Origin of the sequence: Bradyrhizobium sp. sGM-13 (assembly GCF_018398875.1) — a bacterium.
Classification (GTDB): domain Bacteria; phylum Pseudomonadota; class Alphaproteobacteria; order Rhizobiales; family Xanthobacteraceae; genus Bradyrhizobium.
Map to the genome: position 1 here is coordinate 1 of NZ_JAGWDK010000021.1, position 55373 is coordinate 55373.

Annotated in this window: 55 protein-coding genes and 1 pseudogene (1 of these 56 running past the window's edge); 21 read left to right on the top strand and 35 right to left on the bottom strand. The window is 62.8% G+C overall.

The window, feature by feature from the left end; all coding sequences use genetic code 11:
• Positions 1-88: 88 nt before the first annotated feature.
• The gene (locus tag KJQ96_RS26715; protein WP_057843701.1) at positions 89-553 is read right to left on the bottom strand and encodes a DUF488 family protein; all 465 of its coding nucleotides are present in this window, start codon (positions 551-553) and stop codon (positions 89-91) included.
• 143 nt (positions 554-696) lie between these two features.
• Here KJQ96_RS26715 and KJQ96_RS26720 point away from each other — a divergent pair, with 143 nt between their 5' ends.
• On the top strand, positions 697-1668 hold the full coding sequence (locus tag KJQ96_RS26720; RefSeq protein ID WP_213289382.1) for a tripartite tricarboxylate transporter substrate binding protein: 972 nt from the start codon (positions 697-699) through the stop codon (positions 1666-1668).
• Between the two features lie 8 nt (positions 1669-1676).
• On the opposite strand, the gene KJQ96_RS26725 is transcribed toward KJQ96_RS26720, so the two are convergent.
• Together KJQ96_RS26725 and KJQ96_RS42125 are read right to left on the bottom strand one after the other, a co-directional pair.
• Positions 1677-2501: a DUF72 domain-containing protein gene (locus KJQ96_RS26725; protein ID WP_213289383.1), complete on the bottom strand. Its 825-nt coding sequence runs from the start codon at positions 2499-2501 to the stop codon at positions 1677-1679.
• Between the two features lie 268 nt (positions 2502-2769).
• A complete protein-coding gene (locus KJQ96_RS42125; RefSeq protein ID WP_213289384.1) occupies positions 2770-3381 on the bottom strand; it encodes a phasin family protein in 612 nt (203 codons plus the stop codon).
• Between the two features lie 216 nt (positions 3382-3597).
• Between KJQ96_RS42125 and KJQ96_RS26735 the strand changes: the two genes are divergently transcribed.
• From KJQ96_RS26735 to KJQ96_RS26745, 3 genes are all read left to right on the top strand, one after another.
• A complete protein-coding gene (locus tag KJQ96_RS26735; RefSeq protein ID WP_213289385.1) occupies positions 3598-3798 on the top strand; it encodes a hypothetical protein in 201 nt (66 codons plus the stop codon).
• Positions 3799-4044: 246 nt separating this feature from the next.
• On the top strand, positions 4045-5175 hold the full coding sequence (locus tag KJQ96_RS26740; protein ID WP_213289386.1) for a glycosyltransferase family 2 protein: 1131 nt from the start codon (positions 4045-4047) through the stop codon (positions 5173-5175).
• 7 nt (positions 5176-5182) lie between these two features.
• Complete coding sequence (locus tag KJQ96_RS26745) at positions 5183-6682, top strand: glycosyltransferase family 39 protein (RefSeq protein WP_213289387.1); 1500 nt, start codon at positions 5183-5185, stop codon at positions 6680-6682.
• 14 nt (positions 6683-6696) lie between these two features.
• On the opposite strand, the gene KJQ96_RS26750 is transcribed toward KJQ96_RS26745, so the two are convergent.
• Together KJQ96_RS26750 and KJQ96_RS26755 are read right to left on the bottom strand one after the other, a co-directional pair.
• The gene (locus tag KJQ96_RS26750; RefSeq protein WP_213289388.1) at positions 6697-8592 is read right to left on the bottom strand and encodes a CHASE2 domain-containing protein; all 1896 of its coding nucleotides are present in this window, start codon (positions 8590-8592) and stop codon (positions 6697-6699) included.
• A gap of 11 nt (positions 8593-8603) precedes the next feature.
• Positions 8604-9125: a FecR domain-containing protein gene (locus tag KJQ96_RS26755; protein ID WP_213289389.1), complete on the bottom strand. Its 522-nt coding sequence runs from the start codon at positions 9123-9125 to the stop codon at positions 8604-8606.
• 295 nt (positions 9126-9420) lie between these two features.
• Here KJQ96_RS26755 and KJQ96_RS26760 point away from each other — a divergent pair, with 295 nt between their 5' ends.
• From KJQ96_RS26760 to KJQ96_RS26770, 3 genes are all read left to right on the top strand, one after another.
• Complete coding sequence (locus tag KJQ96_RS26760) at positions 9421-10116, top strand: DUF899 family protein (protein ID WP_213289390.1); 696 nt, start codon at positions 9421-9423, stop codon at positions 10114-10116.
• A 294-nt stretch (positions 10117-10410) separates the two neighbouring features.
• Positions 10411-11565, top strand: coding sequence for a DUF2778 domain-containing protein (locus tag KJQ96_RS26765; protein WP_213289391.1), 1155 nt, complete (start codon positions 10411-10413; stop codon positions 11563-11565).
• Positions 11566-12881: 1316 nt separating this feature from the next.
• On the top strand, positions 12882-13619 hold the full coding sequence (locus KJQ96_RS26770) for a Crp/Fnr family transcriptional regulator (protein WP_249734567.1): 738 nt from the start codon (positions 12882-12884) through the stop codon (positions 13617-13619).
• A 90-nt stretch (positions 13620-13709) separates the two neighbouring features.
• Here KJQ96_RS26770 and KJQ96_RS26775 read toward each other — a convergent pair whose 3' ends face one another.
• The 5 genes from KJQ96_RS26775 to KJQ96_RS26795 all read right to left on the bottom strand — a co-directional run bounded on the left by KJQ96_RS26775 (position 13710) and on the right by KJQ96_RS26795 (position 17241).
• Positions 13710-13907 carry a hypothetical protein gene (locus KJQ96_RS26775; protein WP_213289393.1) on the bottom strand — a complete coding sequence of 66 codons (198 nt, stop codon included), beginning with the start codon at positions 13905-13907 and terminating at the stop codon, positions 13710-13712.
• Positions 13908-13928: 21 nt separating this feature from the next.
• A complete protein-coding gene (locus KJQ96_RS26780; RefSeq protein WP_375293204.1) occupies positions 13929-14132 on the bottom strand; it encodes a hypothetical protein in 204 nt (67 codons plus the stop codon).
• A gap of 222 nt (positions 14133-14354) precedes the next feature.
• On the bottom strand, positions 14355-14807 hold the full coding sequence (locus KJQ96_RS26785) for a phasin (protein WP_249734569.1): 453 nt from the start codon (positions 14805-14807) through the stop codon (positions 14355-14357).
• A gap of 388 nt (positions 14808-15195) precedes the next feature.
• On the bottom strand, positions 15196-16836 hold the full coding sequence (groL, locus tag KJQ96_RS26790; protein WP_028349897.1) for a chaperonin GroEL: 1641 nt from the start codon (positions 16834-16836) through the stop codon (positions 15196-15198).
• Positions 16837-16926: 90 nt separating this feature from the next.
• Complete coding sequence (locus tag KJQ96_RS26795) at positions 16927-17241, bottom strand: co-chaperone GroES (protein ID WP_057843921.1); 315 nt, start codon at positions 17239-17241, stop codon at positions 16927-16929.
• A gap of 382 nt (positions 17242-17623) precedes the next feature.
• Here KJQ96_RS26795 and KJQ96_RS26800 point away from each other — a divergent pair, with 382 nt between their 5' ends.
• Entirely contained in the window at positions 17624-17911 is a 288-nt protein-coding gene (locus KJQ96_RS26800; RefSeq protein WP_213245814.1) for an usg protein, read from the top strand.
• A 157-nt stretch (positions 17912-18068) separates the two neighbouring features.
• Complete coding sequence (locus KJQ96_RS26805) at positions 18069-18608, top strand: cupin domain-containing protein (RefSeq protein ID WP_213289395.1); 540 nt, start codon at positions 18069-18071, stop codon at positions 18606-18608.
• Between the two features lie 92 nt (positions 18609-18700).
• On the opposite strand, the gene KJQ96_RS26810 is transcribed toward KJQ96_RS26805, so the two are convergent.
• Positions 18701-19951, bottom strand: coding sequence for a NupC/NupG family nucleoside CNT transporter (locus tag KJQ96_RS26810; RefSeq protein WP_213289396.1), 1251 nt, complete (start codon positions 19949-19951; stop codon positions 18701-18703).
• 43 nt (positions 19952-19994) lie between these two features.
• Complete coding sequence (locus KJQ96_RS26815) at positions 19995-21287, bottom strand: glycosyltransferase family 87 protein (RefSeq protein WP_213289397.1); 1293 nt, start codon at positions 21285-21287, stop codon at positions 19995-19997.
• Between the two features lie 174 nt (positions 21288-21461).
• Between KJQ96_RS26815 and KJQ96_RS26820 the strand changes: the two genes are divergently transcribed.
• Entirely contained in the window at positions 21462-22499 is a 1038-nt protein-coding gene (locus tag KJQ96_RS26820) for a glycosyltransferase family 2 protein (RefSeq protein WP_213289398.1), read from the top strand.
• Positions 22500-23076: 577 nt separating this feature from the next.
• Here the strand turns inward: KJQ96_RS26820 and KJQ96_RS26825 are convergent.
• Positions 23077-23841 (bottom strand): SDR family oxidoreductase, encoded by a 765-nt coding sequence (locus KJQ96_RS26825; protein WP_213289399.1) that lies wholly within the window; start codon positions 23839-23841, stop codon positions 23077-23079.
• A 13-nt stretch (positions 23842-23854) separates the two neighbouring features.
• Positions 23855-24613, bottom strand: a complete 759-nt coding sequence (locus KJQ96_RS26830) for a proteasome-type protease (protein WP_213289400.1) — start codon at positions 24611-24613, stop codon at positions 23855-23857.
• A gap of 134 nt (positions 24614-24747) precedes the next feature.
• Between KJQ96_RS26830 and KJQ96_RS26835 the strand changes: the two genes are divergently transcribed.
• Positions 24748-24945, top strand: a complete 198-nt coding sequence (locus KJQ96_RS26835; protein WP_213289401.1) for a hypothetical protein — start codon at positions 24748-24750, stop codon at positions 24943-24945.
• Positions 24933-25250 (top strand): hypothetical protein, encoded by a 318-nt coding sequence (locus KJQ96_RS26840; protein WP_213289402.1) that lies wholly within the window; start codon positions 24933-24935, stop codon positions 25248-25250. The genes KJQ96_RS26835 and KJQ96_RS26840 overlap by 13 nt, the downstream gene beginning before the upstream one ends.
• Before the next feature lie 14 nt (positions 25251-25264).
• Here KJQ96_RS26840 and KJQ96_RS41450 read toward each other — a convergent pair whose 3' ends face one another.
• From KJQ96_RS41450 to KJQ96_RS26850, 3 genes are all read right to left on the bottom strand, one after another.
• Positions 25265-25399 carry a hypothetical protein gene (locus KJQ96_RS41450; RefSeq protein ID WP_256441669.1) on the bottom strand — a complete coding sequence of 45 codons (135 nt, stop codon included), beginning with the start codon at positions 25397-25399 and terminating at the stop codon, positions 25265-25267.
• A gap of 120 nt (positions 25400-25519) precedes the next feature.
• Positions 25520-26371 carry an MBL fold metallo-hydrolase gene (locus KJQ96_RS26845; protein ID WP_213289403.1) on the bottom strand — a complete coding sequence of 284 codons (852 nt, stop codon included), beginning with the start codon at positions 26369-26371 and terminating at the stop codon, positions 25520-25522.
• Between the two features lie 47 nt (positions 26372-26418).
• Positions 26419-27384: a tripartite tricarboxylate transporter substrate binding protein gene (locus tag KJQ96_RS26850; RefSeq protein ID WP_213289404.1), complete on the bottom strand. Its 966-nt coding sequence runs from the start codon at positions 27382-27384 to the stop codon at positions 26419-26421.
• A gap of 142 nt (positions 27385-27526) precedes the next feature.
• On the opposite strand from KJQ96_RS26850, the gene KJQ96_RS26855 reads away from it, so the two are divergent.
• Positions 27527-28471 (top strand): LysR family transcriptional regulator, encoded by a 945-nt coding sequence (locus KJQ96_RS26855; protein ID WP_213289405.1) that lies wholly within the window; start codon positions 27527-27529, stop codon positions 28469-28471.
• A 45-nt stretch (positions 28472-28516) separates the two neighbouring features.
• Here the strand turns inward: KJQ96_RS26855 and KJQ96_RS26860 are convergent, their stop codons facing one another.
• From KJQ96_RS26860 to KJQ96_RS26870, 3 genes are all read right to left on the bottom strand, one after another.
• The gene (locus KJQ96_RS26860) at positions 28517-29359 is read right to left on the bottom strand and encodes a transglutaminase family protein (protein WP_213289406.1); all 843 of its coding nucleotides are present in this window, start codon (positions 29357-29359) and stop codon (positions 28517-28519) included.
• 113 nt (positions 29360-29472) lie between these two features.
• On the bottom strand, positions 29473-30417 hold the full coding sequence (locus tag KJQ96_RS26865; protein ID WP_213289407.1) for an alpha-E domain-containing protein: 945 nt from the start codon (positions 30415-30417) through the stop codon (positions 29473-29475).
• A gap of 16 nt (positions 30418-30433) precedes the next feature.
• Positions 30434-31852 carry a circularly permuted type 2 ATP-grasp protein gene (locus KJQ96_RS26870; RefSeq protein WP_213289408.1) on the bottom strand — a complete coding sequence of 473 codons (1419 nt, stop codon included), beginning with the start codon at positions 31850-31852 and terminating at the stop codon, positions 30434-30436.
• Between the two features lie 219 nt (positions 31853-32071).
• On the opposite strand from KJQ96_RS26870, the gene KJQ96_RS26875 reads away from it, so the two are divergent.
• The 3 genes from KJQ96_RS26875 (at position 32072) to KJQ96_RS26885 (ending at position 34112) form a co-directional block, all read left to right on the top strand.
• Positions 32072-32812, top strand: a complete 741-nt coding sequence (locus KJQ96_RS26875; RefSeq protein WP_213289409.1) for a molybdopterin-binding protein — start codon at positions 32072-32074, stop codon at positions 32810-32812.
• Positions 32813-32886: 74 nt separating this feature from the next.
• Complete coding sequence (gene gpt / locus KJQ96_RS26880) at positions 32887-33378, top strand: xanthine phosphoribosyltransferase (RefSeq protein ID WP_213289410.1); 492 nt, start codon at positions 32887-32889, stop codon at positions 33376-33378.
• 119 nt (positions 33379-33497) lie between these two features.
• The gene (locus KJQ96_RS26885; RefSeq protein ID WP_213289411.1) at positions 33498-34112 is read left to right on the top strand and encodes a hypothetical protein; all 615 of its coding nucleotides are present in this window, start codon (positions 33498-33500) and stop codon (positions 34110-34112) included.
• 142 nt (positions 34113-34254) lie between these two features.
• Here KJQ96_RS26885 and KJQ96_RS26890 read toward each other — a convergent pair whose 3' ends face one another.
• A complete protein-coding gene (locus KJQ96_RS26890) occupies positions 34255-35277 on the bottom strand; it encodes a methionine synthase (RefSeq protein ID WP_213289412.1) in 1023 nt (340 codons plus the stop codon).
• Positions 35278-35435: 158 nt separating this feature from the next.
• Between KJQ96_RS26890 and KJQ96_RS26895 the strand changes: the two genes are divergently transcribed.
• Positions 35436-36056 carry a 2-hydroxychromene-2-carboxylate isomerase gene (locus KJQ96_RS26895; RefSeq protein WP_213289413.1) on the top strand — a complete coding sequence of 207 codons (621 nt, stop codon included), beginning with the start codon at positions 35436-35438 and terminating at the stop codon, positions 36054-36056.
• Positions 36056-37030, top strand: coding sequence for an NADPH:quinone oxidoreductase family protein (locus KJQ96_RS26900; protein WP_213289414.1), 975 nt, complete (start codon positions 36056-36058; stop codon positions 37028-37030). Before KJQ96_RS26895 ends, KJQ96_RS26900 begins: the two co-directional genes overlap by 1 nt.
• A 13-nt stretch (positions 37031-37043) precedes the next feature.
• Here the strand turns inward: KJQ96_RS26900 and KJQ96_RS26905 are convergent, their stop codons facing one another.
• The 9 genes from KJQ96_RS26905 to KJQ96_RS26945 all read right to left on the bottom strand — a co-directional run bounded on the left by KJQ96_RS26905 (position 37044) and on the right by KJQ96_RS26945 (position 48398).
• Positions 37044-37433, bottom strand: a complete 390-nt coding sequence (locus KJQ96_RS26905; RefSeq protein WP_213289415.1) for a hypothetical protein — start codon at positions 37431-37433, stop codon at positions 37044-37046.
• Between the two features lie 446 nt (positions 37434-37879).
• Positions 37880-38770 carry a crotonase/enoyl-CoA hydratase family protein gene (locus KJQ96_RS26910; RefSeq protein ID WP_213289416.1) on the bottom strand — a complete coding sequence of 297 codons (891 nt, stop codon included), beginning with the start codon at positions 38768-38770 and terminating at the stop codon, positions 37880-37882.
• Between the two features lie 231 nt (positions 38771-39001).
• Positions 39002-40426 (bottom strand): amidase, encoded by a 1425-nt coding sequence (locus KJQ96_RS26915; RefSeq protein ID WP_213289417.1) that lies wholly within the window; start codon positions 40424-40426, stop codon positions 39002-39004.
• A 1-nt stretch (position 40427) separates the two neighbouring features.
• Positions 40428-41591 carry a M20 aminoacylase family protein gene (locus tag KJQ96_RS26920; RefSeq protein ID WP_213289418.1) on the bottom strand — a complete coding sequence of 388 codons (1164 nt, stop codon included), beginning with the start codon at positions 41589-41591 and terminating at the stop codon, positions 40428-40430.
• Between the two features lie 6 nt (positions 41592-41597).
• Positions 41598-43133, bottom strand: a complete 1536-nt coding sequence (locus KJQ96_RS26925) for a M81 family metallopeptidase (RefSeq protein WP_213289419.1) — start codon at positions 43131-43133, stop codon at positions 41598-41600.
• A gap of 227 nt (positions 43134-43360) precedes the next feature.
• Positions 43361-45001, bottom strand: coding sequence for an ABC transporter ATP-binding protein (locus tag KJQ96_RS26930; RefSeq protein WP_213289420.1), 1641 nt, complete (start codon positions 44999-45001; stop codon positions 43361-43363).
• A 172-nt stretch (positions 45002-45173) separates the two neighbouring features.
• The gene (locus tag KJQ96_RS26935) at positions 45174-46064 is read right to left on the bottom strand and encodes an ABC transporter permease (protein ID WP_057843901.1); all 891 of its coding nucleotides are present in this window, start codon (positions 46062-46064) and stop codon (positions 45174-45176) included.
• A gap of 12 nt (positions 46065-46076) precedes the next feature.
• The gene (locus KJQ96_RS26940; RefSeq protein WP_065748014.1) at positions 46077-47018 is read right to left on the bottom strand and encodes an ABC transporter permease; all 942 of its coding nucleotides are present in this window, start codon (positions 47016-47018) and stop codon (positions 46077-46079) included.
• Positions 47019-47267: 249 nt separating this feature from the next.
• Complete coding sequence (locus KJQ96_RS26945; protein ID WP_213289421.1) at positions 47268-48398, bottom strand: M20/M25/M40 family metallo-hydrolase; 1131 nt, start codon at positions 48396-48398, stop codon at positions 47268-47270.
• 277 nt (positions 48399-48675) lie between these two features.
• Between KJQ96_RS26945 and KJQ96_RS26950 the strand changes: the two genes are divergently transcribed.
• Complete coding sequence (locus KJQ96_RS26950) at positions 48676-50298, top strand: ABC transporter substrate-binding protein (protein ID WP_213289422.1); 1623 nt, start codon at positions 48676-48678, stop codon at positions 50296-50298.
• A 272-nt stretch (positions 50299-50570) separates the two neighbouring features.
• On the opposite strand, the gene KJQ96_RS26955 is transcribed toward KJQ96_RS26950, so the two are convergent.
• The gene (locus tag KJQ96_RS26955) at positions 50571-51428 is read right to left on the bottom strand and encodes an alpha/beta fold hydrolase (RefSeq protein WP_213289423.1); all 858 of its coding nucleotides are present in this window, start codon (positions 51426-51428) and stop codon (positions 50571-50573) included.
• Between the two features lie 103 nt (positions 51429-51531).
• Here KJQ96_RS26955 and KJQ96_RS26960 point away from each other — a divergent pair, with 103 nt between their 5' ends.
• Positions 51532-52266 (top strand): 1-acyl-sn-glycerol-3-phosphate acyltransferase, encoded by a 735-nt coding sequence (locus KJQ96_RS26960; protein ID WP_213289424.1) that lies wholly within the window; start codon positions 51532-51534, stop codon positions 52264-52266.
• On the opposite strand, the gene KJQ96_RS26965 is transcribed toward KJQ96_RS26960, so the two are convergent.
• On the bottom strand, positions 52263-52850 hold the full coding sequence (locus KJQ96_RS26965) for a TMEM175 family protein (RefSeq protein WP_213289495.1): 588 nt from the start codon (positions 52848-52850) through the stop codon (positions 52263-52265). The genes KJQ96_RS26960 and KJQ96_RS26965 overlap by 4 nt on opposite strands.
• Positions 52851-52988: 138 nt before the next feature.
• A pseudogene (locus KJQ96_RS26970) lies at positions 52989-53082 on the bottom strand.
• Positions 53083-53496: 414 nt separating this feature from the next.
• Between KJQ96_RS26970 and KJQ96_RS26975 the strand changes: the two are divergent.
• Positions 53497-53934 (top strand): twin-arginine translocation pathway signal, encoded by a 438-nt coding sequence (locus KJQ96_RS26975; RefSeq protein ID WP_249734571.1) that lies wholly within the window; start codon positions 53497-53499, stop codon positions 53932-53934.
• Positions 53935-53965: 31 nt separating this feature from the next.
• On the opposite strand, the gene KJQ96_RS26980 is transcribed toward KJQ96_RS26975, so the two are convergent.
• Complete coding sequence (locus tag KJQ96_RS26980) at positions 53966-55168, bottom strand: FAD-dependent monooxygenase (RefSeq protein WP_213289425.1); 1203 nt, start codon at positions 55166-55168, stop codon at positions 53966-53968.
• A 7-nt stretch (positions 55169-55175) separates the two neighbouring features.
• Positions 55176-55373 carry the 3' portion of a zinc-finger domain-containing protein gene (locus KJQ96_RS26985; protein WP_057843934.1) on the bottom strand. Its footprint extends 48 nt past the window's final position, so only the last 198 of its 246 coding nucleotides appear in the window; its start codon lies off the right edge, out of view — the gene reads right to left on this strand; the stop codon is at positions 55176-55178.

Genomic DNA, 55373 nt, shown 5'->3' on the forward strand with positions numbered 1-55373 from the left:
CGCACCTGAGAATCTCGAGATTCCCCGATGCGCAATTGCGCATCTGAGGTCTGGTGCTGACGCACCATCCCGGAATGACGGAGAGGCCCTAAACCTGAGGCGCGACCAGATTTTCCACCTTCACGCCGTCGCGATCCTCGATGATCTCGGCAATCCATTGGCGGTGACAATGAGAATGGTCGCGCTCATAGCAGAGAATGCAGACGGGTCCCGATTGCTTCACCAGCGCCGAAAGCTCGTCGAGCTCCTCCTTGGCCTGAGCGGTCTTCAGGTGCTTGGAATAGATCCTGTGAAGGAGATCGAACTTGCCGCTGCGCGCCGCCTCGCGGCCCTCCTTCGGCGTTCCCAGGCCCTTCAGGTGCAGATAGGAAATGCCGCGCTCGTCGAGGCCGGCCGCGAGCTGAGTTTTGGAGAAGCCCGGCCGCCGCGAGGAAGCAACGGCGCGGACGTCCACCAAGAGCTTGACGCCCGACGCTTCCAACTCGTCGAGCACAGCCTTCGCCGGCGTTTGCTCGTAGCCGATGGTGAAGAGGCGTTTGGTCTTGCGGGCCATGTCGATATCCGGTGCGTTGATCTGTCATCGGGAAAGCTAGGATCGGGCGCGGATGATTTCCATATGCCGCGTTGCCGCCGGGCGCGGCATGTCGCATAGTCCCTGCAAAGAGCCGGTCGAAGGCCGGATGCAGGGGGGACACGATGAACCGATTTTGCCGGACGCTGGCAGGGCTGCTCGCGCTTGTCGTTTGTGGCATTGCCTCAGCGCACGCACAGACAAGCTATCCCGATCGTCCGGTGAAGATCATCGTCCCGATCGGGCCCGGCGGCAGTTACGATCTGGTCGGGCGGCATGCGGCGGATGCGCTGTCGAAGCGGATGGGGCAGGCCTTCGTGGTCGAGAACAAGCCCGGCGCCGGCACCGTCGTCGGCACGCAGGCCGCAAGCCAGAGTGAGCCGGACGGCTACACACTGGTGGTCGGCGGGCTCTCCAACATGGCATTCAATTCGGCGCTGTATTCCAAGCTCGGCTATGATCCGCGCAAGGATTTCGTACCGGTCGCGCTGGTCTACAGATTCGGCTACGTCATGGTCGGCCGCAAAGATTTGCCGCACGGCAAATTGCAGGACATCGTGGCTGCCGCAAAAGCGAACCCGGGCTCGATCTCGGTCGCGACGGCAGGCGTCGGCACTGGTCAGCAACTGGTAGCGGCTGCCTTCATGAAGGCTGCGGGCGTCAAATTCCTGGAGGTGCCCTATAAGGGGTCTCCGCCGGCCTTCACCGATCTGCTGGCCGGCCGCATCGACCTGTTCTTCGACTCAATCGCCGCCGGGCTGCCTTACGTGCAGTCCGGGCAGGCGCGGGGCATTGCGGTGCTGTCCTCGAAGCGCAGCCCGCTGGCCCCTGATGTGCCGACCATGTCTGAGGCTGGCGTGCCCGGCCTCGACGTCGATTCCTGGCTCGGCATTTTCGCGCCGGCAAAGACGCCGCCGGACGTCATCGCCAAACTGCGCCGGGAAATCCGTGCCTCGCTGCCCGAACTCAAGGAGCGCTTCGAGAAGAGCGGCGGCGAGCCGTGGGATTTGCCTGACGACAAGCTCGATGCGTTCGTCGCGTCCGAATACGACACCTGGACGAAACTGATCCGCGAGGCCGGCATCAAGCTCGACTGAGCGTTTGATTATTTGACGCGCTCGATCAGCTCCATCGCACCCGCAGGCGCACGCACCTTGCCTTCGTGGATCACATACGCGAACACGTCGCGCGGCATCTTGTTCGGCTTGGCTTTGTCGACACGCGGCAGGTCGTCGGGCTCGCCGCCGGCGGCCCAGGCCTGAAAGCGCTTGGCCCAGGCGTCGAGCTGCTTCGGCGGATAGCAGGTCTTGAGCTCGTCATTGCCCTTCTGCAGCCGCGCATAGACGAAATCGCTGACGACGTCGGCGATCGCTGGATATTTGCCGTGCTCGGCGAATACGACCGGCGTCTCGAATTGTCGCAGCAATGCGATGAACTCCGGCACGCAGAAACTGTCATGCCGCACCTCGACCACGTGGCGCAGCCCGCGACCGTCGAGTTTGCGCGGAAGCAGTTCGAGGAATTTGCCGAAATCGGCCCCATCGAATTTTTTTGTCGGCGCGAATTGCCAGAGCACCGGGCCGAGCCGGTCGCCAAGCTCCATCACGCCGGAATCGTAGAAGCGCTTTATGGAGTCTCCGGCTTCGGCCAGCACGCGACGGTTGGTCGCGAAGCGTGGTCCCTTCAACGAGAACACGAAGCCGTCGGGCACTTCACGCGCCCATTTGCGGAAACTCTCCGGCTTCTGCGAACCGTAATAGGTGCCGTTGATCTCGATCGAAGTCAGCTTCGAGGCAGCGTAGGACAGCTCTTTCGCCTGCGCCAGCTTCTCCGGATAGAACACACCGCGCCACGGCTCGAAGGTCCAGCCGCCGATGCCGATATAGATGCTGCCGCTGCTGGTTGCGGTCGACTTGGAGGGCTTGCTCACTGGAAGACTCTTCGGAAAGCGGGAGGGCTCCGAGCGATGTTAGCCAAACCGGCCGTGATTGGCCAGTTTGTCGCAGCGGACGACAAGCTCTCGGAAACCAGAGATAGCGGGCTGTGACGGCCGTAGAGTTGGATGCAGATTTTTCTGCGGCGAACAATCAAGTGGGGCCAGGCCGGCAGGCACCGGCTCATAGCGTGGTCCGCTGAAAAAAAGCCTCGGAAAACCGGAGCCTTTTGCTTCCACCCATTTGCGCCGGACCACGTGAACCTCAGGACTTGCCGTGCGGCGCCCGCGTAGTACCCGTCAGTCCCTTGAAGGGTTGCTCGAGGGTCTGCTTGGCGAGTTTGGTGTGGAGTTCGCAGATCTTCTGCGACTCGGCCACTGACGTCTCATAAGCCCGCTTCACAAATTCGCTTTGAACCGTCATCGCCTTGTCGAGCGAGCGAACGCCGCTGAGCTGTTCGACAAAGGACCCGAAATCCTCGAGCGATTTCCTTGTGTAATCGCGATAGGCGTTCGCGATGGTCTGCAGGCTGACCGGCGCAGGCTCCGCCGCGGGTTGGACTGGCGCGGATGGGATCGATGCGGCCTCGGCTGGCGCGGGCTCCGCCGGCGAGGGCGCCGCGGTCGGCTGTGGCTCCGGCGATGCGACGACGGCTGGCTCCTCGACGGCCGGCTGATCGACCTTCGGGCTTTCCGCGTGAGCCGGCTCCGGCTGCAGCGGCGGATCCTGATCTGGGCTTTGCAATTCAACCGGTGCCGGGCTCGCTGTTGGGCTCACCGTCGGCTTCTCTTGGGGAACGGCCTTTTTGCCCCGCTCTCCCTTCCGGTTGCGCCGTCCGGATTTCCCGGTCGGCTTGCCCTGATCTGTATTCGACATCTGCTTCCCCTATTCCCTGTCAAGTCAAAGGTCGAGACTCCGCCATGTTTGCGATCTAATCGCGGTTCTTGCTTGTCAGTTGCGCGGCACTCGCGTGGTCAGATTTTGAAAGGTGGAGTCGATGGCCGGTTTTCTCAATGGTCGACGCAGGGACTATTCCTCCACGCGCTTTTTCCATGATATCAGTTCCCGGTCAGGCGTAGGGGAACGTAGAGTATGAATTCGCAGTCATTCGCCGGTCTTTTGGGAGCCATCGTCGCCTCGATCGTGATGGTGGTCGCCGTAGCCTACGGGCCGATCGGCCAATATGGAAAGCCCGCCAAACCGGCCAGCATCCAGCAACCAACGCCGGTGCAGGTACAGCCGGTTCCTGCGCCAGCGCCGCGTGGGCCGGTGATTCGGGAAGTGCCGAATTAGGGAGAGGCGGATCGCCCCTTGCGGAACGCCGGCGGTGTTCCCATGTTAAATCCAACGGCGACGTTGACGCTTCAAGGCTCCGGCGCTGGAACGACCATGAATAGTTTGGCTGCGCCGGATGTACGCGCGCCCGCTGTTCGTGGTCGTTGGCATTTTTGGCTCTTCCTCAAGCCCGTCTTTCCCCGATTGAGTGGCTGTTCCGGAACCCTTGGCATGTGAGGCGGCTGCGGATATACGCTGGCTGCCATGAATGAAGCCATCAAACCGGGCCCCGAAACCCCGTCGCAGGCCGGTTTGCCCGAGCTTTCGGTCGTCGTCCCGACATTCAACGAACGCGACAACGTGACGGTGCTGTACCGGCGGCTGGAGGCGACGCTGGCCGGCATCGCCTGGGAAGTCGTCTTTGTCGACGACAATTCCCCCGACGGAACCTGGGAAGTGGTGCGGGGGCTGGCGCGGAAGGATTCCCGCGTCCGCTGCATCCGCCGGATCGGGCGACGCGGACTGTCGGGTGCCTGCATCGAGGGTATCCTGGCATCGAGTGCGCACTATGCTGCGGTGATCGACGCCGACCTGCAGCACGACGAAGCGCAACTGCCTAAGATGGTTGCGCTGCTGCGGAGCGGCGAGGCGGAACTGGTGGTCGGCAGCCGCTATATCGAGGGCGGCAGCGCCGACAGCTTCAACAAGCAGCGGGCAGGCGCAAGTCAGCTTGCGACCGAGGTTGCCAAGCGCACGCTGAAGGTTGAGATCGCCGATCCCATGAGCGGCTTCTTCATGATTCGCCGCGATCGTTTCGAACAACTGGCGCCGCAGCTCTCGACCCAGGGTTTCAAGATCCTGCTCGATATCGTCGCCTCCGCGCAGGGCAAGCTGCGCGTCGTCGAAATCCCCTATGCCTTCGGCTCGCGCCAGCATGGCGAGAGCAAGCTCGATTCCATGGTGGCGCTGGATTTCCTCGGGCTGGTGCTGGCCAAGCTGACGCATGACGTGGTGTCACTGCGTTTCCTGTTGTTCGCGATGGTCGGGGGCACGGGCATTGTCGTACATCTCGTGGCGCTGTTCATCGCGCACGAAATCTTCAATGCCCGGTTTGCTGAGGCGCAGGCCATTGGTGCGCTGGTCGCGATGACCAGCAATTTCATTCTGAACAATTTCCTCACCTATCGCGACCAGCGGCTGAAGGGATTTGCGATCCTGCGCGGCCTGCTGCTGTTTTATCTGGTGTGCGGCGTCGGCCTGCTTGCCAATGTCGGGGTGGCGTTCTCGATCTTCGAGCAGGAGCCGATCTGGTGGCTCGCGGGGCTTGCCGGCGCGCTGATGGGCGTGGTCTGGAATTACGCCATGTCCGGTCTGTTCGTCTGGCGCAGGCGATGATCGGAAGATGACCTCGAACGAGGCGCGGGTTGCCCTCAACACGGGTCTGACGATCCTGGCGCTGATCGCGCTACGCCTGATCGCTGCCGCGTTCACGCCGATCACCTTCGACGAAGCCTATTACTGGATGTGGTCGAAGCATCTTGCCGGCGGCTATTACGATCATCCGCCGATGGTCGCCGTGGTGATCCGGCTCGGCACCCTGATCGCAGGCGATACCGAATTAGGCGTGCGGCTGGTCTCGATCCTGCTGGCGCTGCCGATGAGCTGGGCGATCTACCAGGCCGGCGCCATCCTGTTTGGCAGTCGGCGCGTGGCGGCCTCGTCGGCAATCCTTTTGAACATCACGCTGATGGCCGCCGTCGGCACTATGATCGTGACACCGGACGCGCCGCTCCTGGTGGCGTCCAGTCTCCTGCTGTTTGCGCTCGCCAAGGTGCTGCAGACCGGCCGCGGCGTGTGGTGGCTGGCGGTCGGCGCAGCGGCCGGCTGCGCGCTGCTGTCGAAATACACCGCACTGTTCTTCGGACCCGCCATCCTGATCTGGCTGATCGCGGTTCCCAAACTGCGGCACTGGCTGGTCTCGCCCTGGCTTTATCTCGGCGGGCTCGTTGCGCTGGCGCTATTCGCGCCGGTCATTCTGTGGAACGCCGAGCACGACTGGGTGTCTTTCATCAAGCAGATGGGGCGGGCGCGGATTGAGGATTTTCGGCCCGTCTTCATCGCCGAACTGATCCCGACGCAGATCGCGTTCGCGACGCCGCTGGTGTGGGTGCTCGGCGCGATGGGGCTTTACGCGCTATTTCGTCGACGCGCTGGCGCGCTGCCGGCGCGCGCGCTGGTCAACGTGACGTTCTGGATCATCGTCGCCTATTTCGTCTGGCATTCGCTGCATGCGCGCGTCGAGGCGAACTGGTTTGCGCCGGTTTACCCGGCGTCTGCTATCGCCGCCGCCGTCGCCGCCCATCTGGTCGAGTGGGAGCCGCGCTGGCAGCGCCTGGCCGATTTCTGCCGGCGCTGGGCTGTGCCGGCCGGCGTCCTGATGTTCGTGCTGCTGGTCGTACAGGCCAACAGCGGCGTGCTGTCAGGCTATCGCCGCGATGCCACCGTGCGCAGCATCGGCGTCGGCTGGCGCGAGACGGCCGATGCGATTGAGGCGGCGCGGGTGCGAACGGGAGCGACATGCGTGCTGGCCTCTGACTACGGCACCACCGGCTGGCTCGCCTTCCATCTGCCGAAGGGCACCTGCGTGGCGCAGCACGGCCAGCGCATCCGCTGGGTCAACATGGGCGAGCCCGACGCGGTGGAACTCGCCGGTCCGTTGCTCTACGTCCGCGAGGTCTTCCGGGATGACGCTCCATTGACGGACCGGTTCGCCCGCGTTGACAAGATCGGGGAGGTCGAGCGCAAGCGCGGCCCGCTCGTGATCGAGACCTATGCGCTCCATCTCATGCAGAGTCCGAAGGGCGACATATTCGACCGCACGCCGCCGCCGGAATTGCGATAGGACGCGTGGGCCAGTCACTCGGCGGCGTCGCGATGCGTGCGTTGGTCCAGCGTGGGACGTTCGCTCCGCCACAGCCAGACCGCGAGCGAGCCTGATCGGCCGCGAATCTGCGCTTCGACGGGGCCGGCAAGGCTGCCGGTTTTCAGCCGCGCGCCGTTGCGTTTGGCCGCGGTGCGCAACGTGTCGCTGAGCGCCAGCCGGACATCGTGGCGGGCCGCCACTTCCATCAGACGGCTCGCGACGTTGACGGTGTCGCCGGCTGCGGTGATGTGCTGATGGTTGCGGCCACCGAGCCGGGAGGCGACGATCGGCCCGAAATGCGCGCCGATCTTGAAGCCGATCCGATGCGCGATTGCCGGCGGCAATGCTTCAATCCAGCGTTCGGTCTTCACACAGAGCGCAATCGAACATTGTGCCGCTCGCGTAGCGTCATCGTCAGCCGGCTTCGGCAGGCCGAACAGGATCATGGCCCCGTCGCCGAGAAAACTCGTGATCATGCCGCCGCATCGCGTCGCTTCCTTATCGACCAGCGCGTGAAATTCCTTCAATAGCCCCCGTGTGGCATCCGGATCGAGCGTTTCGCTGAGCGAGGTAAATCCAGAGAGATCGACGAACACGACCGCGGCATTCTGCCGGACCGGCGCCAGCAGGAAGTCAGGATCGCGTGTCAGCCATTCCTGCAGGCCCGGCGTCTGGAATTGTTCGAGCAGCCTGTTTTGTACGGCGAGATGCTGGGCGCTGCGCCGGCCAGACCATAGCTGGACCGTGCCGAACAGCATGAGCGGCGGCGCTGCTGCCGCAACAGTCGTCGCGGCATCGAGCCAGATGCCGTGCGCGAAAGCAATCGTGTTCGCGGTCGCCCATGCCAGCACGACCGCGCTGACCGCCATGAGACCGATCGGGTTTCGCCGCCACACCAGCAAACCGACCAGCAACATCGGGAGCAGGATCGCCGTGATCGCCCCGGCGATGCGAACCGTTTGGTTGCGCACGAGGCCATCCCCTGCGACCAGATGCGTAATCGCAGTGGAAATGATTTCCACCCCAGGCATCAGTGAATCGAACGGCGTGGGAAAGAAGTCGCCGGCGCCGGTCGCGGTCGCGCCGAGCACGACGATGCGGCCCTGAATCGCTTCCTTGTCGATCTGGCCGTCGACCAGATTGGCGGCGCTGATCGTGCGAATGGTCTGGCGTGGGCCGTAATAGGAAATCGGCAGCGCATAGTGGGAGGCGGTCGGGATCGGCCGATCGCCGAACCTGAGGCGGTCGGGCTCGATCGTCAGCGGTTGGTCGATCGCGATTGAGGCGACACGGAGCGGAAACGACAACTCGATCTTGTCGCGCGTCCGGAACAGCATCGGGACCGAGAGCGGCGTGCCGGTCTGGCCCGTTGCAACATTGGCGATACCGACTTCCGCGCGGTCGGCGAATGCCGGCAGCGGCAGCAGGAAGCGGCTGGCCTTTGGCAGGCCGGCCAGTGGACCATCGTTCTCCGCGGAAGGCTGAACGGTGTTCGAAAATACCGCAGCCGCTGCAAGCACGGTCCGACTCGCCGCGAGCGATTTCGCGAGCGCCGCATCGCCGTCGGCCGGTCCCTTGTCGATCAGCAGGAGATCGATCGCGATGACTTTCGGCTCCAGCCGCGCGATCGCCTCGACGATCTTGGCTATCTCTGCGCGCGGCAGGGGATAGGTGCCGACGAGTTTGACGAGGGTGTCGTCGATCGCAACGATCGTGACGAGGTCCGGCGGTGCCTTCACGCCGCGCACCAGCGTGCGCACGTCGGTCAATGCCGACTCGAGCCGGTCGAGAAACCGCAAATGACCGGCCGAATGGCCGAGCCATATCGCGCCTGCCCACAATCCGGTGCAAAGCAACACAGCCAGAATATGAAGGCGTCGACAGCTCATCCGCTCGGCTTCTATTGTCCCAATCTTGCCATCAGGGCCGCAACGCGCGGAGGCGGCCAGCGCTTGATGATCAACTCGCCCGACGGCTCGACATCGACGCCATCACCGGCGCCGAGTACGACGCTGCCGCGGCCGGCGGGCCGCGCCACGCGCACGCGGCCATCGACGACGAAGACCGATGTCTTTGCACCTTCGGCATCCACCGTCCATTTGGTACCGCGCACCGCGGCAATCGCTTGCGGCGTCATCACCTCGAACCTGACGCGGCCCGGCTTCTTCGGTACTTCGAGCAGCAGGGCCTTGTTACTGAGTTCGACGGAATCGACCTGGCCATCGCGGTTGCGATCCCTGAGTTCGAACTTCGCACCGCTTTCGGCCACGATCGTGATCGCGTTCTGGCAATGCAGCGTTTGCGTTCCCTGGGTCGTCGATGCGGACGTGCAGCCTGATTTTGCCGGCTGCGCCGCCGCCGGTCCGGCGAACAGCAGCATGCCTGCGAAGGCGATCGATCCGGCGCGTGCCAGCATTGTCATGGCGGCTCCCTCTTGGGGTGCGGCGAAACAGAGGAGTAGGGCGATACGGTACCGTATCAAGCGCCGCGATCCAATGCAAAGCCAATAGACGATAGTATGTCGGCCTTCGCCGGGTAAGGTTCGGCGAAGTCTTCCGATCCGGCAGTTCAGCAAAAAGATCCGGTAAATCAGCACGGAAACGGCTCGAAAGTGGACCGAAACGGCGGCTGGAACGTCGAAATTTCCGTTGCGCAGGTGTCGGACCGACGAGGCGCGAAACGTCTTGTAACCACTCGACCACAACCGAGGTGTTGCCATGTCCAATACCGCACTGAAACCCGCCGCCGACCTCACCTGCGGAAACAGCGTGCGTTTTCCCAACGAGAGCGCCGAATATCGCCGGGCCCGCGACCAACTGCTGGCCGAAGAGATTGAACTGCGCCGCCACATCGAACGGATCGCCGAATTGCGCCGGGCGTTGCCGCCGGGCGGCGCGGTGACGAAAACCTATCAATTCGAAGGCGAGGGCGGCAAGGCGACCTTGTCGGACCTGTTCGGCGAGAAGCAGACGCTCGTGATCTACAGCTACATGTTCGGCCCGCAGCGCGAGCAGCCATGCCCGATGTGCACGTCCTTCATGAGCACCTGGGAAGGCAAGCTGCCCGACGTCGAACAGCGCATCGGCTTCGTGTTCGTGGCGCGCTCGCCGATCGCGCGATTGATCGAGGCGAAGAAGGCGCGCGGCTGGACACGGCACAGGATCTATTCGGATGCGTCGGGCGATTACACGCGCGACTACGTCAGCGCGGCGGATGCCGATGTGCCCGGCTACACCGTGTTCACCCGGCGTGACGGCAGCATCCGCCATTTCTGGTCCGGCGAGATGGGACCATCGACCGCCGATCCCGGACAGGACCCGCGCGGCGCGCCCGACTTCGATCCGCTGTGGACCATCCTCGACACCACGCCCGAAGGGCGTGGCAAGGACTGGTATCCGAGGCTGAGCTATTAGCCAGGCTGCCGTCAAGGATTGAGGCCGAACTTGGCCCGTTATGGGACACCCGGCGGTTACGTCACGCCGGGTGTCCCTGATTGGGACCAACGCCCGCATCATTGCAGGGAAATTTCTCCAATAGTTCCATGGATTTGAGCTCGCCTTACATCCGCCCGCGTTTAAGCCGGATTTAACTAAAAGTCGCCTTAATGACGCTCTGTGCCTCTGCGAGATGCTGCCTGGGACATATCCGGACGCGGCATCAAAGGGGGGCTTGGTGGAATGGTTGTTCTGGGCGTTGTGTGAATGTGAATGAGTAAGCGTACGCGTGCGTTCGGTCCTGCGGCCCGCAGCCGCGGGAAATCCTCCCGCAAAGGCATTCCCCAATATTTTCTCGGCGGTGTCGCGATCGCGGGCCTCGTGCTGGGCTGCGCCTGGACCGTCTACACCAACGTGCTCGGCGCCAACATCTATCCATCCGTGAACAACGCCGGCTTCGAGGCGTCCGCCGTCAACAACCCTAACATCGTCGCAGCGCATGCCGTGCGGCCGGCCTTCAACGAGATCTTCGCATCGCTGGAGCAACGCCCGCTGGTGATGCCCGCCCCGGAGAACGTCGCGAGTTCGCTGATGTTCAACGAAAGGTTTGCAGCCGCCGCCGCGCAAGGCGCGCCCTCGAGAGCGGCCGAATTTAAGCCCGTCGAACCGACGAGGCTGGCGGAAGCTTCCCCGCCGGCCGAGGCGCCGAAAGCCGTTCAACCTCCGAAGCCCGTGGAAGCGGCAAAGCCGAAGATTTCCGCCCCTGCTACTAAACTCGCCTTGAACGCTCCCGCGCCGGCCCCAGCAGAGACCGAGGCCAAGACCGCGAAGGCATCCGGCTCCACCGTTCGCGACATGGCGCAGCGCGCCAAGGCCGCCGTGATGTCGATTGCTTCCAACGACAAGCAGGCCATGGTCGAGAAGCTGTGGGGCAAGCAGCCGTCGAACTCGCTGCTCGCTTTCGCATCGGCCGACGCCAACGTCACCGGCAGCATCATCGATACACGAAGCCAGAACCCGATGATGGGCGGCTCGCCGCCCTATGACCGTCAGACCGCGGTCTACATCATTTCGGCGAAGACGGTGTATCTGCCCGACGGCACGCAGCTTGAAGCGCATTCGGGCCTCGGCTCGAAGATGGACGACGTGCGCTATTCGCATGTCCGGATGCAAGGCGTGACGCCGCCGCACATCTACGAAATGAAGCCGCGCGAGGCGCTGTTTCATGGCGTACCGGCACTGCGGCTGACGCCGATCGGCGGCGAAGAAAAAATCTTCGGCCGCGACGGGCTGCTCGCGCACACCTACATGCTCGGGCCGAGCGGCCAGTCCAATGGCTGCGTATCGTTCAAGGACTACTACGCCTTCCTCGACGCTTATCGGAATAAGGGCATTAGGCGTCTCGCCGTGCTCGCGAAGCTTCCGTAGGCGACGCTGCGGCGACCTCAACGTAGATCCGATGTCAAACGGCCCGCCGAGATCATTCCTGGCTCGCGCCATCCAACACGCCGTGGCCTGACCACGTCATAGCGACGCACACACCACTCGTCGTCCCTGCCTCCGTGCGCAATCGCGCACTCTGCGCAGGGACCATAACCACCGCTGCTGATCGTCGAAGGAAAGTCGTCGACCATCGCGGCAAGACACCATCCGCCGCGGCGTATGGGTCTCCCGATGTGCAATTGCACATCTGAGATCGCGCTTGCAACGCTCGCTTGTCCAGGACGACGGGCCGCATGATTCAATTTTCAAACAGCAAACACGCATTCGCGATATCGCGACGCATTGCGCCCGAGGTTTGCTCTTCATTTGGCCCTCTTGGAAATTAGAGGGCGCAGGGAAGACCGGGTGCTGGCTGCACCCGCGGTCTCGTGTGCAATTGCGCATCAAGAACACGCACACGAGCATACAGGTACAGCGGGAGCATCCCGGCCTTCCCTGCGCAATGGCTTTACGGCTTACTTCGTACTCTTCCCGGAGAACGGCTCTTTTGCCTCCGTCGCCCCCGAGAAGCTTCGCTTCTTAAGGACTTAACGCCAGCACCGCGGCGCCCGAACCACACGACTTCGCCGTACGCTTCCCGCGCGTACGTCTAGCGCGCCATCAGCGTCCATCGCATCTCACCGCACGTTCGTGACGATCGCGAGCGCCCCTCAAGGGGTGAGACGGGCGGAGTTATGCATCTGATTTGCGTGACAAGTTAAGCGGAATATTTTTGATTCCCGGGCTTGACACTATTTCGGAAAATCAGAATTGATTTGCCGACAAGTGGATTTGTCGCAGTTCTCTCCGTCATTCTACGATGTGCAATAAAGGGCCGGAGGCATGCCGATGTACGGTAGGCGTCGCCTTCCGGTTTTGCATTCTTTAGGACAGCCTGAGCGCACGGATCGGCAGTTTCAAAAATGGAACAGTCTCTTTGACCGCGACTTGCCGTGGGCCGGAATGGAACCACACAGTCCCGTAAGCTTACGGTGTTACCCATGCGCATTTTGCGGTTGCGTCTGACGGCCCATTTGCATCTAAGTCTTTGAGACACCGCGAGCAGTCTGCCTCGCGCCGGAGCGTTTGGAGTTTTTTGAGCGAGAGCACGTTTGAGTGAGTATGCGTAAAGAAGGCATTTTCAAACTTATGTTGAATTTCCCGTTCCGCGACGCTCCAGACGGAGATGGTTGCGGACGCCCCACCAAGGGTTTTCCGCAGTGACATCTCGCCGCGGATTGGGAAATCGCCTTCTTGCAGCATTGCCGGCGTCGGACTTCGATCTGCTGGAGCCCGAGCTTGAGAGAATCGCGCTCAATCAGGACGCGGTCCTTTCGCGGGCGGGTGACGCAATCGAGTACGTCTACTTCCCTCATAGCGGCGCCATCTCGCTGATGATCGACATGGCGGACGGACACACGGTCGCTACCGCCGCAGTCGGGCGTGAGGGGGCAGTAGGCATGCTTTCGGTGCTCGGGCCGTCACCTTCAGATATGACCGCGGTCGTTCGTGCGGCGGGCACCGCCTTTCGGATCCCCGCATCGCGATTTCACGCCGCTTTCAACCGGAGCCCCGCGATCCGGTACGCGGTCCAGATTCACGTCAGGGCGATGCTGATGCAGCTTCAGCTCGGCTCGGCCTGCAATGCGCTTCACCCGGTCGAGGCGCGCATGGCTCGCTGGTTGCTCCAGCTTCGCGACCGCGTCGACCATGATGTGCTCCCGCTCACCCAGCAGGCGCTATCGCAAATAGTCGGTGTACGACGCACGACAGTAACACTGCTGATGCGCAAGCTGCGAGCCCGTGGCGCGATCAGGTCCGATCGACGAGGCATGATAGAGATCGATCCGGCGCGGCTCGCGGCGGTCGCATGCGAATGCCACAACGTCATGCATCTCGAAGTCGAGGAGATGTTCGCGCTCCATTCGGCCCGATCTCGCGCGGGGGTTCTGCCCGAAGATCCGCGGATTCCGGGAATTAAATCGGGCGGAGCCATCTGAGCGCGTTTCAGCGACCGCTCGACCTTCCGCGTCGCGACTTGCTGCTGCGGCATTCCGGAACGCACATCGAAGGGTGGATTCTCCGCCAGATCAGGTTCTCTGCCGCCAATCACGTTCGAGCGCTAACTCGGATGTCGCCTCGAGCTTCGCAATTTCGCGCAACACCTTCGCTGTCTGGCGCAGCTCATCGCGCTCAGGGCCCGGCTTCAGCCGTCGTGCCTCGTCAAGGATGTCCTTTGCCTGTAGCAGCCAGGTGGAGGTTTCGGTTGAGACTTGCATGTGCGCCATGGCGTCCCTCCATCGCGATCATCACGCGATCTGTGTCGGTGCGCTTCGATGCCGCACACGGATGCTCGGCTCGTCGACCCAGGCTTCACGGGCAAACCAGGCGTGATCGGTGTGGCAGATCACGCAACGGGTCCGCGCGAAAAACACTGCGCTGCGGCTAAAGCTCTCGCGATCAGTCTTGATGCCGGTGGGAATCGCATGTCCGGTTCGCGGACATTTGACCATGACCATTCCCATATCGCCTCCCTTGAGATTGGCTTTCGTTTGAAAAAAGTACCGGCCGGTTGGAAATGCGCCTCTTGTCGGTGCGGGTTACTTGGGGGGCATCGCGCACCGCGTCTGATCGAGCATCGGGGTAGTGGGGCCACATGCTCATCGCTTAGGCTTGTTCCAACCGGCCGGATCCCTCCTTGACGTAATCCTGGATGTGATGGAGCGCCGGTCTTTTTAGCCGGTTTGATGGAGAACTTTGGTGAAGTGCTTCCTGATCGGCTCACCCGTTTCCGTTGCAAGCTTCTGGGCAAGCACCCACAATTCCCTGTTCTGGTCAGAAGCAGTGTCGAACGTCTTGCGCGCTTGCGCCGCGGACAAGGTCAAGACATCACTGGGCGACTTGCTGCCGACGAGATGGGCGAAGAAGTCGAGCGCAGCGGCGGCATTGGCGTTGGAGATTTCGAACACCTTGAGCCCGTAGTCGGTCGCGCCTTTGGCGTTGCTCGAATAGGTCTCGCGCACCGCTTCCGTCATCTCCGCCGACGCGGCCTTGATCTTCTCGTAGTTTTCCCGTGCGCGGGCGAAACCCTGCTCGGCAAGCTCGCCGCTTACGCCGGGCCAGCCGATCTTCGAGAAGTCCGGCAACGGCATGCCGAAGACATTGGTTCCGTTTAGTGTGGCTTTCATTTCGCTTTCACTCACAGAGCATTACTCCTTCGCGAGCGAAAGCGATCCTCGCGACGCACGCTCGCGTCACGAGAGCTCACGCTCCGTGGTTGGACCAGATTTGGATGAGCTTTGATTTAGCCCCGAACCGATACAACTTTGCTTGAGGAGAGCGGGACTGTCGGTTCGGTTTGCGACTCTCGCGAAAAGTTTTTTTGAAGTTGTCAACGCATACGCTGGTTTATTTACACAGCGCTGTGCATAACCGGGATATCTCAAGCAGCGGGAAGGTTTTGCTCCAGCGTGACGTTGCAGAGACACCGCGCCGTTGCGGTCGGATCCGCCCAAACAAAAAACCCCGGCATTTCTGCCGGGGTTTTGCATTCTTGGAATGCCTTGGGTGGCTGGATCAGAAGTCCATGCCGCCCATGCCGCCGCCCGGGGGCATTGCGGGGCCGCCGGCGTTCTTCTTCGGCAGCTCGGCGATCATGGCTTCGGTGGTGATCAGGAGAGCCGCGACGGAAGCCGCGTTCTGGATCGCCGCACGGACCACCTTGGTCGGGTCGATGATGCCCTTGGAGACCAGATTGCCGTATTCGCCGTTCTGCGAGTCGAAGCCGTAGGAGTACTGCTCCTTCTCGAGGATCTTGCCGACGATGACGGAGCCGTCTTCACCGGCGTTGATCGCGATCTGGCGGGCCGGCGCGGACAGCGCCTTGCGCACGATCTCGACGCCGGTCTTCTGGTCGTCGTTCTGGGTCTTGAGGCGCTTGAGCTGCTCGGTGGCGCGGAGCAGGGCAACGCCGCCGCCCGGCACGATGCCTTCTTCAACCGCCGCACGGGTCGCATGCATCGCGTCATCCACGCGATCCTTGCGCTCCTTCACCTCGACTTCGGTCGCGCCGCCGACGCGGATCACGGCTACGCCGCCTGCGAGCTTGGCCAGACGCTCCTGCAGCTTCTCACGGTCGTAGTCCGAGGTCGTTTCCTCGATCTGCGCCTTGATCTGCTGCACGCGCGCCTCGATGTCGGCCTTCTTGCCGGCGCCGTTGACGATCGTGGTGTTTTCCTTGTCGATCATCACCTTCTTGGCGCGGCCGAGCATCTGCAGCGTGACGTTCTCGAGCTTGATGCCGAGGTCTTCCGAGATCGCCTGACCACCGGTCAGCACCGCGATGTCCTGCAGCATGGCCTTGCGGCGATCGCCGAAGCCCGGAGCCTTGACGGCCGCGACCTTCAGACCGCCACGCAGGCGGTTGACGACGAGCGTGGCGAGGGCTTCGCCTTCGACGTCTTCGGCCACGATGACCAGCGGCTTGCCGGTCTGCACCACGGCTTCGAGCAGCGGCAGCAGCTCGTTCAGCGAGGAGAGCTTCTTCTCGTTGATCAGGATGTAGGCATCGTCCATTTCAACGCGCATCTTGTCGGCGTTGGTGACGAAATAGGGCGAGATGTAGCCGCGGTCGAACTGCATGCCTTCGACGACGTCGAGTTCGGTCTCGAGCGACTTGGCTTCCTCAACCGTGATCACGCCCTCGTTGCCGACCTTCTTCATGGCGTCAGCCAGGAACTTGCCGATTTCGGCGTCGCCGTTGGCGGAGATGGTGCCGACCTGGGCGATTTCCTCGTTCGACGTCACCTTCTTGGAGTTCTTGACGAGGTCGGCGACCACGGCTTCCACCGCCAGGTCGATACCGCGCTTCAGATCCATCGGGTTCATGCCGGCGGCAACCGACTTGGCGCCTTCACGGACGATCGCAGCCGCGAGCACGGTCGCGGTGGTGGTGCCGTCGCCGGCCGCGTCAGCGGACTTGGAGGCGACTTCGCGCACCATCTGCGCGCCCATGTTCTCGAACTTGTCGTCGAGCTCGATCTCCTTGGCGACGGTGACGCCGTCCTTGGTGATGCGGGGAGCGCCGAACGACTTGTCGAGCACGACGTTGCGGCCCTTCGGGCCGAGCGTCACCTTGACGGCGTTGTTGAGGATGTCGACGCCGCGCAGCATGCGGTCGCGGGCGTCGACGCCGAATTTGACTTCTTTGGCTGACATATTTGGTTTCCCTGAGTTGGTCTTTGTTTCTCACCCTGTCGGGGAGGCGCCTTGCGGGCGCTCCTCAGGGTGAGCGTGGCAGGCGATGTCTTAGGCGGCCTTCTTCTTGGCCGAGGTGGCGTCGAGCACGCCCATGATGTCGGACTCCTTCATGATCAGGAGTTCCTGGCCGTCGATCTTGACCTCGGTGCCCGACCATTTGCCGAACAGCACGCGGTCGCCGACCTTGAGGTCGATCGGGATCAGCTTGCCGGCTTCGTCGCGGCCACCCGGGCCGACGGCGACGACCTCGCCCTGGGAGGGCTTTTCCTTGGCACTGTCCGGAATGATGATGCCGCCAGCGGTCTTCTCTTCGGCGTCGATGCGTTTGACGACGACGCGGTCGTGAAGCGGACGGAAGTTCATGCAGTCCTCCTAAACGTCTGGAAATGTTGTAGAATTGTTGAATTTTGGCAGTCCGGACCAGCGAGTGCTAATCCGACTGCGGCTGATTTAGGCCAGTATTCTTCGGGGGACAAGGGCTTTTAGCGGAAAAATTGGCACTCAAATATGTCGCCTGCCAATATTGTTTCGGCATGATTAATGCGGCGGGGAAGCCTTCGCAGCCCGTATTAGCACGTGCGGTAAGCTGCTGCTAACGCGTGAATTTTCAACAATTCATTAAACATTTAGGCTTGTGATGGGTTGGTATCGTGCGTCACATTTCGCTCATGTGAGCGCATCTCCGCCGGGGTGGCTCGGTGTGTGGCCACCACGCGAAATGCGCTTCCAGCAATGGAGGTTTGGCATGGTCTCGCGGGTTGGAGTTGCTTCCGACGACTTCCGGAAGCAGGTGCTGGGTTACGGGCTGACGACGGCGCAAATTCTGTATCGGATGCCGGATCACCCCTCATTGCTGCAGACCTATGTCTGGCAGAATTACGATCTGTTTCCGAAATTCCCCGCGCTGAAGGACTTCCTCGCGTTCTGGCAGGAAAAGCTTGATGGCCCGCTGTATTCCGTGACGGTGGCGCATTCCAGGCTGATCAAGCCGACGGAGCTCCGTGCAGTCGACGGTGTGTTCAGGCTGCATTGATTGAGATGCTGTAGGGTGGGCAAAGGCGCTTGCGCCGTGCCCACCATTGGAAGCCAGCGGCTTGGATAGATGGTGGGCACGGCGCAAACGCGCCTTTGCCCACCCTACGAAACTGAATTCGTGTTAGCCTCCTGCCATAACAACAAGGGAGGCACACATGGCCAAGCAGAAGGCGGCATCACGGCCTGCGGCACAGCCCGCGGTGAAAAAGAAATGGTCGGGCCACAAGACATCAGCCAAATCCCCGGCACGCAAAACCCTCAGATCCAAGGGACGCGTATCGAAAGCCAAGGCGACCAAGAAAGCTCGACCGAAACAGCGCGTCGCCATCAGTCATCACCGCGAGGAAGATTTCAAGGCCGATGGCCTGCGCACTTACGCAAAGTACCGCGACCTCGGGATTGCCGACGCCACCCACGGCCTGGCGCAGGCGCATGTCATCCGTCTCATCGGCCCGTGCAACCCGGCGGAAGTTTCAAAACTGCATTACCACGATGTCGACTTCCAGATGGTCTATGTGCTCAAGGGTTGGGTGAAGACCTACATGGAGGGGCAGGGCGAGACGCTGATGAAGGAAGGCAGCGCCTGGACCCAGCCGCCCCGCATCAAGCATCTGATCATGGATTATTCCGATGATGTCGAGTTGCTGGAGGTGATCCTACCGGCGGAGTTCAAGACGGTGGAATTGGCGGGGTAGCGCGGCATGCACGTCGTTCCGGGGCGGCTCGTAGAGCCGAACCCGGAACCGCGGGTTCGCGCTGCGCGCGCCCCGGAATGACAGAAAGACGGCTAGGTCATCACCCCCACCACTGCCCCCATCAAACACGTCGCCAGCGTGCCTGACAGGATCGACTTCAATCCCAGCGCGTTGATCTCTTCGCGCCGATCCGGTGCCATGGTGCCGAGGCCGCCGATCATGATGCCGAGGCTGGCGAAGTTGGCAAAGCCGCACATCGCGTAGAGCATGATCAGCCGCGAGCGCGGATCGAGCGCGTCCGTGCCGAGTTTCGAGAGGTCGAGATAGGCGATCAGCTCGTTGAGCACTGTCTTAGTGCCCATCAGGCTTCCGGCCGTGACGGCTTGCGGCCAGGGCAGGCCCATCAGCCAGCACATCGGCGCCATCACAAGCCCCAGCAGCCGCTGTAGCGAAATTTTGGCGCCGCCGATCTCGGGCAACAGCCCGAGGATCGCATTGACGAGATAAACCAGCGCCACCAGCACCAAGAGCATCGCGACGATGTTGAGCAGCAGTTCGAGCCCGGCCGCCGTGCCCTTGGTGATTGCATCCATGGTCGAGGACGCATGCATGTCGGGATCTCCGAGCGAGCCGCCAGTGCGCTTATCGGAAGTCTCCGGCACCATGATCAGGCTGATCAGGATCGCGGCCGGCGCGCCCAACACGGATGCAATGACAAAATGCGCCGCCGCGTCCGGGATCAGCGGTGCCAGGAACGTGGCGTAGAGCACCAGCACGGTGCCGGCGATGCCGGCCATGCCGCCGGTCATCACCAGGAACAATTCGCTGCGCGTGAGTTGCGCCAAATAGGGACGGATGAACAGCGGTGCCTCGACCATGCCGAGAAAGATATTGGCTGCGGCCGATAGCCCGACCGCGCCGCCAACGCCGAGCGTGCGCTCCAATAGCCACGCCATGCCGCGCACGATCGGGGGCAGTACGCGCCAGTAGAACAGCAGCGTGGTCAGAACGCTCATGACCAGCACGATCGGCAGCGCCTGAAATGCCAGGACGAAATCCGCGCCCGGTGTCTTGAGATCGAACGGCAGCGCGCCACCGCCGAGATAGCCGAACACGAAGGAAGTGCCGGCGCGCGTCGCCGCCGCGATCGTGCCGACGGCGTCGTTGATGGCGCCGAAGGCTCTTGCCACCAGCGGCAGCTTGAGCAGCACCAGCGCGGTAATGATGGTGACGGCGAGGGCGATCGCCACCTGACGGAGCGACACGGCGCGGCGGTTCTCGCCGCACGCCCATGCGATCGCCAGCAACGCCAGCACGCCAAACGCCGATTGCAGTTGCAGCATGAATCCCCCGAAAACCCCGGCAGGGATTATGGGGGCAAGGGCGTCAACTGCGCAATGCGCTATCGGCCAACGGCAGCGAGGCGGCCGCTTTGCCCGGTACGGCTGGCGCGAACAATCTTTGCAGCAGATAGGCGGCGAAGACAGGCGCGATGAATCCGGGTCCCGGAATTTGCAGGTTGCCGAACAGCAATTGCAGCGCCGGGGTCCAGAAAACGAGCTGGGCCAGGCGGCGCCCGGTTGCGTCGAGCTTTCCTTCCGCGAGCAGCGCGACGCTTGCGAAGCTCAGCGGCAGCAGATCGTAGCTGCCCAAATAGGGTGAAGTGGAGACCGTGCAGGCCAGGAACAATGCCTGCAACAGCCTGGCATCGCCGCCTCCGCAATAGCGGAATGCGATGGTTACGGTCACGACGGCCGCAAGGGCGAAAGCAAACTGGATCGCTTCACCGGCGCGATTGCCGACAAGTCCGCGCACGTTCATAAAAATACTGGCCTGAAACGGCATCGCGGTGCCGGCAGGATCGCTCAGTACTTCACGCTGCAATGGCAGCGCCTTGGCTATGTAGTCGTGCCAGCTCTCCGGACCGCCGATGGCGACGCTGATCGCGAACAATACAATTGTCGTCATCGCAGCCCACAGGAAGACCCGCCAGCGGCCCGACGCGATTAGCGCAAACGGAAACAACACGCCAAGCTGGGGCTTCACCGTGAGCAGCCCGATCAGCACGCCGGCGACGACTGGTCGCCTATCGAGCGAAGCGAAGATCGCGAGCAGGGCTGCAGTCGTGAGTAACGAACTCTGGCCCGAGATCACGCAAAGCAATGCGGCCGGCGAGACCAGGACCACCACGAGAATACGCGCGTCGGCAACCTCTCGGCGCCCCGCGAGGTAGAACGCGAGAAAGCTGGCCACAAACCAGGCGATCAGGGCCGGGAAATAGGCCAGCAGACCGAACGGTGCCATCACGACAAGAGCTGTCGGCGGGTTCGGCCAGTTCTGTCCGGGATAGCCGGGGCCGAGCAGCTTGGCGAGTTCGGCATTGTAGGTCACAAGATCGTAGAAGCGGGCTGGATCGGCATCCAGCACCGCGTGCCCGTACATCCACAGGTTCAGGAAATCGCGCCCCAGCACCAGCGTGACGTTGTCGCGGGGAAACGGCCAGGTCCAGTTGGTGGTGCAAGCATAAGCCAATAGCGTCAGCGTAAACAGCGCGCTGCCGAGCAGCAGCAGACCTCGCAGAAATTCCGCGTCCTCCGGATTGTCGATCTGCGGGATGAGAGCGCTGAGAAACCGCGCCGCACACGAACGATCTGGATTGGACAGGCTCTCGTCCGGCATCGGGATTTGCCCCCATGAATGTCTCAACGGCCGGAATCCGGACCAAAATGCAGGCGGTAGACCAAATTAGGAGATGCAACTTAAGTTTTTCTTTAGAGGAAGCCGGCAAAAGTGCGGCATGGTCTGCACCGGGCGCTTGGCGCCCGTTAACCGGTGCGACAGCGGATTCAACCGATGAACTGCGTCGTTATCCCTGCGTACCGTGCGGCAGCCACGATTCTGCGGGTTATCGCGGCGATCGGTCCCGAAATTGAGATGATTATCGTCGTCGATGACGGCTGCCCCGAGGGTACGGCGCTCGTGGTCGCGAACCGGTGTTCCGATCCGCGGGTCGTCTCATTGATGCACGATACAAACCGGGGTGTCGGCGCCGCCTTCCTGACGGGGATGCGTTACGCGATCGCACATGGCGCTGATATCATCGTGAAGGTTGATGCCGATGGACAGATGGACCCGTCGCAGGTGCCGGCGCTGATCCACCCCATCGTCAGCGGGCAGGGCGACTACGTCAAAGGCGACCGCTTCTTCTTCCTTACCAATGCTGCGTCGATGCCGAAGGCCCGGCTGATCGGCAATCTCGCGCTGTCGTTCATGGCGAAACTGTCAAGCGGCTACTGGACCATCATGGATCCGACCAACGGCTTCTTCGCCATTCATGCCCGCGTCGCAGAGCTGCTCGACGATGAACGGATCACAAAACGGTTCTTCTTCGAGACCGACCTGCTGTTTCATCTTGGCCTGATCCGCGCCAAAGTCGTCGAATTTCCGATGCGTGCGTCCTATGGCGGGGAAGTTTCGAATCTGCGCATTTCGCACCAGCTCGCGCCGTTCCTCGGCGGGCATATGCGCAATACCTTCCGCCGGATTCTGTACCGCTACTTCTTTCGCGAATTCTCGTTGGCGTCGATTCAACTTGTCGCAGGCGCCGCGCTGTTCGGCTTCGGTCTCGTGTTTGGATTGTATCACTGGTGGGCGGCGGCGGATCAACTGGTCCCGACCGGAACCATCATGATCGCAGCACTGACCTTCCTGATCGGATTCCAGCTTATGCTGTCGTTCCTGAATTACGACATCAGTTCGAGCCCCCGAGAACCGCTGCATCCGTTTCTGATCCGGATTCCGAACCTCGCGCCTGTAACCGGCGAACTGGGCAAAGCAAACGCATCAGAGACGAGCGATGCCGGCCCGCAGCCGGTCCGCCGGCCGGCATAGCGGGCGATACACACGATTTCTGGTCGCGCATCAATCGAGCGCCAATCAGGAACTGTACGCTCACATCTAGCGCGCGTATCCTCGGATGCGTTCGATGTAGTTCATGATGTGGTGCATGACTTCCGGAAGTATTCCGGCGCCCGGATCGCACATGTTGAAATAACAGGTGGAGATTTTTACTTTCTGATCGAGAGGAAGGGAGGCACCCCCTTGGGATCGATATCTTGAAGACCTGTCCCCCTCTGGCGCACATCGCCTGGGATCTGGAATTCAGGCGGCATGGCATCCGTCATCGGCAGCAGGTCCTCGACCACTCCAATGATGGACTGTCTGGCTGTGGGCGGCGGGACTGCTTATCGTGTCCAGCCACCTCGTCGTCCTTCATTTGGACGGCTTCTGGGCACTCGCTAACCTTCTCAACCCGTGGAACATCGCCACCGTGCTGACGCTTGAGCTCACAGTGGCTCCCGGTTTGCTGCTACACATGGCGGCTGATCAACTGCCAACGACCGCTACCTCGTCTCAGAGCAGATAGGCCATTAATCCCATCCCGATCGATGGCCCGTCTGCGGTCAAACTACCCCCGTCCGACGAACGGCATCTTGGTCGCCATGACCGTCATGAACAGCACGTTGGCATCAAGCGGCAGGCCGGCCATGTAGGCAACCGCATCGCCGACGGCCTTCGCGTCCATGCGCGGTTCGTGCTTCATCGTGCCATCAGGTTGCATCACACCGGGGCCGGCGACCATGCGGTCGGTCATTGGGGTCGCGGCATTGCCGATGTCGACCTGGCCGACCGCGATGTCGTACATGCGGCCATCCAGATTGGAAGCCTTGGTGAGGCCGGTGATCGCGTGCTTGGTCGACGTATAGGCGGCCGAGAAGGGCCGCGGCGCATGCGCGGAGATCGAGCCGTTATTGATGATGCGCCCGCCGCGCGGCTTCTGGTCCTTCATGATGCGGAAGGCATGCTGGGTGCACAGGAACGGGCCGGTCAGGTTGGTGTTCACCACCGCCTGCCACTGCTCGAGGCTCAGATCCTCGAAATTGACCGGCGGCGCGCCCATGCCGGCGTTGTTGAAGAGAACATCGAGCCGGCCATAGGTATCCATCACCTTGGCAAACAGCGCTGCGATCGAATCGGGCTTGGTCATGTCGGCGGAAACGCACAGGCTGTTGCCGACATTGTCGCCGAGCTTCCTGGTTTCTTCCAGCATCTCCATGCGACGCCCGGCGAGCACCACAGTGAAGCCGGCGTTCATCAGCGCCAGCGATGCCGCGCGTCCGACGCCGGTACCGGCACCGGTCACGAGCGCGATCTTGTTGGTTGCGTCGGCCATTATTTCCTCGCCTTCATTTCTTGGTTTCTGTTTCGGATTTGTAGGGTGGTCTCGGAATATTCTGGTGTGCCGCCCGCAAGGCCGCCGACCAGCGCGAACGCAGATCGTGGAAGTAGGGCTCGCCGGCCTCGATGCGGTGGTTGAGATCGGCCTCGCAGGCATCCGTGCGCACCACCAGCACGTCGATCGGCAAGCCGACGCCGAGATTGGAGCGCATGGTCGAATCCATCGAGATCAGGCCGGTCTTCAGCGCCTCATACAGTTCGACGTCGTAATGCATCGCGCGATCTAGCACCGGCTTGCCGTATTTGTGCTCGCCGATCTGCAGGTAAGGCGTGTCGGTGGTGCATTCGATGAAATTGCCGGCGGTGTAGACCATGAACAGCCGCATCCGCGAGCCCTTGATCTGGCCGCCGAACAGGAAGGAGACGTCGAAGGAGACGTCCTCGGATCGCAGGGCCTCGCCTTCGGTGGCGTGCACGGCGCGGATGGCGCGGCCGATGCGTTGCGCGGCCTGGAACATGGTCGGCGCGTTCATCAGCGTTTCGAGCTCGCCGGTGTGCGGATCTTCCATGCCCTCGGTGAGCGTCGACAGCACCGACTGGCTGATCGCCAGATTGCCGGCGCTGGCGACCGCCATGATGCGCTCGCCGGGTTTTGAGAAAATATGGAGCTTGCGGAAGGTCGAGACGTTGTCGAGGCCGGCATTTGTGCGCGTATCTGCGATCATGACGAGACCGTCCCGCACCAGAATTCCGCAGCAATAGGTCATTCCCGATCCCCGAACGCATCCGTTTTTTGGCGGCCAAACTACTAGCCAATTTCGAGGGGGCATCCAACCCCAATTCCCCGTGGCGCGGCAAGCGCCCGGCCGGTCAAACCTCGAAACCGAAGGCGGGAGGGCACATGCGGAAATCCGCGCGGATTGGCTCGATTGCAGCCTCGTTACTGCTGGGCAGCGTGGGCGCCCAGGCAGGTCCCTGGGAAGACGCCATGGTGGCCTGCAACCGGGGCGACCATGTTCCGGCGATCCGGCTGTTCCGCCCGCTGGCGGAGGCCGGCAATCCCAAGGCGCAAACCCGCAAGACATGGTGGCTTCGCTGACCGGCTACGGCCCCGATACCGAGAAGGACATCGCCGAGGCGCAAGCGATCATGCAGAAGCTCGGCTATGGCGACGCCAAACCGCTACAGATCAAAATCCAACGAGGAACCTGCCCGACCTATCGCGATCCCGCCGTGATCCTGATCGACCAGTTGAAGAAGATCTACATCACAGGCGAGCTCGACATCCTCGATACGCCGCGCTGGTACGCGCGTTTGGCGAAGAAGGATTACACGATCGGGCTGAGCGTCACCGGCGTCAGCGTCGACGATCCCGACGGCAATATCGTCGAGACCTATTCCTGAAAATCGGAGCGAAACTATACCCAGTACTGCAACGCCGAGGTCGACAAATTGCTGGCGGCGCAATCGCGCGAGCTCGACAAGGAAAAGCGCAGGAAGCTCGTCTGGGATATCGAGCGGCTATTGGTCGAGGACGCCCCGCGGTCGATCATCCTGCACTCCTCGGCCGGCAATTGCTGGCAGCCTTACGTGAAGAATTCCGGCCGCACGACAACAGCCAGTATAATAATCTGCGGTTCGAGGATGTGTGGCTGGATAAGTGACGGCGCGTCTCAGATCACGTCAAGATCGTGGGCGGTCATCACGCGGCCGTCATAGTGTTGCTTGATCTCGTTCAATACGGCCTCTTCCGGGTCGGCAAGCGTCAACGCGCCGCCGGCGTTTGCACGGTGGTAGAGCACCAGCAGGCCTGGCTTGGCCCGCGAGGCAAGCGCAGCGAGCTCCTTGGAGGAAGTGTGATGGGTTCGACGGTACCGTTGCCACTTGGGCGAGACCTTCTCGTAAGTGTGTTGCGAATAGGTCTCGTGAATCAGCACATCGCAACCGGCACAATGCTCGGCAAGGCTTGGAGTCGGCGCTGTATCCCCTGACAAGACGATGATTTTATCGGGCGTCTCAAACCGAAAGCCGTAGGCGTGCTTCAGTCCGTGTCGCACCGGGAAGGCGGTGACGCGGATATTGCCGTCGGAGTAGATCTCTCCTCGCGTTATCTCGTGCACGACGACCCGGCATCCCGCCCGCGGTAGCCGGTCGATACCGTTGACGCGATTGTTAATGTCGATCTTCCAGGCGCTCAGTACGTGCTTCGTCATAGCGCGGAGGCCCTTCGGACCATAGACTTCGATCGGCCCTTTACGGCCGAGAATCCACGGCGTGAGGATAAGGTCCGGATAGCCGGCGGTGTGGTCCGCGTGCATATGGGTCAGGAACGCCGTCTTTATTCCGCCTGCGGCGGGTCCGAGCGCAGCTACGCCCTTGTTGTACGCCGCTGCCACGCGACGGACGACGCCCGGGCCGAAATCAACCAAATATGGCGTTCCATTCACTACGATGGCGGTCGCGGGTCCGGACCGCGCGGGATCAGGCCGCGGCGTGCCTGTGCCAAGCATGACGATCCGTGTCATTGGCGTCTGCAGCGCACGTGCTGTTTTTGGCGTCCGGCGGGAAGGCATCATTCCGGCCGGATGTTTGATGTCTTGATGACGGTCTGCCATCGCTCGGAAGCCGATTTGAGCAAAACTCTGGCTTCAGCGCCGGTGCTTGCGATCGGCTCCAATGCCTGTGCGCGAAGGCGGGTGTGCAGCTCAGGCAATTGCAAAGCCTGACGCACCTCCCGCTCCAGCAGCGCACGAATGGATTCCGGAACGCCCTTTGGCGACAGCAACACCTGGTAGAACCCGACTTCGAAGCCGGCGTAACCGTTTTCACTGATGGTGCCGATCTCTGGCGCGTACAGGGCGCGTTCCAGACTGGATAGAGCAAGCGCCTTCAGCCGGCCTTCGCGCGCCAGCGGCAGGACGCCGGGAGTTGCAAGGAAGCCTGCCTGAACCTGCCCACCGACGAGACCCGTCACGACCTCGGCGTTGCCCTTGTAGGGGACGTGCAGACCTTCAAATCCCGCCTTCATTCGAAAGTACTCCATCGTCAGATGGCCGGGATTGCCGCTTCCGCCGCCGCTGCCGTAAAGCAGTGGCCGATCCAGATTTTTTGCATAAGTGACGAACTCAAGGACCGATGTCACGGGAATGGAAGGATGCACGACGAGCGACATCGAGAAACTTGCCGCGACAGAGATCGGCTCGAAATCCCTGACCGGATCGAATGCGAGTTTCGGATAGAGCGTCGGACTGACTGTGAGCGGCGTATCGAGAACGAACAGCAGCGTGTAGCCATCCGGCTCCGCCTTGGCCACCGCACCGGCCCCGATGTTGCCGGAAGCGCCGGGACGGTTTTCCACCACGAAAGCCTGCTTGAGGCTTGCGGCGAGTCTGTCGGCCAGCATTCGTGCGGTGAAATCCAGCGGTCCTCCGGGTGGAAACGGCACCACGATCTTCACGGGTCTCGACGGATAATCCTGCGCGGCGGCGCCCGTGTCGAACGCCAGGCTGATCACGGCGACGGTTGCCACGACAGCCATGAGGCTTCTCAAGGGAATTGATGCGGTCATCGATCACCTCCGGCCATCCTCAGCGACGATTGCCGCGATCCTGCGTCGGGCAGACATAACGGTCCAGTTCTGATATATGACGATGGCATAACCATTTTGATAGGTCCGTGCCATGCAGTGGGTTGACCGCGTTGGAAGGCGCCTGAAGCTGCGCGACCTGCATATTTTGCTCGCCGTAGTGCAGCACGGCAGCATGGCGAAGGCTGCAGGCGAACTGGCCATCTCGCAGCCTGCGGTATCGAAAGCGATATCCGACGTTGAGCATGCGCTGGGGCTTCGTTTGCTCGACCGTGGACGCAACGGCATCGAGCCGACGATTTACGGCCGCGCACTCGTTGCGCGTGGCCGCGCGATCTTCGACGAGTTGAAGAGAGGGGTAGACGAGTTGGCTTTTCTCGCCGACCCCACTGTTGGCGAATTGCGTATCGCCAGCACCGAGAGCATTGCTGCGGGTTTCTTGCCGGCGGTGATCGAGAACTTCTCGCGCGAGCAGCCGCACGTCCGCCTCGACGTTGCACAAGCGGTCATGAATGCACAGCATTATCGCGATTTGCGCGAGCGTAGCATCGATCTCCTGTTAGGACGCATACCAACGCCATTCGATGAGGGCGATCTTGATGTCGAAACGGCATACGACGACCCAGTGGTCGTGGTCGCTGGCCGGCAATGGGCGCGCTCGCGCCGGCTTACACTCGCCGAACTCGCCGAAGAGCGCTGGGTCCTGCCGCCTGCGGATACCATCGCCGGTATTTTGGCCGCCGAATGGTTTCGCGCCGGCAGCCTCAAGATGCCGCGCGCTTCCGTAACGACGCTTTCGATCCATCTTTGCTGTCGGCTGGCTTCCACCGGGCAATACGTGACAACACTCCCGATATCGGTGTTACGTAGCGCGCATCACGATCGGCTTCTCAGGGTCCTCCCGATCAAGCTGCCTGTTCAGTTGCGGCCAGTGGGAATCGTGACACTGAAGAACCGCACGCTTAGTCCCGTGGCAAAACGCTTCATTGAGTGCGTACACCACACTGCGAAGCAGCAAATCAGGCGCTCAAAGCACTGACGGCGTAGACGCCTGATGTCGTTGCACGCGACGCGTCTTTTTCAGCTACGACTGCGACTGGCTTTGCCATTGCCCCGGCCGGCCGGCCTGTTCGACTCTGACCGCGACCGTCAGCGTTTCCGTGCCGCCGCCATAGCGGGTGCCGCGTACCGGGGCCGCGCCGAGATAATCGAGGCCGATCGCGACGCGGGCGTGGGCGTCGGTGGTGCAGATGCCGTTGGCGGCATCGAAGCCGACCCAGCCTAGATCGGGCACGTAAGCTTCCGCCCAGGCGTGGCCCGCCTGCTGGTGCACCATTCCGTCGGAGCGCAGGAAATGGCCCGAGACGAAGCGCGCCGGAACGCTGCCGGATCGGGCGCAGGCGATGAAGATGTGCGCATAGTCCTGGCAAACGCCGCGCTTGAGCGCGAACGCTTCCGCCGCCGAGGTGCCCGAGTTGGTAGGGTCTTCGTCGAACGTCATGTGCTCGTTGATCTGCACCATCAGCGCATGCAGGAAGCCGAGCACGTCCCCATCGGACTCCGACCGTAGCTCGCGGGCAAAGATCGCCATCGCCGGATTGACTTCGGTCAGCGCGGTTTGGCGCAGGAACAGGCTCGGCGGAAAGCGCTCGTCGGTGCCGCGCAGCACGCCGCCAGTGTCATGGGTCTCGATCAGGCCCTCGACATTGATGGTGAGGTCGGCGATCGGCCCGTGGGTAAGCACATGCGTGACGTTGCCGAATGCATCCTGGTGCATGTCGAGGCGAGAGTCGGTCGAGACATCGATCTGCCATTCGGCGACATACTGCCCGTCATGGCTGCCGGGCGTCATCCGCAGGATTTGGATCACGCCCGTGGCCGGCGGCTCGTAGCGATAGCTGGTGGAGTGGGCAATTCGCAGGCGCATGGGGTACCGTTATTTTTCTCCGTCGTCATTCCGGGCTGGTCCGAAGGACCAGACCCGGAATCTCGAGATTCCGGGTTCGATGCTTCGCATAGCCCCGGAATGACAGTGCTTGATCAAATCAAATACTGTTTGGTGATGATCTCACCGAGCCGCGCATTGTCCGCGATGAACTCCTGGATGAACTCATGGACGCCGTGCTGGAAGATATCGTCCATGTGGCTGTGTTCAAGCCGGTTGCGGACGCCGCGGGCATGGCGCTGGGCGGCGCCCTGGCGACCATAGGCGACGCCGATCTGGTCAAGATTGCGCACCAGATTGCTGTAACAGCTCGCCAGCGAGCGTGGCAGCGTGTCGTTGAGGATCAGGAGGTCGGCGATCAGCCACGGCTTTAACGTCTCGCGATAGACCCAGTGATAGGCAGTCAGCGCGGAGACCGAGCGCAGGATGGAGGTCCACTGGTAGTAGTCCAGCGGACCGCCGACGTGCTCCTCCTCGGGCAGCAGCACGTGATATTTAACGTCGAGAATGCGCGCGGTGTTGTCGGCGCGCTCCAGATGCAGCCCCAGCCGCGAGAACCAGTAGGCGTCGTTGCGGAGCATGGTCCGGTAGGCCGAGCCGTCGAACCGCAGCGAGGTCTCCTGCACGAAGCGGAGAAACCGCGCCAGTTCCTCGCGGCTCGACGTGCCCTTGCCCCAGACTTCCTGCAATTCGATCCATGCCGAGTTGATGGTGTCCCACATCTCCGATGTCAGCGCGGTTCGCACCGAGCGCGAATTGAGCCGGGCGGCCTCGATGCAGTTCTTGATCGAGGAGGGATTGGAAGACGAGAACGCCAGATATTCAACGACGTTCTGCTCGGTGGCTTCCGGATAGGCCTCGTAGAAGCTTGCGCTGACCCCGGCCGTCAGCAGCGCCGATTCCCACTCATTGGTCTTGCCGATATAGGCGGCGGGAAGCGCAGTGACTCGCAAGGTCGCATCGATGGTGCGCGCGATATATTCGGCGCGCTCGACATAGCGGGCCAGCCAGTACAGGTTTTCGGCAGTGCGCGACAGCATACGATAATTTCGCTCTCTATTCGTCCAGTATCCAGGTGTCCTTGGTGCCGCCGCCCTGGCTGGAATTGACCACCAGGGAGCCTTCCTTCAGCGCCACGCGAGTCAGTCCGCCCGGCACGATGGTGACGTGCTTGCTGCCGGTCAGCACGAACGGGCGCAAATCGACATGACGCGGGGCGAGGCCGGAGGCGGTGCAAGTCGGGCAGGTCGAGAGCGCCAGCGTCGGCTGGGCGATAAAACCCTCCGGCTCGCGCTTGAGCTTGTCGCGGAACGCCTCGATCGTCGCCTTCGTCGCGGCCGGGCCGATCAGCATGCCGTAGCCGCCGGAGCCGTGCACTTCCTTCACCACCAGTTCGCTCAAATTGTCGAGCACGTAGGCGAGGTCCTTCGGCTCGCGGCAGCGCCAGGTCGGCACGTTCTTCAGGATCGGCTCTTCGCCGAGATAGAACTTTACGACCTCCGGCATGTAGGAATAGATCGCCTTGTCGTCGGCAATCCCGGTGCCGACCGCGTTCGCCAGCGTGATATTGCCGGCCGCATAGGCCGACATCAGCCCGGGCACGCCGAGCGCCGAATCCGGCCGAAAGGTGAGGGGATCGAGGAAATCGTCGTCGACGCGGCGGTAAATCACGTCGACACGTTTCAGCCCCTCGGTGGTGCGCATGAATACCTCGTCGTTCTTGACGATGAGGTCGCGGCCCTCGACTAGCTCGATGCCGAGCTTGTCGGCAAGGAAAGAGTGTTCGTAATAGGCGGAATTGTAGACGCCCGGCGTCATCAGCGCGACCGTCGGCTCGGCCGAGGCGGAGAGCGGCGCCACCGAGCGCAGCGCCGATAGCAGTTCGTCCGGGTATCGCTCGACAGGTGCAACGCGGTGGCGGGCGAACAGGTCCGGAAACAGCCGCATCATGATTTCGCGGTTTTCAAGCATATAGGAGACGCCCGAGGGCGTCCGCGCGTTATCCTCCAGCACGATGAAATTGTCGGCGTCGACCCGGACGATGTCGATCCCTGCGATGTGCACGTAGACGTCGTGCGGCACGCTCTGGCCGTTCATCTCGGGGCGGAAGACCGGATTTTGGAAGATCAGGTCGTCGGGAATGATGTTGGCGCGCAGGATGTCGCGGCCGTGATAGATATCGCGCAGGAACATGTTGAGCGCGCGCACCCGCTGCTTCAGGCCCTTCTCCAGAACGGCCCATTCCTTCGCCGACATGATTCGCGGAATCACGTCGAATGGGATCAGCCGCTCCTGGGCCTCCGCATCGCCATAGACCGCAAAGGTGATGCCGATCCGGCGGAACAACAGTTCCGCCTCCTGGCGGCGATATTCCAGGGCGTCCGGAGGCGTCTCCTTCAGCCAGCGGGAGAGCTCCCGATAGGCCGGGCGGAGGTCGCCGCCGGGCCCGTTCATTTCATCGAAGGCAACTGCCATAAGTCCTGACTATCTCTCGAAGCCATGCGGCACGGTGCATGAGTTCACGGGATGGTAGCAAGGCTCGGGCCAGCGCGATATGCATTGGCTTGCGGCATTTCGTGTGGGTAGCCGGCCGCGCTGCCCTAAAAAAGGGCTGCCGGGTGCTTATTTCGGCAGCAAACCCCCGTGACTTCAACGCGTTGCTTGCGCAAAGTACGGGGCAGGTGGGGAGAAGTCATGAGCGAGATCGTCACGGCGGGTATTCTGGTCATCGGCGATGAGATCTTGTCCGGCCGTACCAAGGACAAGAACATCGGCTTTATCGCCGAATACCTGACCAATATCGGGATCGACCTCAAGGAGGTCCGCATCGTCGCCGACGACGAGACCGACATTGTCGACGCCCTTAATGCACTGCGGCATCGCTACACCTACGTCTTCACCACCGGCGGCATCGGGCCGACCCATGACGACATCACCGCCGACAGCGTTGCCAAGGCCTTTGGTGTCGGAATCGGGCATCATCCGGAGGTCGTGGCGCGCTTCCGCGAGCGCTGGAGCGAGCAGGATCTGAACGAGGCGCGGCTGCGCATGGCGCGTGTGCCCGATGGCGCCGAGCTGATCCAGAGCGCGACCATTCTGGCGCCCGGTTTCAAGCTCGGCAATGTAATAGTCATGGCCGGCATCCCCTCGATCATGCAGGCGATGATGGACATCGTCGCGCCGAAGCTGAAATCGGGGGTGCGGATGCTGTCGGACTCGGTCCGCGCCAATGCGCGCGAAGGCGACATCGGCGGGCCGTTGCGGGAGATCGCCATCGCCCATCCCGACACGATCATCGGCAGCTATCCGTTCATGGACGAGGATAAGAAGCCGAACACCAACCTCGTCGTTCGCTCGCGCGATGCCGACAAGCTCAACGCCGCGATGGCCGCGGTGAAGGAGATGCTGGCGGCATTGAACGTCACCACCCGGTAGCGGCGAAGCGGGTGCTCTAATTTCGAACTTCGCAATACGGAGAACAAAGTGACAGATCGTTCTGGAGCGCGCCCATGACGGCGCCACCGGAGAAGGCCTTTCCGGTCTCCTGGGACCAATTTCACCGCGATTGCCGGGCGCTGACCTGGCGGCTCAACGAGGTCGGGCCGTTTAACGCCATCATCGCGATTACTCGGGGCGGGCTCGTACCGGCAGCCATCGTGGCGCGTGAGCTTGGCATTCGCATCATCGATACCGTCTGCATTGCCAGCTACGACCACACCAGACAGGGCGACCTGCAGGCGCTCAAGGGTGTTTCGGCCGACGTGGCAAAGCTCGGTGGCGGCACAGGGAAGGGGCTGTTGATTGTCGACGACCTCGTCGACACCGGAAAGACCGGGCGGCTGGTGCGCTCGATGATGCCGGACGCGCATTTCGCGGCCGTCTATGCCAAGCCGCAGGGCAAGCCGCTGGTCGATACGTTCATCACCGAAGTGTCGCAGGACACCTGGATTCATTTTCCTTGGGATACCGCGCTGTCGTTCCAGCCGCCGATCCGTCCGTGAGGTGTTCGTCATTCCGGAGCGCCTCGAAGTGGCGAACTACGATGTGCAGTTGCACATCGGAGAATCTCGAGATTCCGGGTTCGATGCTGCGCATCGCCCCGGAATGACGGTGGCCGAAAATGCCCCTTCAAAACCGCGTCACTCCCACCGGCGACATCATCGCCACCCCGCATCGCGGTATGTTCACCGGTAACCGCGGCATCATTCATGATCCCGCGACGAAGACGCTATTGAAGAAGCGCTGGTCGAGCCCGGCCTGGATCACCTGCGTCTGCGAGTTCAGAGGTTGGCAGCGGCCCGTGATGGGCCGGCGGAGCTGGACCGAACTGTTCTTTCTCGACGAGGCGACCGCCTTCGCCGCCGGGCACCGCCCATGCTTCTTCTGCCGCCGCGACGACGCCAACCGCTTTCGCGCGGCGTGGGAAGAGGGCAATGGCGCGAAGGACATTCGTGCGCGGGAGATCGATGCAGTGCTGCATGGTGAGCGGCTGGAGCGCGGCAAGAAGCGGCTTCATCCGCCGCCGGTGCCGGTCAAGCAGTTGCCTGACGGCGCGATGGTGCAGCGGGGCGCCGGGAGTTTTCTGGTCCTGCGGGGCAGGGCACTGCAATGGTCGATGGCGGGATATCGAGAGGCGGTTGATGCGCTCGATGACGCATTGCTGTTGACGCCGCCGTCAACGCTGCGTGCGCTGAGTGCCGGATATCAGCCAGTACTGCATCCGAGTGCGGGTTAGCGTGGGTGATGTCGCTTGCGCGGTCTGCCCTCTCTCCCGCTTGCGGGGGAGAGCTGGAGAGGGGGCTCTCTCCACGATTCGCGCGCGTGGAGAGAGCCCCCACCCTGACCATCCCCCGCAAGCGGGAGAGGGGACGGAAACATCACCCCAACTTCTGTCGCGCCAGCTTCGCGCCCGCGCCGAGCGCGGCCAGCTTCGCCTCTGCGATATCTCTCCGCATCGGGGCCATGCCGCAATTGGTGGTCGCGACGATGTTGCTGAGCGGCACGAATTTGGACACCGCCTCGATCACCTGAACGACGTCTTCCGCGGTCTCCACCGTGTCGCTGGCGACGTCGATCACGCCGGCTTGCACCACCTTGCCGGGAAGCAGCGCGAGCAAATCCAGCGGAACTTTCGAGTTGCGGCACTCGATCGCGACCTGCTGGATCGGGCTTTTCGCGATCGCCGGGAAAATATCCTCATACTGCCGCCACTCGCTGCCCAGCGTCTGCTTCCAGTCGGTGTTGGCCTTGATGCCATAGCCGTAGCAGATGTGAACGGCAGTGGTGCAGGTCAGGCCTTCGGCCGCCCGCTCCAGCGCTCTTATGCCCCAGTCTGAGACCTCGTCCATGAAGACGTTGAAGGCGGGCTCGTCAAACTGGATCACGTCGACGCCATCCGCCTGCAGCGCCTTGGCCTCGTTGTTGAGCAGTTCGGCAAAGGCGAACGCCATCTTGACCTTGTCACCGTAGTACCGGTCGGCGACGGTGTCGGCGATGGTCATCGGGCCGGGCAGGGTGAATTTCAGCTTGCGCGTGGTATGGGTGCGGGCGACGCGGGCCTCGTCCGCATGGACACGCCCCTTGAGCGTCAACGGTGCTGTCACCTGAGGCACCATCGCCTTGTAGCGGTCCTTGCGGATGCCCATCTCGACCTTGTGGGCGAAATCAATGCCCTCGACCTTCTCTAGAAAGCCGTGGACGAAGTGCTGGCGGGCCTGCTCGCCCTCGGTGACGATATCGACGCCGGCATCCTCCTGCAGCTTCACCGCCAGCATGGTGGCGTCGCGCTTGGCGCGGGCGAGCTCGTCACCCTTCGATTTCCAGGGTGCCCACAGCGTATTGGGCTCGGCCAGCCATTCCGGCTTCGGCAAGGAGCCTGCGATCGTGGTTGGAAACAGCATGGGAGCCTCCCGATGGGTTGATTGAGCGCCTGTCTGCCATGTCTTATGGTCAAGGTACAGAACAACAAGAGTTGACCCCTCCCGGCGCGCCGGGGGCAACTGGGCGGCGCAATGACAGCAAACGGTCAGCTAAACACTAAGACGTAACAGGAAACCCCATGCTCGAATTCTTCTTCGATTGCTCCAGCCCCTGGACCTATCTCGCCTTTCATAACATCCAGCCGCTCGCCAAGGAGCTCGGCGTCGAGATCGCCTGGCGGCCGATCCTGGTCGGCGGCATCTTCAACACCGTCAATCCGAGCGTCTACGCGCAGCGCGAAACGCCGGTGCCGTTGAAGGCGCGCTACATGAAGAAGGACCTCGCCGACTGGGCGCGCTCCGCAGGCCTTGCGATCAAGATGCCGCCGACGGTGTTTCCGGTGAACAGCGTCAAGGCGATGCGCGGCTGCATCTGGGTTGCACAGGAATCTGGCGAACGCATGGTGCCGTTCGCGCGCGCCGTGTTCGAGGCCTATTGGGGCGATGACAAGGACATCTCAAAGGATTCGGTGCTGACGGAGATCTGCCAGAGCGTCGGCGTCGATCCCATCAAATTCTTCGATGGGATCGGCCAGCAGGCGATCAAGGACCAGCTCAAGACCAACACGGACGAGGTGATGGCGCGCGGCGGATTCGGTTCGCCGACGATCTTCGTCGGCAAGACCGACATGTATTTCGGCAACGACCGGATGCCGCTGATCCGCGAGGCGCTGCTGCGGCTCAAAGCGCGGGCGGCCTGATGCCGAAGGCCGTCGTCTGCCGCGAACTCGGCGCGCCCGAGAAGCTGCGCCTGGAAACCTTTGCCTCCGCGCCGCTGGCACTCGGGCAGGTGCGCGTCGCCATTCGTGCCGCCGGGATCAACTTCCCTGATATACTGATGGCCGCGGGCGAGTATCAGCTCAAGCCGCCACTGCCGTTCACGCCGGGCGTCGAAGCCGCCGGCGATATCGTCGAGATCAACGGCGCTACGGGCGTCGCGGTGGGCGACCGCGTGATCGTCAAGATGCGGCACGGTGCTTACTCCGATGAAGCGATCGCCACGCCCTCGCAGCTCGTGCCGCTGCCATCGACGTTCGACTACGCCGAAGGCGCCACGTTCCTGGCCGGCCACGGCACGGCCTATCACGCGCTGATCGACCGCGGCCAGCTTCAACCGGGCGAGGTGCTGCTGGTGCACGGCGCCGGCGGCGGCGTTGGCCTTGCCGCTGTCGAAATCGGCAAGATGCTCGGCGCCACCGTGATTGCGACCGCGTCAAGCGACGAGAAACTCGCGATCGCCAAAGCGAGGGGCGCCGATCATCTCGTGCGCTACGACCAGGAGCCGTTCCGCGATGCCGTCAAGCGCATCACCGACGGGCAGGGCGCCGACGTGGTGTTCGATCCCGTCGGCGGCGAGGTGTTCGAGAACTCGATGCGCTGCATCAACTGGGGCGCGCGGCTATTGGTCATCGGCTTTACCGGTGGCATCGGTCTTGCCAAGACCAATCTGTTGATGATCAAGGGCGCGAGTGTGCTCGGCGTCCGTGCCGGTGAAGCGGTGCGGCGAAATCCTGCGCTTGGCGAGATCAGGATCAAGGTGCTGACGGAATGGGCGGAGGCCGGAAAAATCCGCCCCAACGTCTCGCATCGGCTGCCGCTGGAGGATTACGCGAAAGCGATGCGGCTGTTGATCGACCGCAAGGCGATCGGCAGGGTGGCGCTCACCATGGAATGACAACGGAGTTTCCTCACCGCGCTTCGGCATATCGTAAGCACGTCCGTACGATCTGACCGCAGGCTGCATCCTGTGCGTTGCCGATATCGGTCGCACCGGCATACTGTACTTGCGCGACCTTGCCAGCGACGAAGCGGAGCTGAACGCGACAGTAGCCTGTTGGAGGCTGGCCGCCGATGTTCAGCCCGGGCGGGATTGTGACAGTGGGAGGCAGTACCCCGCCGGGAGGACTGGTCGCGTGCTCATACATCCAGATTTCGCCACGGCCATCCTTTGTCGTGCCCGTGGGCAGACCGGCACACATGCGGATCGCCGATTGGTCGAGACCAACCAGGCTTTCCCGGCCTCGCCGCGCCCATTCGGCCTCCCGATCGGCACAGCCGGCGAGGACGAGGGGTGCCAAAATGAGCATCCGCAGGCGAAAGCGCATCGGTATCGGTCCGGTAGTTGGATTGGATGACAGTATCGCAGCGCGATGTCGCAATTGCAGCGGGACGGGAGCGCGGCTCCATGCTCAATGAACATGGATCAAAAAGCGACGTGCGACGTTAGTTTGCCCGCCGCCGATCGACCGACTTAGCATAGAGCGCCTCGGCTAAATTTCGCGAAAACTGCCGGTTCGAACAAACGCAATCGTCTGCTCGATCGCAGCGCGATCGGGCGCTGGCGTTAGTTATGCAATGACTGTCGTCCCGGCCAAGCGAGCGCTAGCGAGCGCTGAGCCGGGACCCATAACCACAGGAAGTGGTTTTACGAAGGCTCGGCCCAGCGCGTTCTAACAAGAACGCCCTGCGGTTATGGGTCCCGGCGTTCGCCGGGACGACAGCGGTATTCGTGGCGCCTGCGCAGTCACGTATATTCGCGCTCCGTCCACCACGGGAAATAGTCGGGCATGTCGCTCGATACCTTGTTCTTGAACTCTGCCGGGCGCTTTTCCAAGAACGAGACTACGCCTTCCTTGACGTCTTCCGAGCGGCCGCGGGCGTAGATGCCGCGGCTGTCGACCTTGTGGGCTTCCATCGGATCGTCGGCGCCCAGCATTCGCCACATCATCTGCCGGATCAGCGCTACCGAAACCGGCGCGGTCTTGGCGGTGAATTCCTTGGCAAGCGCGCGTGCGGTCGGCAGCAGATCGTCCGGCGGCACCACCCTGCTGACGAGACGGCCGGCGAGCGCTTCCTGCGCCGGGAACACGCGGCCCGAATAGCACCATTCCAAGGCCTGCGAGATGCCGACGATGCGCGGCAGGAACCAGCTTGAGGCCGCCTCCGGCACGATGCCGCGTTGGGAGAACACGAAGCCGAAGCGCGCGGCTTCGGAGGCGATGCGGATATCCATCGCGAGCTGCATGGTGACGCCGATGCCGACCGCGGGCCCGTTCACGGCCGCGATCACCGGTTTTAAGCACTTGAAGATGCGCAGCGTCACCTGGCCGCCACCATCGCGCACCATGGGATCGCTGTAATCGACCGCGCCGCTCGCGAGCCGCTTCACCGGCCCACGCCGCGCGTCGCGGTCGAACGTGTTGGCGCCGGAAGAAAGATCGGCACCGGCGCAGAAGCCGCGGCCTGCGCCTGTGACGATGATAGCGCGGACATTGTCGTCCTTGTCGGCGGCGTCGAAGGCGTCGATCAGTTCCTGCTGCATGGTGCCGTTGAAGGCGTTGAGCTTGTCGGGCTGGTTCAGCGTGATGGTGAGAATCTGATCGTCGACCTCGTACTTGATGGTCTCGTACGCCATGGGTGTTCCTTCCCGTGTGTTCTTTTGATTGGAATTTCTAACTCGTCATTCCGGGGCGCGCCACTTGGCGCGAACCCGGAATCTATGCATCCACGCCCGCGATCGGTGATGTGGACGCATGGATTCCGGGCCTGGCCCACCCAAGTCGGCTGTTGCCGACTTGGGCAATTGAATACGCCGAACTCGGGTAAACCCGAGTTCGGGCGGCCATCGCGAAAATGACGGCGGCGATTACTTGCCCGGCGGCGTCGGCCACGGCCGCTGCGCATCGCGCAGGCCCTCGAACGCCTTGGCCATGCCGAGCACGCCGAGATCGTCGAAGCGGCGGCCGATGATCTGCACGCCGATCGGAAATCCCTTGGCGTCGTATCCGCCATTGATCGAGAGTGCCGGGTTTTCCGCCATATTCCACGGCACGGTATAGCAGATGTGCTCGAACGGCCTGTCGGGATCGTTGATGGGAGCCGCGAACTCGGCCGGAAAGTTCACCACCGGCGACACCGGGGAGATCACGTAATCGAGTTCGTGGAACAGTTTTGCAGCCGCGGCGCGGATCGCCATGGTGGCGTTAAAACCCCTGACGACATCGACGCCGGAAAGCTTGGCGCCGGCTTCTGCCCATTTGTGGATGTAAGGCAGTGTCTTGCCGCGGTCCTCGGGCGAAAGCTTTGATAGATCGTCCCACAGCCGGGCCCGCCAGAAGTTATCGAGCCCGTCGAGCATCTCGCGCGTCAGGATGCCGTTGACTTCGCTGACGATCGCGCCGGCGGATTCGAACGCCTTGGCGGCGTTGACGGCTACGTCACGCACTTCCTGCTCAAGCGACTGGCCGGCGCCGGGATCGAGCATCAGGCCGATGCGCAGCTTGCGCGGCGACTTGTCGAGCGTCTTCCAGTGGATGCTGCTATCAGCCGGCAGACTCATGCCGTCGCGGCGATCCGGCTTCGCCAGCACGCACATCATCAGCGCGGCGTCGTCGACGGTGCGGGTGATGGGACCTGCGACCCGGCCGACATAGGGTGGATCGATCGGAACGCGCCCGAGGCTCGGCTTCAGCGCGACGAGACCGCACCAGCAGGCCGGCAGCCGCACCGAGCCGCCAATGTCGGTGCCCAGATGCAGCGGACCGTAGCCGGCCGCGCCCGCCGCGCCCGCGCCGGAAGAAGAGCCGCCGGGGTTCTTGGCTAGGTCCCAGGGGTTGCGGGTGAGCGGGTGGAAGCTGGAGAGGCCCGACGACAGCATGCCATAGTCCGGCATCGTCGTTTTGGAGAAGATGATCGCGCCGGCTTCGCGCAGCCGTGCGGCGGGCGGGGCGTCCTTTTCTGCCGGTACCAGCTTCACGCTGGCCGCGCCCAGCGGTATCGGCTGGCCCTTGGTAGCGATATTGTCCTTGATCGTCACCGGCACCCCGTCGAGCGTGCTCACAGGCTCACCCTTCTGCCAGCGGTCACTCGACGCCTTCGCGACCGCACGCGCGCCGTCGGGATCAAACAGATAGAGCGCCCTGATGTGTGGCTCCCAGGCCGCGACGTGCTCGATCACTTCCTCCAGCACTTCCGAGGGCGAGAACTGCTTGGCGCGATAGCCGGCGATCAGGTCGGTGGCGGAGAGGTCATGCAGCGAGGTGACCTCTTCCTCGGGAGCTGGTTTATGCATGCTAACCTACCGGGAGCCGGGTTTCGATGATGCGGGCGAACATGCTGGCGCCGATCGGCAGGATCTTGTCGTCGAGGACGAAGCCGGAATTGTGCACGGGCACCGAGCCGTCGTGGCCGATCCAGAAATAGGCGCCGGGCACCACCTGCATCATGTCGGCGAAATCCTCGCTCCCCATCTTCGGCTGCGAGCGCGTGAGCACCTTGGACGGATCGACCACGGTCTTCGCCACCGCTTCGACCACCCTGGACTGTTCTTCCTCGTTGACGAGGACGCTGAACGTGTCGCGGATGTCGACCGTGATCTCGCACTCGAACGTCGCGGCAACGCCGGCGCAGATCTTGCGCATGCGATCGCGGATCAGCGCGCGCACGCCGTCGTCGAAGGCGCGCACCGTGCCGCCGAGCTTCGCCTCGCCGGGGATCACGTTGTTGGCGGAGCCGGCGTGGATCTGCGTGACCGACAGCACCGCAGACTTCAAGGGATCGATGTTGCGGCTGACGATGGTCTGCAGGGCTTGGGCCAGCGTGGTCGCGATCACTACCGCATCCTTGGAGCGCTCCGGCATCGCGCCGTGCGCGCCATAGCCCTGGATCGTGATGTCGAAGAAATCGGCGCCTGCCATCGCTGGTCCGGGCAGGATCGCGATCTCGCCGTGATTGAGATCCGGCGCGTTGTGCAGGCCATAGACCTCGTCGCAGGGAAATTTTTCGAACAGCCCATCCTTGATCATGGCGCGCGCGCCGCCGAGGCCTTCCTCGGCGGGCTGGAAGATGAAATGCACGGTGCCGTCAAAATTCTTCGTCTCAGCCAGATAGCGCGCGGTGCCGAGCAGTATCGTGGTATGACCGTCATGACCGCAGCCGTGAAAGCGGCCCGGAATGGTCGAGCGCCATTTCAGATTGGTATTTTCTTCCATCGGCAGCGCGTCCATGTCGGCGCGCAGGCCGATGCGCTTGCCGCCGTCGCCCTTGCCCTTGAGCACGCCGATCACGCCGGTACCGCCGAGGCCGCGATGGACCTCGATGCCCCAACCCTTCAGCTTCTCGGCGACGATGCCGGAAGTACGCACTTCTTCGAAGCCGATCTCGGGATGGGCATGCAGATCGCGGCGGATGGCGGTGAGTTCTTCGGCATAGCCGCCGATGCGTTCGATGATGGGCATATCTTTTTATCCCGTGACTGAGGATTTTGAGCGTAAGGGAGCGAATGGGGCAAAGGCCGGGCCGTTCGGCTTGAGGCGGATGCCCGGACGCAGCCGCGTCCAAGGCAGAGCTGCGGTATCGGCCGGCATCGCGCCTGGGGCGGCGCAGATCAAAAGCTTTTCGGCGATCGGTTCGAAATCGGCGCGGAAATGCACCGAGCTCTTGTTGACCAGGATTTTCTGTTCGGTCGGCTCAATGCCGACATAGCGATACATCGCTTGATCGGCGAGCTGCGCCTTGTAGGAGCCGACGACGACCCTGACATCGCCGATGCGCAGGCAAGCCGAGGGGCCCATGTCCATGTCGCGGCCGCCGTAATAGGGGCCTGGCGCCACGAATTTGCCGTCCGACAATTTTTCGACGACGAACGTTTCCTTGTATGGCGCATCGCCTGGGATGCCCGATTTGCCGCCGAGCGCGAGCGTCACGGTGGCGCCGATGCCTGCCGCATGCGCCGCCTTGGCCGACTCGGGATCGTAGATCACGCCGGTGGCGGCGCGGAACGCGTTGTTGCGCACCAGGGCGCGCAGCATGCCGGTGGTGTCGGAATCGCCGCCGGCGCCGGGATTGTCCTGGGTGTCGGCGATAATGATCGGCTTCTTCGCCGTTTTCGCAAGCTCGATGGCGAGGCGCACGCCTTCATCGGGCGAATAGATGCGGCCGTCGAAATCGTCTTCATGGCTCTCGACGAGCGCGACGATCTTGTCGGCGGCGGCGTCCGCGTCGGCCTGCGTCCTGCCATAGGCAAACACGCTCGGCCCGCAATGGGGAAAATCCGCCGCCGGGAAGCCCGGCGCAAAGGACAGCGTCGGCACCACGTCGCTTTCGAACGCCGCGAGCTGCTCGTAAATGCGCCTCGTCGGCTGGTCGTTGGTGCATTGCCAGGAGATCGGGATCAGGAACGGCAATTGCCGGAACGCTTTTGCAAGGCGCTGCCCGGTCTTCAGCAGCAGCGCGAGGTGTTTGGCACAGGCGCGACCGGTCTCGGCCATGTCGACGTGGGGATAGGTGCGGTAGGCGATCAGCGCATCCGCATGCGCGATCATCTCGGGCGAGACGTTGGCATGGAGATCGAGGCTTGCGACCAGCGGCAGGTCGGGGCCAATCACCTTGCGCACGCGCGCGAGGATTTCGCCTTCGCCATCGTCATGCTGCTCGGTCACCATGGCGCCGTGCAGATCGAGATAGACGGCATCGATCGGCCCGGCATTGGCGATGCCGTCGACCATCTCCTTCATGACGCGTTCGAAGGCATCGGTCGTGACATGCGCAGACGGACTGGCGGCTGCGGAGATGGTCGGGACCAGCTCCCAGTCATTGGCTTCTGCCGCTTCGACAAAGCCGGCAAGGCCGACATTGATTTTGCGCATGACCTTGAGGACATCAGGCCCATGCGCCATCGCCGGCCAACCGCCGCCATGAACGAAATCAGCATAGGTCGCCTTGGTCGGCGCGAAAGTGTTGGTCTCGTGCAGGAAGCCGCCGACGGCGATACGGGTCATAGTGCCTCAGCCAGTGTTTTGGTTGGGGGACGTTAAGCGGGACATCGTGGCAAGTGCAAGGAGTGAAGCAATTCCGTTTTGCATGCCGCGTGATACGGAATAGCTGCGCGAAGCAGGGCGACGAATTTGAGGGCCCGTCATTCCGGGATGGTCCGAAGGACCAGACCCGGAATCTCGAGATTCCGGGTTCGATGCTGCGCATCGCCCGGAATGACGGCGAGCTCGATTTATTCCGCCGCCACTTCCACAGGCCGGAAATTGGCAAAATCCCAGCCGCGGCCGGGGGCCGCATCGAGCAATGCCCTTGTATAGGCTTGCTGCGGGTGGGTCAGCACCTGCGCGGCCGGGCCCTGTTCGACGATCCGGCCATGTTGCATCACAGCGACGTCGTCGCAGATTTGCGCCGCGACGCGAAGATCATGGGTAATGAACAACAACGCAATGCCCAGCCGCTTCTGGATTTCGTCGAGCAATTCGAGCACCTGCGCCTGCACGGAGACGTCGAGCGCCGAGACCGCTTCGTCCGCAACCAGCACGTCGGGGTCGAGCGCGAGCGCGCGCGCAATCGCGATGCGCTGACGCTGTCCGCCGGAGAATTGATGCGGATAGCGCGACACTGCATCGGCCGGCAGATCGACCAGTTCGAGCAGATCGCGCGCCTTTGCCAGCGCTTCTGCACGCGGCATGCCGTAGTTGATCGGGCCCTCGGCAATGGTTTCGCCGACGGCCACGCGCGGATTGAGCGAGCGGTAGGGGTCCTGGAAGATGATCTGGATCTTCTTGCGGTGCGGCTGCAAGAGCCGCCGCGAGAGGTCGGAGATCTCGCGGCCCGCGAGCCGCACGCCGCCGGAAGTCGGATCGATCAGGCGAACGATGCAGCGCGCCACTGTCGACTTGCCCGAGCCGCTTTCGCCGACGATGCCGAGCGTGCGGCCCTTGCGCAAAGTGAGGTTGACGTCCTTGGCGGCGGCGACTTCGCGTGTCTTTCCGAGGAAGGAACGCTCGCGATAGACCTTGCCCAGTTCGTTGGCTTCAAGCACCACCGGCTCTTCGGTCTCCGCGCGGGGCGCCCGCGGCACCAGGCTCGGCACCGAGGAGAGCAGGTTGCGGGTGTACTCCATGGTCGGCGTGCGCAAAATGCTGTCGAGCGTGCCAGTCTCGACGAGCCGGCCGTAGCGCATCACCGCAACGCGATCAGCGATCTCGGCGACCACGCCCATGTCATGGGTGATGAACAGCACGGCGGTGCCGTGATCGCGCTGCAGGTCGCGGATGAGGGTGAGGATCTGCTTCTGCGTGGTGACATCGAGCGCCGTCGTGGGCTCGTCCGCGATCAGGAGTTTCGGTTCGAGCACCAGCGCCATCGCAATCATGATGCGCTGGCGCTGTCCGCCCGACAGCCGGTGCGGGTAGGAGGCAAAGATGCGCTCCACGTCCGGCAGCCGCACGTGCTCCATCATTGCCAAAATCTTCTGGCGCCGGGCGCGGGCGTCGAAATCGGTGTGGGCGCGCAAGACTTCGTCGATCTGGCGGCCGACCGGCACCACCGGATTGAGCGCCGTCATCGGCTCCTGAAAAATCATCGCCATCCTCGTGGCGCGCAACTGCCGCAGGCGTTTGTCGGTGGCGGTGAGCAGTTCCTCGCCGACCAGCTTGACGCTGCCGCCCGAGGGCACCAGCGCGCCTTTCTGCAACAGCCCCATCACGGTCAGCGACGTCACCGATTTGCCGGAGCCGCTTTCGCCGACCACGCAGAGGGTTTCGCCTTCGCGCACCTGCAGCGAGACGCCGTCGATGATGCGCTGGCCGGAAGGATTTTTGCCGAGGCCGACGACGAGGTTGTCGATGTCGAGGATGATATTCGTCATGCAGGTCTTTCAGCCGTCATTGCGAGCGAAGCGACGAGTTCAGAGGCTGTCATTCCGGGATGGTGCGCAAGCACCAGACCCGGAATCTCGAGATTCTCAGGTGCGCAATTGCGCACCATAGTTCGATGCTTCGCATCGCCCCGGGATGACGGCTTCAAAAGCTTGGAAGCCATCACTTCCCCGCCTCCCGTTGTTTCATGCGCGGATCGAGCGCATCGCGGGCCGCGTCGCCGATCAGGTTGACGCTGAGGATCGCGATCGACAGCAATAGCCCCGGCCAGAAGATCAACGACGGCTTGACCTGGAAGTAGGCGCGGCCCTCGGCCATGATGTTGCCCCAGGTCGGCGTCTCCGGGCTGATGCCGGCGCCGAGGAACGACAGGATCGCCTCGGTGAGAATGGCGGACGCGCAGACGTAGGTGCCTTGCACGATCAGCGGCGCCACCGTGTTCGGCATCAGATGCCGCCACATGATCTTGGGCAGGCTGGTGCCGACCGAGATCGCGGCTTCCACATAAGGCTCTTCGCGCGCCGACAGCACGACCGAGCGCACCAGTCGCGCCACGCGCGGAATTTCGGGAATGGTGATCGCGACCAGCACGGTCATCAGGCTGGCGCCGGACAGCGACACCACGGCAATCGCGAGCAGGATGGAAGGGATCGCCATCAAGCCGTCCATCACCCGCATCATCACGGCGTCGACCCATTTGAAGAAGCCGGAGACGAGGCCGATCACGAGCCCGATGCCGATCGAGAAGACCGCAGCACCCAGACCGATCAGGAGCGAAATCCGTCCGCCATAGATGATGCGCGAGAGCACGTCGCGGCCGTACGCGTCGGTGCCGAGCAGGAACTGCGCGCTTGATGGTTTCAGCCGCTGTGCCGGCGCCAGCAATTGCGGATCGTGCGGCGCGAGCAAAGGTGCTGCGATCGCCATCGCGATGACGAGTGCGAGGCAGACGGTCGCGGTCGCGATGATCGGCGTCGCCGTGAGGAATCCAAGTCGCGGCCGGAACGGCGTGGTGACAGGGATTGACGGTTCGGGAAGGGTTTCGATCGCCATCAGTAGCGAGCCTCAATAACGAATTCTGGGATCAAGCAGGGTGTAGGCGACGTCGATCAGGAGATTGACGGTGACATAGATCAGCGACGTCAACAGGATCATCGCCTGGATGACGGGATAATCGCGCGCCAGCACCGCATCGACTGTGAGGCGGCCGATGCCGGGCAGGTTGAACACGCTCTCGGTGACGACGACGCCCGAAATCAGCAGCGCGAATCCCGTACCTATCACGGTGATGACGGGCACGGCGGCGTTGCGAAGGGCATGGCGCAGCAGCACGCCGGTCTCGCTGATTCCTTTGGCGCGCGCGGTACGGACATAATCCTCGCCGAGCACATCGAGCATAGCGGCCCGCGTCATGCGCGCGATCAGCGCGACATAGATAAAGGATAGCGTGCAGGTCGGCAGGATGATGCGCTCGAAGAACGGACCGAAGCCGGCCGTGATGCTGCGGAAGCCCTGCACCGGCACCCAGCGCAGGTCGATCGCAAAGATCTGGATCAGAACATAGCCGATCACGAACACCGGCACCGAGAAGCCGACCACCGACAGACCCATCACGAAGCGGTCGATCCATGTGCCGTGCTTCCACGCCGCAATCACGCCGAGCGGCACCGCAACGACGATAGCCAGAATGATCGTGGAAAGGGCAATCGAGATCGACGGCTCGACGCGCTGACTGATCATCTTCAAGACGGGCACGTTCGAGATCAAGGAGACGCCGAGGTCGCCTTGCAGCAGCTTGCCGATCCAGGTGAAGAATTGGGTGTAGAGCGGCTCGTTGAGGCCGAGCGAGGTGCGGATACGCTCGAGCTGTTCGGGCGTTGCGTTGTCGCCGGCAAGAATCGCGGCGGGATCGCCGGGCGTCAGCCGCAGCAGGAGAAACACAAACAGCGCCACCACGCCCATCACGGGAATGGCGGCGAGAATGCGGCGAAGCAGATATCCGAGCATCTTGATCCGTTAGTTGTAGGTGAATTGGGCAGCGCCGCCCTTAGACTTGGTTTCCGCGCCACCAGCGTAGCATTTCAGCAAGTCCTGTGCCATTGCGCCTGCGTTTTTTGCGATGCAGCTAATCGGTTCGGAGCGAATATGTCCCCCGCGTCATTGCGAGAAGCGAAGCGACGAAGCAATCCACGCTTCCGCGTGCGCTGATGCATGGATTACTTCGCTTCGCCCGCAATTACGGCGGAGGGGCCGCCCTCACTCCAGCGTCGCGAGCAGCCCCGCCATTAGCCGGCCGCGTTCGGCGAGGCTGTCTACTTCAATATGCTCGTTCAGCGTATGCGCATCGGCGCCGCGGACGCCCAGGCCATCCAGTGTCGGGATGCCCATGGCGCCGGTAAAATTGCCGTCGGATCCGCCACCGGCGCTGCCATGGGGCAGTTCGAGGCCCAACTGCGCGGCGATCCCGCGCGCCTTTTCGTATAACGCCATGGTGCCGGCATCTGGTTCCCACACCGGACGGGTGACGCCGCGGGTCACCGTGAACGTGACGTCGTTGCTGGTGCCTGACAGCGCCAGCATGCGCTCGACGCCGCGATCGAGATCGGCCTGGCGCTTGGCCATGCTCAGCGCTTCACCGCTGCAGGTGGTGGCGACGCAATTGACCCACTGGCCGCCATGCACGATGCCGACCGAGAACGTACAATCTTCGGTCGTCATGCCGTCGATTGCGATAATCTGGCGTGCCATTTCGCGGATCGCGGAACGGCCGGAAGAAAGCGTGGCGCCGGCATGGCTCGGCTTGCCGACGGCCTCCAGATTGAAGCGCGCAATCGCATAGCGTCCAGTGACGACGCCATTGTTGGGCCGTCCGGGCTCCGGCACCAGCACGTATTTGTTGCGTGCGGCTTCTGCCTCGATGAAGTCGCGGGTCGAGGGCGTGCCGACTTCCTCGTCGGGCGTGAACAGCACCGTAATCGGCAGCGGCGTGGTGAACGCGGCACGGGCCAGTTGCCGGATCGCTTCCAGCGAAAGGTAATTGCCGCCCTTCATGTCGAAGATGCCGGGGCCGAAGCATTTGTTGCCCTCGCGCCGCCATCGCAGCTTTTCGATGGTGCCGACGGGGTGGACGGTATCCATGTGGCCGGCGATCAGGATGCCGGGCTCGCCTTGCTTCGGATGCGGAAAGCGGGCGCGGACACAGCCGGCAAACCCTTGCCGGCCGGCGATGCGCTCGATGGTCGCACCCATAATGGCCATGTCGCGCGCGGCGAGGTCGAGCATTCGTTCCACCGCAGCCTTATCCCAGGTCGGGCTTTCGCACTCCACCCAGCCGCGCAACCCCTGCAGCATGGCCTCGGAATCAAAGGGAAGATTGGCTGGGTTCATGGGCTTCTCTTGGTTTTCTTAATTTTGGGTTTCGACCGATGGGGCACCGGCCCGCCGCGTACGAGAATGATCTCGCGCGGATTTGTAAAGCGAAACATGAACGCGCGTCCTGCGGTATCCGCAGCGCGGTAGCCGCCTCAAAGCGGATTGACGTGCCGCGCGCTTGATGCAAGTCTTCAAATAGTCAGGATTTACAGCGTGTTAGTTCGCCCAAATAACGAACCGCATGCATAATGAATCAGCGGACATTGAACAGTTTCACGTCAGGAGAGATCGAATGTTCCACATCATGCGTTGGAAACGTCCCACGATAGCGACTGCTTTGTCGGTGCTTGCGCTGTCGGCGGCGCTGACGTCGCTGGGCCCGACTTCGCAGGCCACGGCCGCCAGCAAGAAGACCATCACCGCCGTGATGCATTCGGACCTGCGCGTCATCGATCCCGGGTTCACCACCGCCTACATCACACGCGACCACGGCTACATGGTCTACGACACGCTGCTGGCGACCGATTCCAACTTCAAGGTCCAGCCGCAGATGGCGGACTGGAAAGTCTCAGATGACAAGCTGACTTACACCTTCACCTTGCGCGACGGCTTGAAGTGGCATGACGGCACGCCGGTGACGGCGGAGGATTGCGTCGCCTCGCTGAAGCGCTGGGGCAGGAACGACAATATGGGCCAGAAGCTGATGGACTTTACCGCCAGCATCGAGCCGATCGACGCCAAGAGCTTTGCGCTGAAACTAAAGGAGCCCTACGGGCTGGTGCTGGAATCGATCGGCAAGCCGTCGTCCTACACGCCGTTCATGATGCCGAAGCGGCTCGCGGAAACGCCCGCCGGCCAGCAGATCAAGGAGCAGGTGGGATCCGGCCCCTTCAAGTTCGTGCAGGCTGAATTCCAGCCGGGCGTGAAGGCGGTCTATGAAAAGAACGCCGACTACGTGCCGCGCAAGGAGCCGCCGAGCTGGACCGCGGGCGGCAAGGTGGTGAAGGTCGATCGCGTCGAATGGATCACGATGCCGGATGCGCAGACCGCGGTGAACGCGCTGCAGTCGGGCGATATCGACTTCATGGAAAATCTGCCGTTCGACTTGCTGCCGGTGCTGGAGGCGAACAAGGAGCTCAAGGTCGACGTCCTCAACAAGTTCGGTTTCCAGACGCTGGGGCGGATGAACTTCCTCTATCCGCCATTTGATAACGTCAAGGTTCGCCGAGCCGCCTTCCTGGCGATGAAGCAGAAGGACGTGCTCGATGCGCTGGTCGGCAATCCCAAATATCAAAAGGTCTGTGGCGCGCTCTTTGTGTGCGACACTCCGCTGGAGACCGACGTCGGCGCCGAGACCCTGGTGAAGGGCAATGGCATGGCGGAAGCGAAGAAGCTGCTCGCCGAGTCCGGTTATGATGGCACGCCTGTCGTGATCATGGCTCCCGGCGATGTCGTGACGCTGAAGGCGCAGCCGATCGTCGCGGCGCAGTTGCTCCGTGAAGCCGGCTTCAAGGTCGATGTGCAGGCCACCGACTGGCAGACCGTGGTGACCCGCCGCGCCAGCCAGAAGCCGCCGAAGGAAGGTGGCTGGAACATGTTCTTCACCAACTGGGTCGCTGCCGACGTCTCCAATCCCGTGGTCAATGCTTCGGTCGGCGGCCGCGGCAAGAACGGCGGCTGGTTCGGCTGGGCCGAAGACGCCAAGATCGAAGAGCTCCGCGACAAGTTTGCGCGCTCCGCCTCTCCGGACGAGCAGAAGAAGATCGCTGCGGAAATCCAGAAGCAGGCCTATGACCAGGTGATCTACATCCCGCTCGGTCAGTATCTGATCGCGAGCGGCTGGCGCAAATCGCTCAACGGTGTGCTCGATGGCCCGGCAACGCCGGTCTTCTGGAACATTGACAAGAGCGAGTAGGGCGGTTCGCTTTAAGTCGAACGGCAAGTAATCGCGACGGAGGATTGCTCCTCCGTCGCGTTTTTGTCTTCATCGTCAGCAGTGGGTATCGCGTACCAGTTCCGGGCCGTCATTCTCAAGCGGCGGAGAGACTTGCGGCGGTGGCGGCGACGGAGAGCGCTGATCCCGCGCTTGCTTGCGCTCGGCTGCAGCCTTTTCCCGATCTTTTTCACTGGTCATATTGTCGTACTCCATTTTTGTGCACGACAACATTTTTGCGGGCGTTGCGTTCCTCACGCTGGATGCGCAGCCAAATGTTCCAGCAGCAATTCGCTCACCCGTTCCGGCGCCTGATCCGCCGCAAAATGCCCGACGCCGGGCAGCACCTCGAAACGATAGGGCGCAGCGATGAAATCCACCGTGCCTTCGGCGGCGGCGCGACCGACGGTGTCGTCAGCGTCGCCCCAGATATAAAGTGTCGGCACGCGGATCGGACCGAGCGGGCCGCGTACCGCGCCGCGTGCGCGATACCAGGCGAGCGCCGCTTCCATCGCGTCCTTGTTGCCGAGCACGGCAAGATGCCCCTCGATCGCATCAGAAGGAATGCCATTGGCGGCGAGACGCTCGCGCAGCCATTTGGCATCGTTCGCGAGCACGACATCGGCGGCATCCGGCTCCAAAAACGCCTTGTGATGCTTTGAGCGCCGCGCCTGCTCGCCGTCGGTCGCCAGCGCGCGGTTGAATGCGTTCGGGTGCGGCCGCGAGAGAACGGTGAGCGACGCCAGCCGCTCGGGATGGCGGTCGGCGATGCCCCAGGCGATGCTGCCGCCCCAGTCATGGCCGACCAGATGAAACCGCGCGTTCCCATAGCCGGCAGCGGCCACGATCGCGATGGCGTCGTCCATCAGGCGGTCGATCAGGTAGTGCGAAAATTCCCGTGGATCGGGCCGTGCGCCCGGCGAGTAGCCGCGCTGGCTCGGCGCCACCGCGCGATAGCCCATATCTCCGAGTGCCGTCACCTGCGCGCGCCAGCAATGCATCGATTCCGCAAACCCGTGCAGCAGCAGCACCAGCGGCGCGCCGGGCGTGCCGGCGGCGATGGTGTCGAATACAAGATGCGGCGCGATGGTGATTTGCTCGTAGTCCGGCATCCGACCATCCTACGGAGACAAATCCGACCGGTCGATGGCGCAATTGTGCAACGGCGGGAAAGTGCTGTATTGGGTGGCCACAAAGCGCCCAAGGGGACAATCGTTGCACTATTTGAGATCGATCATATTCGATACGGCGGTGGTAATCCTGACGCTCGCCGTGTCGCTGACGGTGCCGTTCATGTGGCTGTTCAATGCCAGCGGCGCGACGGTGCGTGCGGTTTCGCAGGTCTGGGTCAACGGCATCATGTTTCTGATGAAGCATGTCGTAGGCCTCGATTACACGGTGCAGGGGCGCGAGAACGTGCCCGATGGCCCCTGCATCATCGCCTGCAATCATCAGTCGCTGTGGGAAACCGCGGCGCTCTGCGCGCTTTTCCCGGACGCCAGCATCGTCGCCAAGAAAGAGCTGCGCAAGGTGCCATTCGTCGGCTGGTTCCTGGAGCGCTATCCGATGATTTTGGTCGATCGCTCGGCGGGCCGCCACGCGCTGCGCCAGATGGTCGATGAAGCCAGGCGCGCGACCGGCGAGGGCCGTCAGGTCTTGCTGTTTCCGCAAGGCACCCGCCAGGCGATCGATGAGCCGATGAGATTCCAGTCCGCTGGCATCTCGGCGCTCTACACCAACCTCGAAGTATCAGTCGTGCCGGCGGCGTGCAATTCCGGACTGTTCTGGGGCAAGAAGACGCTGATCATGCACTCCGGCACCGTCACGCTGTCCTTCCTGCCGCCGATCGCGCCGGGCCTGCCGCGCAAGGAATTTCAGGAAAAGATGGAGCGGACGATTGCGGAGGAGGCGAGCCGGCTGCTCACGCTGAGCAAGGCGAAGGTGCGCTAGGCAGAGCGACGCGCAGCAACCCAGCCCGCAAGCGGCGCGAGAAACGCCAGGCACCAGACATACTGCGCAACCCGCGGCTCGACAAAGGCCATCGCCGTGCCGAGCACGAACACACAGACCGGAAACAGCGCCGGCGCCAGCAATTGCGGATCGTGGCGGCCGCGCAGCGCCAGAACCCACAATACCGCGTTCAGCGCCGCGATCACCAGCAGGTGAAAGCCGTAGATCACCGCGACCACGCTATCGAGCCGGTAGACGCCGTAGAGGCCGTTGGTCACCGGCAGGATGATGATCGACAGCAGAAAGAACAGATTGAGGAACACCACACCGCGGCTTGCTTCCGGCGCCACCGCCAGCCGCCGGTGATGGCTGAACCAGAACAGGCCGGCGACCACGAAGCTGATCGTCAGCGCAATGACGGGTTGCGCATAGACGCGAAGCACGTCGTGCCAGTCGGGCGCTTGCGCAAAACTGGAGGCCTTTGGCAAATCATAGGCGAGCAGGGTCATGGCAACGCCAAAGATGGTATTGCTCAGCATCTCCAGCCGGCGCATTTCGAACAGATGGATTTGCGGCAATGTGATCCCCCAGTCCCCCTGATCAGTCCACGCTTTCGCTTCGCTCGCCAGGGTGGCTTGCCAAGCCGTAGCTCGCGGACACAAAGCCCACCTTCGCCTGTCGGCTTCGGCGTGGCAGCCCTCACTCGCTTCGCGAGCGAAGGCTGGTGCGGGCGGCCGGACTCGAACCGGCACAGAGGTCACCCTCCGAGGGATTTTCTTACCAGCTACGGCTTTCGCCGCCTCGCCAGACATCCGCGCTGGCTCGTTTGTGGTCTGGACTATACCTTCACCATTGGCGCGTTCGTGCCTTTAGGTGCTGCCCGTCTAGTCTCTACACCTTCGCACTAACCGTTAGGTTCGGGCGCTTGGCTCGGGATTGCCATATGAAAGGTTTCCCCGAATTTGAGCAGTTCTACAGCTTGGGTTTCCCCAAGAGCACTCAAGCGTTTAAGTCCCTTGCGTCTACCATTTCGCCACGCCCGCTTTCACCAGAAGATCAGATACTTAGCGCGTTTTCCGGAGAAGTGGAATTGGGATAATCTCCGGCCCAAACGCTCCCCACCTTTAAGTGAGCGCGGGCGCAGAAGCAAAGCCTCAATGCGGACACTTGGGGTGTTTACCTGCGGCGAGCTTTAGGCAATCTCAAGATAATCCACGTAACGAAGGTCCGATGCCCAACTCGCTGTCCCATCGCCGGTTATTCTCGCGCAGCCTCGCGGCGTTGGCGCTGGTTGCGCTCGGTTCGGGCCTGTCCGGATGTGCGGGCATGAGCGACACCATTTCGCCGGCCTTTGCCGATCCCGCCAAATACGATCTCTACGATTGCAAGCAGCTCGAGACCGAGCGCAAGAGCCTCGCGACGCGCACCGCGGAATTGCAGGGACTGATGACCAAGGCCGAAACCGGCGTCGCCGGTCCTGTGGTGGCGGAGCTCGCCTATCGCAACGACTACATCGCGTTGCGCGGACAGTCGAAGCTGGCCGATGAAGCCTGGCAGAAGAACAGGTGTCAGGAACCGAAACCGGAAGCCAGGCCGGCGCCGGTCCCGCCATCGATCGTCGCTCCCGTTGCCAAGGGTCGTACGAAGGCAAGCCAGTCAGCAAATTAGAACGTTGTCGGTTGCGGCCGTCGAACTTCGCTCACAGCCGCCAATTATAAATCCAGTCCTGTCTCGCCAGCATGCGCTCCGAGCCCATGGCTTTGATCGCGAGGTCGCGCGCCAGCGCCAGCGGTCCGGTGAGATGATAGATGCGTCCCTGTTGTCGGGCCGCACGCTGCACCCGCAGCACGCGGCCGCGCCGCTGCCGGCCATAACGCTTCAGTGCCGCCGGGATGCCTGCAATAGGATCGCCCGGGTTTTCGCTCACGCATTTGGCGAGCACGGCGGCATCCTCGATCGCCATCCCCGCGCCTTGCGCGGCAAACGGCAGCATCGCGTGCGCGGCGTCGCCGAGCAGCGCGATCGCGCCGTCGGTCCATTCGCGGATAGCAGGCAGCGTGAACAGCGCCCAGCGCCGCCACTCGTCGACGGCCCCGATCAGCATCCGCGCGGTCGCGGGCCAACGCCGCGAGGCGAATGCGTTCTTCAGTTCGTTGGCATCGCCCGGCGCGCTCCAGCCCGGCCTGTTCCAGGTTCCCGGCACGATAGCGACCACGTTGATCTGCCGCGCGGCCGAGATCGGGTAGGCGACCAGATGCGCGTCCGGCCCCATCCATAGCTGCACGCGGGCAGCGGTATATTCGCGCGGCAGCGTGGTCGCATCAAGGGTTCCGCGCCAGGCGATCAGGCCGGAAAATTGCGGTTGCGCCTCCGGGAACAACTGGTTCCGCACCGCGGACCAAATGCCGTCGGCACCGACCAGCGCCGCCGCCAACTCCTGTTGGCGTGCATTGCCGCGGCGTTGCACCACGGTCAGCCCTTTGGCGTGCGAGGTCACGTCTTCGAACTGGCAACCAAGCCGCAGGTCGATATCCGGATTGTCGTTGACCGCGGCCTGCAGGGCGCCTTGCAGGTCGGCGCGGTGCATCACCCAATAGGGCGCGCCGGCGCGAAGGCCGGCGGCCTCGCCGAGCGGCAGGCGGGCGATCTCACCGCCCGCACGCGCGCTCACGATACTAATCGCCTCAGGTGTCACGGCGCGTGGCGCAAGCCGCGGCCGCAGGCCGAGGTCGACCAGGATCCGGCTGGCATTGGGCGAAAGCTGTAGGCCGGCGCCGGCTTCCTCCAGCCGTTCGGCCTTTTCCAGGATGATGACGCGAAAGCCTTTGGCTGCGAGCGAAAGCGCTGCCGTCAGTCCCCCGATCCCGGCACCAGCAACGATGATGGTGCGCGCGGCGGCCACCGAAAGGTCAGGCGACCTTGTCCCTCAGGACGCATTCGGGCGGGCGGGCTTCGCCTGCGGCGAGGTCGGGGGCAAAGCGGTACAGCGTCGAGCAATAGGGGCAGATGATCTCGTTGTCGTTGCCAAGGTCAAGAAACACGTGGGGATGATCGAACGGCGGCTTGGCGCCCACGCACATGAATTCCTGCGAGCCGATCTCGATTAC

What these genes read in the sequence shown, in the direction of transcription:
- KJQ96_RS26715 (WP_057843701.1), bottom strand. Translation starts at nt 553, where the DNA reads ATGGCCCGCAAGACCAAACGCCTCTTCACCATCGGCTACGAGCAAACG.
- KJQ96_RS26720 (WP_213289382.1), top strand. Translation starts at nt 697, where the DNA reads ATGAACCGATTTTGCCGGACGCTGGCAGGGCTGCTCGCGCTTGTCGTT.
- KJQ96_RS42125 (WP_213289384.1), bottom strand. Translation starts at nt 3,381, where the DNA reads ATGTCGAATACAGATCAGGGCAAGCCGACCGGGAAATCCGGACGGCGC.
- KJQ96_RS26735 (WP_213289385.1), top strand. Translation starts at nt 3,598, where the DNA reads ATGAATTCGCAGTCATTCGCCGGTCTTTTGGGAGCCATCGTCGCCTCG.
- KJQ96_RS26740 (WP_213289386.1), top strand. Translation starts at nt 4,045, where the DNA reads ATGAATGAAGCCATCAAACCGGGCCCCGAAACCCCGTCGCAGGCCGGT.
- KJQ96_RS26745 (WP_213289387.1), top strand. Translation starts at nt 5,183, where the DNA reads ATGACCTCGAACGAGGCGCGGGTTGCCCTCAACACGGGTCTGACGATC.
- KJQ96_RS26750 (WP_213289388.1), bottom strand. Translation starts at nt 8,592, where the DNA reads ATGAGCTGTCGACGCCTTCATATTCTGGCTGTGTTGCTTTGCACCGGA.
- KJQ96_RS26755 (WP_213289389.1), bottom strand. Translation starts at nt 9,125, where the DNA reads ATGACAATGCTGGCACGCGCCGGATCGATCGCCTTCGCAGGCATGCTG.
- KJQ96_RS26760 (WP_213289390.1), top strand. Translation starts at nt 9,421, where the DNA reads ATGTCCAATACCGCACTGAAACCCGCCGCCGACCTCACCTGCGGAAAC.
- KJQ96_RS26765 (WP_213289391.1), top strand. Translation starts at nt 10,411, where the DNA reads ATGAGTAAGCGTACGCGTGCGTTCGGTCCTGCGGCCCGCAGCCGCGGG.
- KJQ96_RS26775 (WP_213289393.1), bottom strand. Translation starts at nt 13,907, where the DNA reads ATGGCGCACATGCAAGTCTCAACCGAAACCTCCACCTGGCTGCTACAG.
- KJQ96_RS26780 (WP_375293204.1), bottom strand. Translation starts at nt 14,132, where the DNA reads ATGGTCAAATGTCCGCGAACCGGACATGCGATTCCCACCGGCATCAAG.
- KJQ96_RS26785 (WP_249734569.1), bottom strand. Translation starts at nt 14,807, where the DNA reads ATGAAAGCCACACTAAACGGAACCAATGTCTTCGGCATGCCGTTGCCG.
- groL (WP_028349897.1), bottom strand. Translation starts at nt 16,836, where the DNA reads ATGTCAGCCAAAGAAGTCAAATTCGGCGTCGACGCCCGCGACCGCATG.
- KJQ96_RS26795 (WP_057843921.1), bottom strand. Translation starts at nt 17,241, where the DNA reads ATGAACTTCCGTCCGCTTCACGACCGCGTCGTCGTCAAACGCATCGAC.
- KJQ96_RS26800 (WP_213245814.1), top strand. Translation starts at nt 17,624, where the DNA reads ATGGTCTCGCGGGTTGGAGTTGCTTCCGACGACTTCCGGAAGCAGGTG.
- KJQ96_RS26805 (WP_213289395.1), top strand. Translation starts at nt 18,069, where the DNA reads ATGGCCAAGCAGAAGGCGGCATCACGGCCTGCGGCACAGCCCGCGGTG.
- KJQ96_RS26810 (WP_213289396.1), bottom strand. Translation starts at nt 19,951, where the DNA reads ATGCTGCAACTGCAATCGGCGTTTGGCGTGCTGGCGTTGCTGGCGATC.
- KJQ96_RS26815 (WP_213289397.1), bottom strand. Translation starts at nt 21,287, where the DNA reads ATGCCGGACGAGAGCCTGTCCAATCCAGATCGTTCGTGTGCGGCGCGG.
- KJQ96_RS26820 (WP_213289398.1), top strand. Translation starts at nt 21,462, where the DNA reads ATGAACTGCGTCGTTATCCCTGCGTACCGTGCGGCAGCCACGATTCTG.
- KJQ96_RS26825 (WP_213289399.1), bottom strand. Translation starts at nt 23,841, where the DNA reads ATGGCCGACGCAACCAACAAGATCGCGCTCGTGACCGGTGCCGGTACC.
- KJQ96_RS26830 (WP_213289400.1), bottom strand. Translation starts at nt 24,613, where the DNA reads ATGACCTATTGCTGCGGAATTCTGGTGCGGGACGGTCTCGTCATGATC.
- KJQ96_RS26835 (WP_213289401.1), top strand. Translation starts at nt 24,748, where the DNA reads ATGCGGAAATCCGCGCGGATTGGCTCGATTGCAGCCTCGTTACTGCTG.
- KJQ96_RS41450 (WP_256441669.1), bottom strand. Translation starts at nt 25,399, where the DNA reads ATGATCGACCGCGGGGCGTCCTCGACCAATAGCCGCTCGATATCCCAG.
- KJQ96_RS26845 (WP_213289403.1), bottom strand. Translation starts at nt 26,371, where the DNA reads ATGACACGGATCGTCATGCTTGGCACAGGCACGCCGCGGCCTGATCCC.
- KJQ96_RS26850 (WP_213289404.1), bottom strand. Translation starts at nt 27,384, where the DNA reads ATGGCTGTCGTGGCAACCGTCGCCGTGATCAGCCTGGCGTTCGACACG.
- KJQ96_RS26855 (WP_213289405.1), top strand. Translation starts at nt 27,527, where the DNA reads ATGCAGTGGGTTGACCGCGTTGGAAGGCGCCTGAAGCTGCGCGACCTG.
- KJQ96_RS26860 (WP_213289406.1), bottom strand. Translation starts at nt 29,359, where the DNA reads ATGCGCCTGCGAATTGCCCACTCCACCAGCTATCGCTACGAGCCGCCG.
- KJQ96_RS26865 (WP_213289407.1), bottom strand. Translation starts at nt 30,417, where the DNA reads ATGCTGTCGCGCACTGCCGAAAACCTGTACTGGCTGGCCCGCTATGTC.
- KJQ96_RS26870 (WP_213289408.1), bottom strand. Translation starts at nt 31,852, where the DNA reads ATGGCAGTTGCCTTCGATGAAATGAACGGGCCCGGCGGCGACCTCCGC.
- KJQ96_RS26875 (WP_213289409.1), top strand. Translation starts at nt 32,072, where the DNA reads ATGAGCGAGATCGTCACGGCGGGTATTCTGGTCATCGGCGATGAGATC.
- gpt (WP_213289410.1), top strand. Translation starts at nt 32,887, where the DNA reads ATGACGGCGCCACCGGAGAAGGCCTTTCCGGTCTCCTGGGACCAATTT.
- KJQ96_RS26885 (WP_213289411.1), top strand. Translation starts at nt 33,498, where the DNA reads ATGCCCCTTCAAAACCGCGTCACTCCCACCGGCGACATCATCGCCACC.
- KJQ96_RS26890 (WP_213289412.1), bottom strand. Translation starts at nt 35,277, where the DNA reads ATGCTGTTTCCAACCACGATCGCAGGCTCCTTGCCGAAGCCGGAATGG.
- KJQ96_RS26895 (WP_213289413.1), top strand. Translation starts at nt 35,436, where the DNA reads ATGCTCGAATTCTTCTTCGATTGCTCCAGCCCCTGGACCTATCTCGCC.
- KJQ96_RS26900 (WP_213289414.1), top strand. Translation starts at nt 36,056, where the DNA reads ATGCCGAAGGCCGTCGTCTGCCGCGAACTCGGCGCGCCCGAGAAGCTG.
- KJQ96_RS26910 (WP_213289416.1), bottom strand. Translation starts at nt 38,770, where the DNA reads ATGGCGTACGAGACCATCAAGTACGAGGTCGACGATCAGATTCTCACC.
- KJQ96_RS26915 (WP_213289417.1), bottom strand. Translation starts at nt 40,426, where the DNA reads ATGCATAAACCAGCTCCCGAGGAAGAGGTCACCTCGCTGCATGACCTC.
- KJQ96_RS26920 (WP_213289418.1), bottom strand. Translation starts at nt 41,591, where the DNA reads ATGCCCATCATCGAACGCATCGGCGGCTATGCCGAAGAACTCACCGCC.
- KJQ96_RS26925 (WP_213289419.1), bottom strand. Translation starts at nt 43,133, where the DNA reads ATGACCCGTATCGCCGTCGGCGGCTTCCTGCACGAGACCAACACTTTC.
- KJQ96_RS26930 (WP_213289420.1), bottom strand. Translation starts at nt 45,001, where the DNA reads ATGACGAATATCATCCTCGACATCGACAACCTCGTCGTCGGCCTCGGC.
- KJQ96_RS26935 (WP_057843901.1), bottom strand. Translation starts at nt 46,064, where the DNA reads ATGGCGATCGAAACCCTTCCCGAACCGTCAATCCCTGTCACCACGCCG.
- KJQ96_RS26940 (WP_065748014.1), bottom strand. Translation starts at nt 47,018, where the DNA reads ATGCTCGGATATCTGCTTCGCCGCATTCTCGCCGCCATTCCCGTGATG.
- KJQ96_RS26945 (WP_213289421.1), bottom strand. Translation starts at nt 48,398, where the DNA reads ATGAACCCAGCCAATCTTCCCTTTGATTCCGAGGCCATGCTGCAGGGG.
- KJQ96_RS26950 (WP_213289422.1), top strand. Translation starts at nt 48,676, where the DNA reads ATGTTCCACATCATGCGTTGGAAACGTCCCACGATAGCGACTGCTTTG.
- KJQ96_RS26955 (WP_213289423.1), bottom strand. Translation starts at nt 51,428, where the DNA reads ATGCCGGACTACGAGCAAATCACCATCGCGCCGCATCTTGTATTCGAC.
- KJQ96_RS26975 (WP_249734571.1), top strand. Translation starts at nt 53,497, where the DNA reads ATGCCCAACTCGCTGTCCCATCGCCGGTTATTCTCGCGCAGCCTCGCG.